Genomic DNA, 56,308 nt, shown 5'->3' on the forward strand with positions numbered 1-56,308 from the left:
TAACGACTTCCCCACTGTCTCCAGCACAGGCTCAGTGAAATTGAATTCCCCGTGAAGATGCGGGGTTCCCGCGGTCAGACGGAAAGACCCTATGAACCTTTACTATAGCTTCGCCTTGGCGTTAGCGACCGTATGTGTAGGATAGGTGGGAGGCTATGAAGCCGGGGCGCCAGCTCTGGTGGAGCCATCCTTGAAATACCACCCTTACTGTCGTTGACGTCTAACCGAGGGCCGTTATCCGGTCCCGGGACATGGCGTGGTGGGTAGTTTGACTGGGGCGGTCGCCTCCCAAAGTGTAACGGAGGCGCGCGATGGTTAGCTCAGACCGGTCGGAAATCGGTCGTCGAGTGCAATGGCATAAGCTAGCCTGACTGCGAGACTGACAAGTCGAGCAGAGACGAAAGTCGGCCATAGTGATCCGGTGGTCCCGCGTGGAAGGGCCATCGCTCAACGGATAAAAGGTACTCTAGGGATAACAGGCTGATTTTGCCCAAGAGTCCATATCGACGGCAAAGTTTGGCACCTCGATGTCGGCTCATCACATCCTGGGGCTGGAGCAGGTCCCAAGGGTACGGCTGTTCGCCGTTTAAAGTGGTACGTGAGCTGGGTTCAGAACGTCGTGAGACAGTTTGGTCCCTATCTGCCGTGGGTGTTCGAAGCTTGAGAGGATCTGTCCCTAGTACGAGAGGACCGGGATGGACATACCTCTGGTGGACCTGTCGTGGCGCCAGCCGCGCAGCAGGGTAGCTAAGTATGGAATAGATAACCGCTGAAAGCATCTAAGCGGGAAACTAACCTCAAAACAAGGCTTCGCTGAGGATCGTGGAAGACTACCACGTTGATAGGCCAGGTGTGGAAGCGCGGTGACGTGTGAAGCTTACTGGTACTAATAATCCGATCGGCTTGATCGTTTCTCAGCAAAACTCATTCGGTTTTTACTTGCCGAAATCAAAAGACGATATCTTCTCATTTCATTCGTGTGTGTCGGGTTGACCTGGTGGCTCTGTCGGAGGTTCCCCACCCGATCCCATTCCGAACTCGGTCGTTAAGCCCTCCAGAGCCGATGGTACTTCGTCTTAAGGCGCGGGAGAGTAGGTCGCCGCCGGGTCTACCCGACACACACGTTTGAAATATCTCGAACCCTTCTTCCTTTACACGCCGCCTTGCCGCGGGATGGAGCAGCCCGGTAGCTCGTCAGGCTCATAACCTGAAGGTCGCAGGTTCAAATCCTGCTCCCGCACCCAACGATACCTCACACCCGGACGTGAGGCCTTGATCTACAGAAACCCCATGGCTCCTGGCCGTGGGGTTTTCTGCTTTCTGGGCCTGACTCAGCGTCAGCAGCGCCGCCAGACTGCCGTGCACTTCCAGCTGGAACTTGCCCAGGCCTTCCGCGGGGATGAAGTCCACCTGCGTGATCAATTTTCGCAGTTCCGTGCGCACTTCCTCGCCGTCTTCACCCTCGATGGCGTGGTGCAGATTCTCCGCCAGTCGGCGGTAGGTCTCCGCGGCGCCGGGGTGAAGCTGGATCACGGACGGGGCAGCGTCGACCGCCAGTCGGGCCTCGATCTCGCCACGGCGGGTCTTCAGCGGCGCGCTGATCGTCTTCACTTCTTCCGTCTCGATCGCGCCGTCCAGGCACATGGCCTGCGCGCGCTTCATGACGTGCCCCTGAGAATTTCCTCCACGCGGAGCTAGAGTCCGGCCCTTGAAAGGACGGACGGAATGAAACGAGCGAGATTCACGGAAGAGCAGATTATCGGGATCCTGCGGGAGAACGAGGCCGGCGCCAAAGCGGGCGAGCTGGCGCGTAAGCACGGGGTGTCTGAGGGCACGATCTACGCCTGGAAAGCCAAGTTCGGCGGGATGAGCGTGTCGGACGCCCAGCGCCTGCGGGCCCTGGAAGACGAGAATGGCAAGCTGAAGCGGCTTCTGGCCGACGCTATGCTCGACAAGGCGGCGCTGAACGATCTGCTTTCAAAAAAGTGGTAGGGCCCGCGGCGATGCGCCAGGCCGTCGCCCATCAGCGCACGGCGAGCCTGCTCCATCATCAAGGCAGGCCGCAAATCGGTGCGCTATCGCTCCTGCCGACAGCCGGACACAGCGCTGCGGGAGCGGCTGCGCGCCCTGGCTGTCGAGCGGCGACGGTTCGGCTGAATCGCCGACTGTTCGTGCTGCTGCGACGTGAGGGCGAGCCTTCGGGCAAGAGACGGATCTACCGGCTCTATCGCGAGGAAGGCCTGACGGTGCGCAAGCGCCGCTCACGTCGTCGGGCTATCGGCACGCGGGCGCCGATCCTGGTCGAGGCCCGGCCGAACGCCCGCTGGTCGCTGGACTTTGTGCACGACCAGTTCGCCACGGGCCGCCGCTTCCGCATTCTCAACGTGGTCGATGACGTCACCCGCGAGTGCCTGGCGGCGATCCCCGACACCTCGATCTCGGGACGCCGCGTCGCGCGCGAGCTGACAGCGCTGATCGCTCGGCGGGGTCGTCCCGCCATGATCGTCAGCGACAACGGCACAGAGTTCACGTCCACGGCCATCCTGGCATGGGCGCAGGATCATGGCGTCGACTGGCACTACATCGCGCCCGGCAAGCCGACCCAGAACGGGTTTGTGGAATCCTTCAACGGCCGGATGCGCGACGAACTGCTCAACGAGAGCCTGTTCTTTAGTCTGGATCACGCCCGCCAGAAAGTCGCTGTCTGGGCGCTGGACTACAACACGCGCCGGCCGCACTCGTCGATCGGCTACCTCACCCCGGAGGCCTTTGCCGCCAGTCTGACCGCAACAGGCCGACCCGCTGCGCAGGATGAAAGCTGCGCGGCCCGGCCTGTTGCTCACCCCACGCTGCGAGGCGTAACTAACCCAAGGACTCTGGTCGCCGCTGGATGAAAACTCAGGGGCACGTCACCACCAATCTGCTGCTTTGGTTGGTCGACGACTTGCAGCAGCGCAATATCGAACTGGTAATCGCTGCTAACCGATCGGATCTCGCGGACGTGGTGAGCGGGGAAGATCTCTCTGATCAGGCCGTCTTCGACGACATCCTGGAAAACAACCCGACCGCCATGGAGATGATCGGGGACATCGAAGACCTGCGGGGCGACCTGACGGACTTCGTTGCGATCGAGGCTGACCTCGAGAGCCGGGACGAGTTGATGTGGCTGGTGACCGACGAGCCGATCACCGCTGCCTTGACTCCGCGCGGACATTGGAACTGTCGGCAATAATTCAATCCAACGGCTCTTGCGGCGGGGACACGAGCGCGGGCGGTGCGTCAGGCCAATATCCAAACGCTGCGCTGGGGCCGCCATGGGCTTCATGAGACAGGCCCAACCAGGAGATTGGCTCACTCGAAAATGACCGGGGCTCCCGCGTCGTCATAGGCTGCGAAGCGTCCGAAGCCGCCGTCGTTAACCGCCTCGACCATGATTTGCAGGGCGCGGTCGATTTCGGACTGCGACGGCGGCTGGCCGTCCCGTCCCGAGAGGCCGGCGGCGAACACCACGCTCCAGAATGGTGATCATCCGCATCCGGCGGCCCAGCAGGCGCAGGGTGTTGACCGCGTTGTAACTCTGCGAGCCGCCTGAGACCTGCATGACGGCCAGGGTGCGGCCCTGCGTCGGGCGCATCCCGCCCATGTTCAGCGGCAGGTGGTCAATCTGGAGTTTCATGATCCCGGAAATCTGGCCGTGGCGCTCTGGGCTGCTCCAGACCATGCCTTCGGACCACAGGGCGTGTTCGCGCAGTTCGTGGACGGCTGGATGGTCGTCGTAGTCGACCTGGTCAGTGAGAGGCAGATCGGAGGGATCGAAGATGTGCGTCTCGCAGCCCATGAAGCGCAGAAGGCGGGCCGCCTCCTCGACGCACAGCTGGGAATAGGATCGGTCCCTCAGCGAGCCGTAGAGCAGCAGGATGCGCGGCGGATGCTCGTTCGGGCCGAGGTCCAGCGCCGGCTGGCTGGACAGGTAGGCCGGGTCGAGCGCGGGCAGGTGGCGGAGGCGGGTCATTGAGGACGCAACTCCTTGAACATGAAAGCCGCTGAGGCCGGACACAGGGTGCCGAACTGCCGGGAGGCGGCGACAGCGGGCGGCGCGGCTGATCGGGACAGGATCGCGTAACCGTGCTTCCGGAAGAAGGCCGCCGCCGAGGTCGTGAGCAGGTAGAGGCCAGTCGCTCGCTGTCTTACCGCCTCGGCTTCCAACCAGGACAGGATCGCCGCGCCGAAGCCGTCGCCGCGACGGTCGTCGACGACGACGATGGAGCGGATCAGGGCGTCTTGTCCGATCTCCTCCAGCCCGCCGTAGCCGATCAGCCCCGCATCATCCTCGAAGCGGTAGAAGCGGCGACCGGGTTCGCGCAGGTCGTCCGTGGGCAAGCCTGCGGCCTCCAGCGCGGCGATCAGGGCGGGCGTCGGATCGGGCAATTCCACGGCTTTGAAGGCCATCAGCAGGCGTCCTTCCTCGGTGCGGTCGCAGGGAAGTAGCGGCGGCCCAGCCACAGAGCGACCGAGACCAGCAAGATCAGCACCGGCACCTCGACCAGCGGGCCGATGACCGCCGCGAAGGCGACCGGCGAGGCCAGCCCGAAGGCGGCGATAGCGACAGCGATCGCCAGTTCGAAATTATTGGAGGCGGCGGTGAAGGCCAGGGCCGTGGTGCGCGGATAGTCCGCCTCGATCAGCCGCCCCATCAGGAAGCTGACCACGAACATGACCAGAAAGTAGATCGTCAGCGGGACGGCGATGCGCAGGGCGTCCAGCGGCATGGCTGTCACCTCGCCGCCCTTCAGGCTGAACATGGCGATGATGGTGAAAAGCAAGGCGATCAGGGTGATCGGCGCGATGCGCGGCAGGAAGCGCGTCTCGTACCAGTCGGCACCCCGGCGCGCGATCAGGGTGCGCCGGGTCAGGAAACCGCCGAAAAAGGGCAGGCCCAGATAGACCAGGACGGCGCCGGCGATGGTCCCGACGCTGACGTCGACCACGCTGCCCTCCAGCCCGAACAGGGGCGGCAGCACGGTCAGGAACAGCCAGGCGTAGAGGCTGAAGAAGGCGATTTGGAAGATCGAGTTGAAGGCGACGAGACCCGCCACATACTGGTTGTCGCCGCGCGCCAGCTGGTTCCAGACCAGCACCATGGCGATGCAGCGGGCCAGGCCGATCAGGATGACGCCGGTCATGTATTCCGGCTGGTCGCGCAGGAAGATCACCGCCAGAGCGAACATCAGCACCGGCCCCAGCACCCAGTTCTGGAACAGGGACAGCAGCAGCACGCGCTTGTCGGCGAAGACGCGCGGCAGTTCTTCGTACCTCACCCGCGCCAGCGGCGGGTACATCATCAGGATCAGGCCGATGGCGATGGGGATGTTGGTCGTCCCGACCGACAGGCTGTCGATCCAGTCGGGCAGGCCCGGCACAAGCGTGCCCAGCAGCACGCCCAGCCCCATGGCAGCGAAAATCCATAGCGTCAGCCAGCGGTCGAGGAAGGACAGGCGGCGCTTCGGCTGTTCAGTAATCAAGGCGTCGACCATCAGCGGACCCTCCGGCCGTCGGCGTCGATGACGACTTCGCCGTCCTCCTTGGTGAAGGGCTTCAGGCTCCCCGACGGCAGGAGGTCGAGAACCGCCTCGGACGGCCGACACAGCTTCACCCCGAGCGGGGACACCACGACTGGACGGTTCAGCAGAACCGGATGGGCCTCGATGGCGTCCAGAAGCTGGTCGTCTGTCAGGTCGGGATCGCCAAGGCTCAGTTCGGCGAAGGGCGTGCCCTTCTCACGCAGAAGGCTGCGCAGCGGCGCGCCCATGCGTTCGACCAGTCCCATGATCATGGCGCGGCTGGGCGGCGTCTTCAGATACTCGATGACGTGCGGCTCGATCCCGACGTGGCGGATCAGGGCCAGGGCGTTGCGCGACGTCCCGCAGGCAGGGTTGTGATAGATGACGACGTCCATGATGACCTCAGGCGCGGCAGGGCGAGAGTTCGGCCAGCAGCGGCTCGCACAGTTCGGCGCGGCCTTGGCAGCAGTCCTTCAGCAGGAAGACGATCAACCCCTGAAGGCGGCTCAGGTCGGCGCGATAGATGATCGACCGGCTGCGACGCTCGGAACTGATCAGACCGGCGCGGGACAGGACGCCGAGATGCGCCGACATGGTATTGGCCGGCACAGCCAGCGTGTCCGCGATCTGGCCGGCAGGCAGACCCTCGGGTTCGTGACGAACCAGCAGGCGGAAGGTCTCGAGCCGCGTGGGCTGGGCCAGGGCGGCGAGAGCAAGGATGGCGATTTTTGATTCCATAGTTCCAAAATAATGGAATGGTTAGCGAAGTCAAAGGTTGATGAGCGCTCATCTAGTAAGCGGCAAAGGTCGGCTATGCGCGCAGTTCCCAACTTCCGCTGCTGGCGCTGCGCAGGTTCTGCGAGTAGGGGCGCCGACCGATTTGGGCTGCCTGGGAATAGGCTCAGGGCCCGCCACTATCGGCGGGCCCTGTCTCGTCACGAGGAGGAGGTCTCAGAGGACTGACCCTGCGTCTTCCAGAGCGACCAGAACACCCCTGCCGCCAGGATGAAGGCGGTGATGGCCAGCGACCACTCCGCGGGAAATTTCTCCCAGCCCAAGAGGTCGGCCAAAAAGATCTTGCCGCCTATGAACACCAGCAGCACGGCCAGCGCCTGTTTGAGATAGGCGAAGCGGTGGATGATGGCGGCGAGCGCGAAATAGAGCGCCCTGAGCCCCAGGATGGCGAAGATGTTCGAGGTGTAGACGATGTAGGGGTCAGTGGTGATGGCGAAGATCGCCGGCACCGAGTCCACAGCGAAGATCACGTCCGCAATCTCGATCATCACCAGCGCCAGGAACATCGGCGTGGCCCAGAGGACCATGCGCCCGGTCTTCGGGTGGGGCTCGCGTACGAAGAACCTCTGGCCTTGCAGTTGGTCGGTGATTCTCAGATGCCCGCGCATCCACTTAACCAGCGGATTGGCGCCTAAGTCGGCATGTCCGTCGCCGGCGAAAAACATCTTGATTCCGGTGAAGATCAGGAAGGCGGCGAAGATGTAGAGCACCCAGCCGTACTGGCTGACCAGGGCCGCGCCCGCGCCGATCATGATGGCCCTGAGCACGATTACGCCCAGGATGCCCCAGAAAAGCACTCGGTGCTGCAGCGCCCTCGGAATGGCGAAGTAGCCGAAGATCATGGCGATGACGAAGACGTTGTCCATCGCCAGCGACTTCTCGATCGCGAAGCCTGTCAGGTATTCCATGCCCGACTGGCTGCCCAGCTCCCACCAGACCCAGCCGCCGAAAACGAGCGCGACGGCGATGTACATGCTGGATAGCAAGAGGCTCTCACGCACGCCGATCTCGTGCTGGTCGCGGTGCAGGACGCCGAGGTCGAGCACCAGCAGCGCCACGACCACGCCCATGAACGCCAGCCACATCCAGGCCGGCTTGCCCAGCCAGTCGGCCAGGAAGAAAGTCATCAGGTCCATAGGACACCCCTTGTTCAAGGAGCGACCCCGGCGCGCGATTTGGGGATCGACCAGAAAGGGGTAGTCGCGCACCGAGATCACTCGATGCGGTCCGACATCACGTCTGCCATCAGACGTCAGAGGGGCCCGGTCCGCTGATCCATAATTTAGCTGGTCCGAACTTTCCCGGCAAGCCGGGAGGGATGGGAGCAGATGGCGTCTTCCCCAAGTTCCGTATGTTGGGTGACGTCGCATGCCGTCCAGTTTCGGCGCTGGTGAATGTCCGCATCTTGCGCTGAAGAGATGCTGAGAGCGTAGAGACTGGCAACGGACAGGGAGGCGACCTTAATGGAGGTTGGCCATGCGCCAGTCTGACCTGTTCATTCAGCCCAAGCGCCCGTGGAATGCCGGCCGTCTTATCGGCCCCAAGGCACCGCTGAAGCCGAAGCACATCTGGGCAATTCGACAGCAGTTGAAGGTCGCGAGGAGGGTGCGCGACCTTGCGATGTTCAACTGCGCCCTGGACGCCAAGCTGCGGGCCTGTGACCTGGTTCGGCTCCGGGTCAGCGTGTGGCGCCGGGCGGCGTGCTTCGCCAGCGCTCGATCGTCATCCAGCAGAAGACCGGAAGACCTGTTCCTTTCGAGATCACGGAGCCTGCGCGCGACGCCATCGCCGCTTGGCTGACGATCCGCGGTCAGCGCGACGATGACTGGCTGTTCCCGAGCCGCAGCCGGCCGGGTCAGCACATTGGCACCCGCCCGTACGCGCGGCTCGTTGATCGCTGGGTTCAGATGATCGACCTGGAACCGCAGGGCTACGGGACCCACAGCCTCAGGCGGACGAAGGTGTCGCTCGTTTACAAGAAGACCGGCAATCTCCGCGCCTGTCAGCTCCTGCTCGGCCACAGGAAGCTCGAGAGCGCCGTCAGATACCTCGGCATCGAAGTGGACGACGCCCTGGAGATGTCAGAACAGATCGATCTGTGACTCACGACCGGGCCCGAAAGCGGGCCCGGTCATTGTCACCTATGGGTGGGAAGCGGACCTACAGGAAACGGATCGTCGGCTTCTCGAAACAGACTACCTCAACACATTCTTGCTCAGTCGTGATCAGGCAGGAGTAGGTTGTTTCAGGTTCCGAAGGGCGCACGTATTTCCGATATTCGACGCATCCTCGCTCATGAACACGCCGACGTCCGCGTCGCCACCGCTCAAGAGTGGTTCGCCTTTGTAGGCTTTCAGATACTGCCAGAAGTCGCTTTCGGCATAGGAACGGAAGGCTCGAGGTGGATCGAACTGAACCTCAAAATGAGGATCGCCTTTCACGGCCAGCGTGACGACCAGCGACCCAACATCGTAGCGAAGGTCGTGGAGAAAAAGTTGGGAACCCGGAGAGGCGTGTCGTCCATACCGAACCATCACCTGCTTACGGAACGTCGGCAACGGGTCGGTTTGCGAAGTAGGTATCCCACCCGAAAGCGGCCTTTCGGGTCTCAGGCCGAATGTCGCGTTTACGGCGTGGTCCGCATGACCGCTAATGGCGCATTGCGGGCTTTGAGGTATCGCCAGCACCGCTACGCCATGAAGCTGATTATAGGTGTGAGGTCTCGACCAAATCCTGCTCCCGCACCCAAGATCCCACACCCCCGCAGCCCTCGCTACGGGTTTTCTGCTTTCTGGGCCTGGTTGCGCAGGCCCTCCACGCGCTCGATCAGTTTGCGAAGTTCGACCCGCGCCCCCTCGCCGTCGTCGCCCATTTGCCTGATGCAGGCCTTTCGCCAGCGCCGCTAGGCGACCGCAGCGCCGGGGTGACGCTGGAGCCTCTAATCGGACCTGGATCTCTCTCCGGCGGATCTTCAATGGCGCGCTGATCGTCTTCAGTTCATCGGTCTCGATCGCGCCTCCAGGCACATGGTCTGCGCGCGCTTCAGCTTGCGCGCGATGTCCGCCAGTTCTCGCTCCAGCGGCGCTCCGGCCAGCTTCCTGGGGGTGGCCTACGCTTGGACCTTGGAGGCCCTGTGGTCAGGCGCGGACGAGGTGGCCGAGATGGACGGGGCCGGCAACATCCTGCGCCGCTTCATCTCGGGCGTTCGGAGGGGAGGGCGTGGTTGGCCGCCTGCCCCGTTCGAGGCCAATGGCGCCATCTTTGGCGCCACGCCGACCATCAGGGCCGCGTAGCCGCGACCTCCAGCGTCGCCAGAACCAGGGTCATGCCCAGGAGCGGCGGCTCCAGCATCAGCCGCAGCAGATTGCGGGTGCGCTGCATCCCATGCAGCGTCAGGTCGAACATGATCGGGGCGTCCTCGGACCGCACGATGTCCAGCAGGGCGACCGCCGTGCGCGCGCCGTTCAGCGTCTTCAGCCCGTGGGTGCTCAGCAGATCGGCGTCGGCCAGAACATAGAGCTGCGTCTTGGCGTGCATGACCAGGACCGGGCGGTCCTGGTCGTCCACGATGATGGGCGTCCAGTCGGGGCCGGACCAGGCGCGCAAGTTTTCAATCTCGATCGGGGCGGCGAGGAGCGCGCCGTCAGGGCGCTTCAGGCGCACGGTCTCGCGGCCAGTGCGCGATTGCAGCTTGACGCCTCGGCGCAGGTGTCCGCCCACCGATGTGTTCAATCGATCAGCCGGCGCTTGCGGCGTTGGCGCGGTTGCGGGCTCTCGATTGGCGAGTTTCGTCCCTGAGCGAACGGTATCAAGCAAAAAATGTCTAAAATCTACGCCAAACAATAACACCAACGACCCGCGATTGGCGCTAGATGGCTGCCCCGCAAGACAATTTGTTCTCGGGGGTACGAAGCCTTGTTCTTCACTAATCTCAAATCCGCCCTGCTCTGCGGCGCCGCCTTTGTCGGCCTGGGCGTGGTCGTGGCGCCGTCGGCGTCGTGGGCCGACGATGCGGCCTCGGCCGTCGCCCTGGCCGAGACCGGGCAGATCGCCGGGTTGATCACGGACGCGGATCGCGGCGGCTATCTGCTGGGCGCCGAGGTGCGCATCGAGGGGCACGACCAGGTCGCGGTGAGCGACCGCGAGGGACGCTTCGCCCTGCAGCGGGCGCCGATCGGCCGTCACACCCTGATTGTCAGCTATGTCGGGCGTACGACCCAGCGGGTCCAGGTCGAGGTCGCCGCCGGCGCCGTAGCTTCGGCTTCGGTGGCTCTGCCGATCGACTTCGGCGCCGCCTCTGTGGCCGACGTCGTGGTCGTCGGCCGCCGCCCGCAGGCGGAATCGGAAGCCGCCGCCCTGCAGGTCCAGCGCTCGTCGACGGCCCTGGTGAACGTGGTCTCGGCCGACGCCATCGGCCACTTCCCCGATCAGAACATCGCCGCCGCCCTCAGCCGCCTGCCGGGCGTCGCCGTCGAGCGCGACCAGGGCCAGGAGCGGTCCATCAGCCTGCGCGGCGCGCCCTCGCGCTGGAGCACCATCTCCTTCGACGGCGTCAACGTCATCGCGCCGGGCGGCAAGAGCGCCCGCACCGACACCATTCCCGCCGCCATCGCCAAGTCGGTGATCGTGCGCAAGGCGGTGACCGCGGCCATGTCGGGCGAGACCCTGGCCGGCAACATCGACATCACCACGCGCGGCGCCTTCGACTACCCCGAACGGGCGGTCTCGCTGAACCTGGGCTACGGCTACAACGACCTGGGCGGCCGCAGCCAGTATGACGTGGGCGGCTTCATCGCCGACACCTTCGCCGACGGCCGGTTCGGGGTGGCCCTGTCGGCCTCGCGCTATGAGCGCAACATGATCACCGACAATTTCGAGACGGACTGGGAAGTCGCCTCGGAGGACCGCGAGCCGGGTTCGGAGACGCGCACCTGGGCCGACGCCCATCAGAACAAGCTCTATCGCCTGACGCGCAGCAACACCGCCTACGCGGGCCGGTTCGACTTCCGTCCGTCGAACGAGCATCGCTTCTTCCTGACCAGCCTCTATACCGAGTTCACCGACGACGAGATGCGCAACGCGCATGAGTTCGACCTAGACGACGGGGCGGTGCGCACCGACCGCGCGGCGGTCACGCGCGGCTACGCCGACGTCCGCACGGGCAATACGCCGCTGCAGGGGACCATCTACGGCGTCGAGCTGGACAGCACCCTGAACCTCAACCACACCCTGGAAAGCATCTTCACCAACACCCTGGGCGGCGAGCAGCGCTTCGGCGACTGGGACGTGTCCTGGCGCCTGAACTACACCCAGTCGCGCGCCGAGGCGGGGCCGTCGTTCAACTCGGCCTGGCGCAGCCCGCGCCCCGGCGGCGCGGTCGACTACAGCCTGCGCCCGACGGTGGTCTATGACTTCACCAATCGCGAACTGCACGGCGTCCAGTTGTACGAGACCATCGTCAATCCGGACGGCAGCTTCTCGCGCGGGGCGTCCAAACGCTCGCTGGACCCGCAGGACTACGAGTTCGTCTATCTGCGCTCCACCACCCGTCTGCAGGACAGCCGGTCCTACAGCGCCCGCCTGGATCTGAGCCGTGACCTGACCCTGTTCGGCCGTTCGACCGAACTTCAGTTCGGCGGCCAGTATGACGACCGCACCAAGGAAGACACGCGCCAGACGCTCGAGATCGTCCCGGCGGCCCTGACGGCGGCGCAGATCCCCTTCCCGTCGCCCGCCGACTTCGCCATCAACGACCCCTACAAGGGCGACCTGCCGCTGGGCTACGCCTTCCGCTACTTCTCCGAAAGCGGCGCCAAGGCCTTGTGGCGCGACCTGCACGATCGCGGTCTCAGCCGCATCCAGGCCAACACCTCGGAGACGAACAACTACGAGGTCTCCGAAAGCGTCCTGGCCGGCTACGCCATGGCCACCACCTATTTCGACTGGGGCAACATCCTGGTCGGCGTCCGCGCCGAACGGGTCGAGAACGAAGGCGAAGCTCTGGTCAAAACGGGCGCCGGCTTCGAGTCTGTCCGCGTGTCCGACGACAACATCGTGGTCCTGCCCAGCGCGCACGTGAACTGGGACATCAGCGACCAGCTCAAGCTGCGCCTGTCGGCCAACACGGGCGCCGCCCGCCCCGACTTCAGCCTGCTGCGCCCGAACTACAGCGTCAGCGACGAGGACGAGGTCGTCAGCGGCGGCAATCCGTCGGCCGGGCCGGAAAAGGCCGTAGGCGTGGACGCCTATCTGGAATGGTATCTGCCCTCGGGGGCCTTCTTCTCGGTCGGCGCCTACTACAAGCATCTCAACGACGTGCTGTTCAGCGTGGTCCATCCGCGCTTCGGCAGCGAGGTGCTGAACCAGCCGGGGCTCGATCGTTCCGAATACGCCTACGCCACCACCGACAACGGCGGCAGCGGCTATCTGCGCGGCGTCGAGGTCGCCTTCTCCCAGACGATGGAGCCCTTCGCCGACCGCCTGGGCCTGCCGGACTGGGCCGCCGGCTTCGGCGTGCGCGGCAACCTGACGCTGAACGCCACCGAAACCGAGACGCCGGACGGCCGCAAGGTGCCGCTGCCGGGGGCGTCGGACCTCATCTACAACGCCGCCCTGTCCTATGAGCGCTACGGCTTCTCGACTCGTCTGAGCTGGCAGTATCGCACCGAGTGGCTCGACAGCGTCGGCGACGGCGACATCCTGGGCGACGGTTATTGGGACGAGGTGGGCCGGTTGGACTTCAAGGCCAGCTACGCCTTCAACGACAACGCCGAAATCTACTTCGACGCCAACAACCTGCTGAACGAGCCGGGCATCCGTTACCAGGGCGAAGCCTATCGCGTGTCCGAGTACGAGCAGTTCGGCGCGCGCTACATGGTCGGCCTGCGCCTCAACTTCTGAGGTCGGCCCAAGCGGCCGTCGCTGTGCGCCTCCCGGCAGCGATGGCCGCGTCCTTTTTCCGAGTTCGGCGCGGTGCGCTCGCCGCCCGCTCCCCCCGTCGCCTCAGCTGTGAGTGAGACCCATGCACCTGAAGACCCTTCTGATCGCCGGCGCGGCCCTGGTCGCCGGCCTGCCGGCCATCGCCCACGCCCAGGCTTCCGCCCCCACGGCGCCGTCCGTATCCGCCCCGCGCCCCTGGGCGCCGACGGGCTTGCCGGATCGCATCGTCCTGACGCCGGGCGCCGACGCGGCGCGGGACATGGCCGTGGCCTGGCGCACGGATGGCCGCCAGGTCGCCGCCCTGGCTGAACTGGTCGAGGCGATCGACGGCCCCGCCTATGAGGAGCGCGCCCAGGTCGTGGCGGGCCGTTCGACGGACGGCGCGGCGCTGGGCGGGCAGGGTCGCCACCACGCCGCGCGGTTCGAGGGGCTGAAGCCGGCGACGACCTACCTCTACCGCGTCAGGGGCGCGGACGGCTGGTCGGAGTGGCTGTCGTTCCGCACCGCGGCCGCCGACCTGTCGGAGCCTTTCCGCATCCTCTATTTCGGGGACACCCAGAACAGCATTCTGTCCAAGGGTTCGCGCACCATCCGCAACGGCCTGCTGCGGACCTCGCCGGACGTGGTGGTGCACGCGGGCGACCTGACCGGCCGGTCGCATGACTGGGAGTGGGGGGAGTGGACGGCGGCGGGCGGCTACGGCTTCGCCATGATCCCGCAGCTTCCCGCCGCCGGAAACCATGAGTACAGCGACGACGACGAGGGCGCCCGACACCTCGGCCCCCTGTGGTCGGCCCAGTTCGCCCTGCCCGGAAACGGCGCGGACAAGGCGCCCGAGACCAGCTATTTCGTCGACTATCAGGGCGTGCGCTTCATCGTTCTGGACGGCACGGCCGCTGCGGAGCTCGACTCCCTCGACTCCCAGACCCGCTGGCTGGACGGCGCCCTGGCCTCCAGCACCGCGCGCTGGAACGTCGTGGTCCAGCACCAACCCATCTACACCTGCGCCCGCCCGGACGACACCAAGGCGCTGAAGGCCGCCTGGGAGCCGATCTATCGGGCGCGCAACGTGGACATGGTCCTACAGGGCCACGACCACTGCTACAGCCGCATCACCGACGGCGAGGGGCAGGCGGCGGGCGCCGCGCGCCGCGCCGCCGGAGCGCCGCAGGGGCCGGTCTATGTGGTCTCGGTCGCCGGACCTAAGATGTACGGCCTGAACGACCGGGCCCTGATCCAGCCCGACCGCGTCGCGGCCGACACCCAGCTGTATCAGACCATCGACGTCGAGGCCGGGCGCCTGCGCTATCGCGCCTACACCGTGTCGGGCGCCCTCTATGACGCCGTCGACATCGTCCGCGCGGCCGACGGCTCCAAGTCGCTCGAGGCGCCGTCGGAGGCTCTGCCGTCCCTGCGGCTGTGCGACGGCGCCGTCGGCCCCGACGGCGTCCCCTGTGTCGGCAGCCCCAAATAGCCGCTCCGCGCGCCCTCCCTTTGCATTTCCAAGTTGAGGAAACGGTCATGACCACGATTTCCCGCCGCCTTCTGGTTTCCGCCCTGGTCCTTTCGGCCGCCTTGTCGGCGGGGCTGTCTCCGGCCATGGCGCAAGCCCCGGCGCGCGCCGCCGTCGCTGTGGCCGCCGAAGCCCCCCCGACGCAGCGGGCGAAGAACGTCATCCTCTTCCTGGCCGATGCGGGCGGCGTCTCGACGCTGAACGCGGCCAGTCTGATGGCCTATGGCGAGCCGCTGCAACTGCACATCCAGCAGTGGCCGCATCTGGGCCTGAGCGAGACCTCGGCGGTCGATCAGTTCGTGTCGGACTCGGCCAACGGCATGTCCTCGATCATGACCGGGGTGAAGACGCGCAACGGCGTGATCAGCCAGTCGCCCTCGGCCGTGCGCGGCCGGAGCGACGGCGCGCCCACCAAGACCCTGCTGGAATACGCCGAGGAGCGCGGCCTGCGCACGGGGGTGATCTCGAGCCAGTCCATCGCCGACGCGACGCCGGCGGCGACCTACGCCCATGCCAACGACCGGGGGAAGTGGGGCGAGATCTTCCCGCAGGCCTTCTCGCCCCGCTTCGGCGACGGGGTCGACGTGATGTTCGGCGTCGGTCGGCAGAAGATCGGCGAGCAACTGGCGGCCGTCGGCTCAAGCTTTGACGCCCTGAGCCGGGCGCACGACCGCCCCATCTACGCCCGCCTGGAAGAAGCGCCGGCGTCCAACGGTCGACCCGTGGTCGTGGCCGATGCGATGGACGTGCATGCGGCCACGCTGCGCGCGCTCGACCTGCTGGAAGGGGCGCCCGAGGGCTATTTCCTCATGGTTGAATGGGACGCCCACACGGATGACGTGCGCAGGGGCCTGCAGAACGTCGTGGACTTCGACAAGCTGATCGAGGCGGTCCAGGCCCGCGTCGACCTGAACGACACCCTGCTGCTGTTCACCGCCGACCACTCGTTCGGGGTCCAGGTGGACGGCGGCCGGCGCGGCGAGGTCTTGCTGGAAGGGTATGACGCCTGGAAGTCGGCGCCGGGCGACGGGAAGCTCGTCCGTCTGGACCGGGTGCTGGTCAACCGCACACACACGGCCGAGGAGGTTCCCGCCCTGGCCGTCGGCGCCGGCGCCGAGCGCGTCCGCGGCTATTTCCCCAACACCCGCCTGTTCGAGGTGATGATGGCCGCCTGGGGCTGGGAGGCCGACGCCGCGTCGGGCGACTGAAGGGGGAGTTGTCGTCGGCTTCCGCTGCAGCCTTCAGACGCAGCAGCGGAAGCCGATATGCGAGGCGCTGGTGTCGGTGGCCTGTTGCAGGCGGGCCGGGGGGCGGTAGCGGCGGCAGTAGTCGGGCGTGCACAGATGCGAGCCGCCCTTCAGCACCTTGAAGACATGGGCGGACGGCCGGGCGTTGACCCCGCAGCAGCTCTTGGCCGGCGGGCCGGAGTGGTCGCGCTGATAGGTGTCGAGGGTCCACTCCCAGACGTTGCCGATCATGTCGGACAGGCCCCAGGCGTTGGCCGGATAACAGCCGACGGGCGAGGTGCGCAGGAAGCCGTCGGCCAGGCTGTTGTAGTGAGGAAAGGCGCCCTGCCAGAGGTTGGCCATCTGTCGGCCCTCGGGCTCAAGGTCGTCGCCCCAGGCATATTCGGTCGTGGACCCGGCGCGGGCGGCGTATTCCCACTGCGCCTCCGTGGGCAGGGTCTTTCCGGCCCAGCGCGCATAGGCCAGGGCGTCGGCGAAGCCGACGTGCACCACCGGATGCTCCTCCAGCCCCTCGATCGAGGAACCGGGGCCCAGCGGGTGACGCCAGTCCGCCCCCGCCACCACCCGCCACCACTGTCGCGGATCGGTCAGGGGCACGGGGCCGGGCGGAGGCGTGAAGACCAGGGAGGAGGGAGCCAGCAGTTCGGGGCGAACGCCGGGATAGTCGGCCGGATTGACCGGCGTCTCCGCCAGGGTCCGGTGCCCGGTGTCGGCCACGAAGGCGGCGAACCGGGCGTTGGTCACCGGCACGGCGTCGATGGCGAAGCCCTCGACATGGCGGCGGTGCGCGGGGCGTTCCTCGACGTAGTGATGGTCCGACCCCATGACGAAGTCGCCCGCAGCCAGGGTCTTCATCGTCACGGGGTCTTTGGACCGGGTCACAGGCGGATCACTCCTTGGTGCGGAAGTCGATCTGGCGCTCGGGGAAGTGGACGCTGGTGTTGCCGTAGGCGTTCTTGCCCGCGATGGCCGGGGTCCACAGGATGTTGTTGTCTCGCTGGCAGGTCTCCCACGCCGACTTCATCACCGCCAGCTGCTCCGGCTCGGCCTGGCTCAGGTCGCGGGTCTCGGTCGGGTCGCTGCGCATGTTGTACAGCTCCCAGTCGCCGCTGCCCCAGGGGCTGTTGCTGTAGGTCAGCTTGTAGTCGCCCTGACGCACCGCGACGCGGCCGAACAGCTCCAGGCAGTGGGTGGCGTCGGCGGGGTGAACCTGATCGCTCTGGCCGGTCAGGAAGGGCACGGCGGACAGGCCCTGCAGGGGCGGAACGGCGGCGCCCTCCTGGGCCGGATGCACCGTCTGGGCCATCTGCAGGAAGGTGGGCGCCCAATCCTTCACATTGACATAGGCGTCGCTCACGCTCTGGCGCACGCCGGGACCGGCGACGAAGGCCGGGGTGCGGACGCCGCCCTCATAGCTGAAGGCTTTGAACAGGCGGAACGGAGCCGAGCTGACCCGCGCCCAGTTGGGGCCGTAGCCGATGAAGGAATTGCGCCGCCCCATGTTGTCGAGGCTGTTGTCGAAGGTCGCCTGAATCCACTCGCGGTTCTTCTCGCTGATGTCCTCGGCATCGCTGCCCTCGGCCCCGTTGTCGGAGAAGAAGACGAAGACGGTGTTGTCGTACTGGCCCGTGCGCTTCAGTTCGGCGACCAGGCGGCCGACGTTGTCGTCCAGGTTGGCGATCATGGCGGCGTAGATCTCCATGCGCCGCGCTTCCTTGGCCTTCTCCTCGGCCGAGAGTTCGCTCCACTCGGGCCAGACGCCGGGCGACGGGGCGGGCTGCACATCCTCGGCGATCAGGCCCTTGGCCTTCATGCGCTCGATCCGGCGGTTGAGGATCTCCTCGTAGCCGACGTCATAGACGCCGCGATAGCGGTCCAGGTATTCGTCCGGCGCCTGCAGCGGCCAGTGCGGCGCGGTGTAGGCGATGTAGGCGAAGAAGGGCTTCTGGTCATCGACGCCCTGGATGTTCTGCAGAATCCGGTCGGTGTAGAAGTCGGTCGAGAAGAAATTCTCGGGCAGGTCGACCAGGGCGCCGTCGTCGCGATAGCTGGCCTTGGGCGCGGCGAAGATGGTGCCGCCCTGGGTGAAGTGGTCCGCGCCGCCGTTCAGCAGCACGAAGGAGTGGTCGAAGCCGCGGTCCTGCGGGCTCTGGCCGTCCTTCATCCCCAGGTGCCACTTGCCCACCATGAAGGTGTGATAGCCGGCCTTCTGCAGCAGGGCCGGGAAGGGGACGACCCGGTCGTTCAGCACCCCTTCATAGCCGGGCACGCCGACCTGTTCGGGGGCGATGACCTCGACCATGGTGCCAACGCCGGCAATGTGGTTGTCGACGCCGCTGAGCAGCATGGCGCGCGTCGGCGAGCAGGCCGGCGAGGCGTGGAAGTTGGTCAGCTGCACGCCGCTAGCCGCCAGGGCGTCCAGGTTGGGGGTCCGGATCTCGCTGCCGAAGGCGCTGAGGTCCGAATAGCCCATGTCGTCGACGACGATCAGGACGATGTTGGGCCGGGCGTCGCGCTCGGGCGGCGCGGGCGCCGTCGCGAGGGCAGCGGCCGGGGCGGGTTCGGCGTGCAGCGCCGCCGGCGCCAGGCAGAGCAGGGAGGCGCCGCCCAGAAGGGCGGGCAGCAGGCGTTTCGCGATCTTCATGGCGGGGTCCGTGTTCTTTCTCTGGGGGCTCAGAACATGAAAGTCAGATCGACGAGCGAGTAGAAAACGTCGCGGCCGCCCGCGCGTTTCATGCCGTCGGAGACGTCGAAATAGGCGCCCTCCACCGTCAGGAAGAGGTTGGGGGTGATGGTCCACTGGACCGTCACGTCGGGCTGCATGCCGATGTAGCCGATCGACGGATCAGCGGTGCCGGGCAAGGGAGCGAAGCCACGGCCGTAGACGGCGTCGTCGCGGTCCTGCTTCCAGTACCAGCGGTTATAGGCCGACAGGCGCACGTTCTTGGACAGGTTCAGCGCCAGGGTCGGGCCGGTCTCGACCAGGTTGCTGCCCGCCAGATAGCCGCTGGCGGCGTAGTATTGCTGGCCCGTATAGAGCGGCGTGAAGGTCTGGATCTTGTCGCCGTCGCGCCCGCCGCTGACAGCGTCGAAGCGGAAGCCGAAGCGCGGCTTGAGCGGCGAGGATTCGAGCACATAGCCGGCGTCGCCGTAGAAGGCCCAGGCCTCCACGTCCTGACCGGCGAAGGTCCCGCCCTGGCGCACCACGGTGGTGTCCAGCTGGATCGGCCCGGCCTTGCCCCACAGGCGGGCGCCGACGCCGTGGCGCTCGTCGTCGCCGACCAGGCCGGACATCGCCAGCTTGGTCGACTTGAAGCCGATGTAGAAGGGGTCGAGGTTCAGGGCCACGGCGTCGTCGGCCATGCGGGGCAGGGCGAAGCTGCCGTACACGCCCCAGAGCTTGCGGCCGGGGTTGCTGGAGTCGCCGAAGACGTCCTCGGTGTTGGCGACGTTCTCGACCGCTAGGACGTCGATGCGCGCCGACTTGGTGCGATACTGGGCCGTGACGCCGTCGAAGCTCAGCGGGATGTTGGCCGAGGGCTGGGTCGAGACGAGCAGGCCGTTGCCGAGCCAGATGCCCTGACGCCCGCCGCGCACGCTGAGCGTGCCGTCGCCCACGGGGGCGCTGACTTCCACGAAGCCTTGCTGCAGCGCCAGGTCGTTGCGCTGACGCGGCGGCTGGGGGCCGATATTGTGGCCGCCGACCTGGCCGCTGGCCAGTTCGCCATAGACCCGGACGTGCGAGCCCAGGTGCAGGTCCGCGCCGTAGATGTGGCGGAACTGCATGAGCTGCTGGTCGCTGAACTTCTGGCCGCCCAGGGATTCATGGCTGTAGCTGTTGAACTGGGCGCGCTCCATGCCGCTCAGCGACAGGTTGATGTCGCCGTTGGCGTTCAGCGGCATGTATTTCAGCGCGGCGAGGCCCGTCGCCGGGGCGCCGGCGGGGCGCGTCGGCGCCGAGGTCTCGTTGAAGCGCAGCAGATAATAGGGGCCGACGCGCGGCCCCATGCCGGCCTGCGGCGGCAGGACGGCGGCGGCCGTCGGGGCGGGCTGGGCAGTCTGCGACGGCTTGGCGGTCTCCGGCGGCGTGGCCGCCGCGGCGTCTTCCGCCAGGGCGTGCTGCGACGACAGCGAGGCGGCGGCGACGGCCAGGGCCAGGACGCAACTGTGGCGGGACGGCGAATGTTTCATGGGGCGCTCTCCTCTCCGAGCTTTTTTCTTTTCAGTTTTTTGACGGAGGGAGCTCTTGGCCAATATTTCTTCGGCATGAGGCGATAACGAAACCGATCGCGGACAGCTCCAAAGCGCTGCCGTGGCCGGAACGAAGCGACCTGAGTCCGCGTTCGCGCGAATGACGCAAGCGGCGCTCGTCAGCCCCGACGACGGACTCGGGCGCCGCTGCTGATCTTGAAGAAGACGGCATGGCTCATCCCGAACTCATGCCGTTTCGGCATCAGGTTTTCGACAAATGCTATTGGGAAATCCGTCTCCCCGCTCCGAACCTCCTGCAGGTGGCGCACGAGCCGTGGCGCCGAGTGAGAGACAGGATTGGCGAAAGGAGCGACTTCATGATGCGTCATGCCGTTGACCCCGTCCGTCCTGACGGGGGCCGCCCATGAGCCCGGTGGATCCCTTCGCCGAAGCCGCGGGCGTCGATGTCCGCCGCTTGCGCTATTTCGTGGCCATCGCCGAAGAGCTTCATTTCGGGCGGGCGTCGGAACGGCTCAACATCGCCCAGCCCGCGCTCAGCCGCCAGATGGTCGAACTGGAGGGGGCGATCGGCGCCGCCCTGTTCGACCGCACCCGCAACCAGATCCGCCTGACCGTGGCCGGCGAGGCCCTGCTGCCCCGCGCCCGTCAGATCCTGGGCAGCATCGTGGAGGCGACGCGGATGGCGCGTCGCGCGGCGGAGGGCTCGATCGGCGTGCTCAACGTCGGCTTCGTCGGCTCGGCCACCTATTCCCTGCTGCCGCGCGTGCTGAACGCCTTTCGCACCGACAATCCCGACGTCGACCTGCTGCTGCACGCCATGAACACGGCGGAGCTGCGCGAGGCCCTGATCGAGCGCACCATCGACGTCGCCTTCGCCCGGCCCGGCATCGACGATCCCGAGGTGGTCGACGAACTGCTGATGGAAGAGCCGTTGGTGGTCGCCCTGCCGGACGTCGATCCCCTGGCCGCCCGGGACGAGGTCGCGCTCAGCGACCTGGCGCGTCACGCCTTCGTCCTCTACCCGCGCTTCCCGCGCCCCAGCTTCGCCGACGTCATCCTGCGCCACTGCGCCGAGAGCGGCTTCTCGCCGGTCATCGCCCAGGAGACCATGGACGTGCAGACGGCGCTGGGCCTGATCGCGGCCGGGGCGGGGGTGTCGCTGGTGCCCGCCAGCGTCCAGGGCGCCCAGCGCCTGGGCGTGGCCTATCGGCCGCTGCAGCCGCCGGCCCCGACCACCCGTCTCAGCCTGTCCTATCGCCGCGACAACCGCTCGGCGACGCTGGCGCGCTTCCGCGCTCAGGTCAAAGCCTTCGCCGCCGCCAACAAGGCCCAGAGCCAGGGCCAGGCGGCCCTCGGCGGCGCCTCCGTATCCCCGCTTCAAGGACCCGCCTGATGGCCATTACGATCGACGCCTTCGAGACCTGTCTGGTCGACCTGCCCACGATCCGCCCGCACGTCCTGTCGGTGGCGACCATGCGGCAGCAGACCATGGTGCTGGTCACCGTGCGCTGCTCGGACGGGACCACGGGCGTCGGCGAGGCCACCACCATCGGCGGCCTGAGCTACGGCGAGGAAAGCCCCGAGGGCATGAAGCTGGCCCTCGACACCTATTTCGCGCCCCTGGTCCTGGGCGCTGACCCGACGCGTCCGGCCGAGCTCATGGATCGGCTGAACCGCGCCATCGCCGGCAACCGCTTCTCCAAATGCGCCGTTGAGACGGCCCTGCTGGACGCCATGGGCCAGCGCGTCGGCTTGCCGATGTCGGAGCTGCTGGGCGGCCGTCGCCGCGAGAGCCTGCCGGTCGCCTGGACCCTGGCCAGCGGCGACACGGCCAAGGACATCGACGAGGCCGAGCGGATGCTGGCCGAGCGTCGCCACAACATCTTCAAGCTCAAGATCGGCAAGCGCTCGGTGGCCGACGACGTGGCCCACGTCGCCGCCATCAAGCGGGCCCTGGGGGACCGCGCCAGCGTCCGCGTCGACGTCAACCGCGCCTGGGATGAGGCCAGCGCCACGCGCGGCGTCGCCATGCTGGAGGCCGCCGGCTGCGATCTGGTGGAACAGCCGGTCGACGCCCATCTGCGCGGCGCCATGGCGCGGCTGTCGCAGCGTTTCACCATCCCCATCATGGCCGATGAATCCCTGACCGGCCCGGCCAGCGCCTTCGACTTCGCGGCCGGTGCGGCGGCGGACGTCTTCGCCGTCAAGATCGCCCAGTCCGGCGGGCCCAAGGCCGCCTGCGCCGTGGCCGCCATCGCCGAGGCGGCGGGCGTGGCCCTGTACGGCGGCACCATGCTGGAGGGGCCGGTCGGCACGGCCGCCTCGGCCCATGCCTTCTCGACCTTCGCCCACCTGTCGTTCCAGACCGAGCTCTTCGGCCCACTGCTGCTGACCGAGGAGATCCTGGAGGAGCCGCTGGCCTATGCCGACTTCGGCCTGAAGGTGCCCGACGGCCCGGGCCTGGGCGTCCGCCTGGACGCCGACAAGGTCGCCTTCTTCCGTCGCGACGCCGTTCGCAAGACCCACTACGCCGGAGCCTGAACATGCTGTTTCACGTCCGCATGGATGTCCGCATCCCCGTCGACTTCGACCCCGACCGCGCCGACGAACTGAAGCGGATCGAGCGCGAGCGCGCCCAGGATCTGCAGCGTCAGGGCAAGTGGCGGCACCTGTGGCGCATCGCCGGCCAGTATTCGAACTTCAGCGTCTTCGACGTGTCTGACGTGCAGGAACTGCACGACATCGTCAGCACCCTGCCGCTGTTCCCCTTCATGGACATCGAGGTCACGCCGCTGTGCCGGCACCCGTCGTCGATTCATGACGACGACCGTTGAGGTCGTCGGAAACTCCCCAAAACGCAGAACAAGTCAGAGAGGAAATGAAATGACCGAACGCCTGATCGACACCGCCGAAGTCCAGGCCTTGCTCGACAAGCTGAGCGGCGCCGACACCGTCAGCGGCGACCCGCGCCTGAAGGCCATCGTCCGCCGCGTGGTCGGCGACCTGTTCGCCACGATCGAAGAGTTCGACATCTCGGACGACGAGTTCTGGCAGGCGCTGAACTACGCCGCCGCCGGCGCGCCGGAGTTCGGCCTGTGGGCCGCGGGTCTGGGCGTCGAGCGCTTCCTCGACATCCGCGCCGACGCGCGCGACGCCGCCGCCGGCGTGGTGGGCGGCACCCCGCGCACCATCGAAGGCCCGCTTTACGTCGCCGGCGCCCCGGTCGAGCAGGGCTACGCCCGGCTGGACGACGGCGCGGACAAGGGCGAGCCCCTGTTCATGCACGGTCAGGTCCGCGACGTGAACGGCAAGGCCCTGGCCGGCGCCAAGGTCGAGGTCTGGCACGCCAACACGCTGGGCAACTACTCCTACTTCGACAAGACGCAGAGCGACTTCAACCTGCGTCGGACCATCATCACCGACGCCGACGGCCGCTATGCGTTCCGCTCGATCGTGCCGTCGGGCTACGCCTGCCCTCCCGGCGGCTCGACCGAGGGCATCCTCAAGCACCTGGGACGCCACGGCCATCGCCCGGCCCACATCCACTTCTTCGCCTCGGCCGATGATCACCGTCACCTGACGACCCAGATCAACATCGACGGCGACCCCTACCTGCGCGACGACTTCGCCTACGCCACGCGTGAGGACCTGATCCCCGCCGTGAACCATCGCGAAGGCGGCGAGCCGGCCGAGAAGTACGGGCTGGAAGGCCGCTACGCCGACATCGAGTTCGACTTCGTGATGCAGCCGACCACGGTCGAGGCGGAAGAGGAAGCCTCGCACCGCGCCCGCGCCGCGGCCTGATCCCCGCGATCTGGCGAGCGTCCGCGACCGCGGGCGCTCGCCGTCCTGTTCCCCGATGAGCCCGGAGTTCCGAATGGCCAGCAAAATCTATCCGTCGCCCAAGGCGGCGCTGGAGGGGGTCCTGTTCGACGGCATGACCATCATGTCGGGCGGCTTCGGCCTGTCGGGCAATCCCGAGAGCCTGATCCCCGAGATCCGCGCCGCCGGGGTCAAGGACTTGACCGTCATCTCCAACAACGCCGGGGCTGACGGCTTCGGCCTGTGGATGCTGCTGGAAAGCCGCCAGGTGCGGAAGATGATCTCGTCCTACGTCGGCGAGAACAAGCTGTTCGAGAGCCAGTTCCTGTCCGGCGAGCTGGAGCTGGAGCTGAACCCGCAGGGCACCCTGGCCGAGCGCATCCGCGCGGGCGGGGCCGGCATCCCGGCCTTCTACACCCGCACGGGCGTCGGCACGGTGGTGGCCGAGGGCAAGCCGGTCGAGGAGTTCGATGGCGAGCTCTATGTGCGCGAGCGCTGGCTGCGCGCCGACCTGTCGATCATCAAGGCCTGGCGCGCCGACCCCGAGGGCAACCTGCAGTTCCGCAAGACGGCGCGGAACTTCAATCCGAACATGGCCACGGCGGGCAAGATCACCGTGGTCGAGGTCGAGGAGATCGTCGAGGCCGGGACCTTTGACCCGGACCAGGTGCACACGCCGGGCATCTTCATAGACCGCATCGTGCTCTCGACCATCAACGAGAAGCGCATCGAGAAGCTGACCACGCGTGAAAGGGAGACGGGCTGATGTCCCAGGACCACGGCTGGACCCGCGATGAAATGGCCGCCCGCGCGGCGCGCGAGCTGAAGGACGGCTTCTACGTCAACCTGGGCATCGGCATCCCGACCCTGGTGGCCAACCACATCCCCGAGGGCGTCCACGTCACGCTTCAGTCCGAGAACGGCATGCTGGGCATGGGGCCGTTTCCTTATCCGGACGAGGTCGATCCCGACCTGATCAACGCCGGCAAGCAGACGATCACGGAACTGCCGACGTCCAGCTTCTTCAGCTCGGCCGACAGCTTCGCCATGATCCGGGGCGGCCACATCGACCTGACCGTCCTGGGCGCCATGGAGGTGGCCGCCAACGGCGACATCGCCAACTGGACCATCCCCGGCAAGATGCTGAAGGGCATGGGCGGAGCCATGGACCTGGTCGCGGGGGTCAAGCGCGTGGTGGCGGTGCTGGAGCACTGCAACAAATACGGCGAGCCCAAGATCCTGGAGCGCTGCACCCTGCCGCTGACGGGGCAGGGGGTGGTCGACCTGATCATCAGCGACCTGGCCGTCTTCGCCGTCGACAAGAAGCAGGGCGGCCTGACCCTGCTGGAGCTGGCGCCGGGCGTAAGCCTCGACGAAGTGCGCCAGAAGACCGGCGCCGCCTTCGACGCGGGAGCTTTCGCATGACTCTCCTCAAGCAGGTCCGGCCCGCGGCCGGACCGATAGGAGCCTAAGATGACCCACGCTTTCATCTGCGACGCGATCCGCACCCCCATCGGCCGCTACGGCGGCGCCCTGGCCTCGGTGCGCGCCGACGATCTGGCGGCCCTGCCGCTGCAGGCGCTGCTGGCGCGCAATGCCGGGCTGGACCCGGCCGCGCTCGACGACGTCATCCTCGGCTCGGCCAATCAGGCGGGCGAGGACAACCGCAACGTCGCGCGCATGGCCGCCCTTCTGGCCGGCCTGCCGGACAGCGTCGGCGGCAACACCGTCAACCGTCTGTGCGCCTCGGGCCTGCAGGCCGTCGGCGACGCGGCGCGGGCCATCCGCGCGGGCGACGCCGACCTGATGCTGGCCGGCGGGGTCGAGAGCATGAGCCGCGCGCCCTTCGTCATGCCCAAGGCCGAGACCGCCTTCTCGCGTTCGGCGCACATTTACGACACCACCATCGGCTGGCGCTTCGTCAATCCGGCGATGAAGGCGGCCCACGGCGTCGATTCCATGCCCGAGACCGGCGAGAACGTCGCCGACGACTACGGCGTCAGCCGCGCCGACCAGGACGCCTTCGCCGTCCGCAGCCAGCAGCGCGCCGCCGCCGCCCAGGCCTCGGGCTATTTCGCCGAGGAGATCATCCCGGTCGAGATCGCCGGCAGGAAGGGCGCGGTCACCGTGGTCGAGGCGGACGAGCATCCGCGCCCGGACACGACGCTGGAGACCCTGGCCAAGCTCAAGCCCATCGTTCGCCCCGACGGCACGGTGACGGCGGGCAATGCCTCGGGCGTCAACGACGGCGCCGCCGCCATGATCGTCGCCTCCGAGGCGGCCGTGAAAGCTCACGGCCTGACCCCGCGCGCCCGGATCATCGGCATGGCCTCGGCGGGCGTGGCCCCGCGCGTCATGGGTGTCGGTCCCATCCCGGCCACGCAGAAGCTGATGGCTCGCCACGGCCTGAGCATCGTTCAGTTCGACGCCATCGAACTGAACGAGGCCTTCGCCTCGCAAGGCCTGGCGGTGCTGCGCGGCCTGGGCGTGGCCGACGACGATTCGCGCGTGAACCCCAACGGCGGCGCCATCGCCCTGGGCCACCCGCTGGGCATGTCCGGCGCGCGCATCCTGATGACCCTGGTGCATCAGCTGGAGAAGACCGGCGGGCGGTACGGCCTGGCCACCCTGTGCGTCGGAGTCGGGCAGGGGCTGGCGGTCGCGGTGGAGCGGGTCTGATGGCTGAGGTTCAATATTTCACCGCCGACGACGGCTGCCGCATCGCCTACCGCTTCGACGGGCCGGAAGAGGCGCCGGTCCTGCTGCTGTCCAACTCGCTGGGCACGACGATGGAGATGTGGGCGCCGCAGATGGCGACCTTCACCCAGCGCTTCCGCGTGCTGCGCTACGACAGCCGGGGCCACGGCCAGTCCGACACGCCCGCCGGCGCCTATTCCATGGATCGGCTGGGTCGCGACGCGGTGCTGCTGCTGGACGCCGTCGGCGTGGCTCGGGCGGACTTCTGCGGCCTGTCCAAGGGCGGCATGGTCGGCCAGTGGCTGGGCGTGCGCGCGCCCGAGCGGATCGGCAACCTGATCCTGGCCAACACCTCCGCCTACATGGGGCCGCCCTCCGGATGGCAGAACCGCATCGAAGGCGTGCTGAGGGACGGCATGACGCCCCTGGCCGAGGCCTCCATCGCCCGCTGGTTCACCCCGGCCTTCCCGTCACGTGAGCCCGAGGCCGTGGCGCCGATCCGCGAGATGCTGCTGGGGTGCGATCCGTCGGGCTACGCCGGTTGCTGCGCCGCCATTCGCGACATGGATCTGCGTCCCACGGCGTCGCTGATCGCCCTGCCGACGCTGGTGATCGCGGGGCGCCAGGACCCGTCCACTTCGGTGGAGGACGGCCGTTGGCTGGCCGATGCGGTTCGCCAGGGCCAACTGGCGGTCGTGGATGCGGCCCACCTGTCCAACGTCGAGGCCTCTTCCGAATTCTGCGCGGCGGTGCTCGGCTTTCTTTGAAGGCCGCGCAATCTTGCTGCGGCCCGCGCCTTGAGGCCCGGCGACCTTTGCCGTCCGGGTCGCGTGAGGTCGAGCCCAAGCGCGGCGGGAAACTCCGCCGACGACCTAATGGCCAAGATCCTGTCGCTCAAAATTGGCGCGGATGTAGCCGAAGCGTGAGCGGACGATCATGAAGCCGCCCTAACCCCGTCGTGGTCGCAGGCGGGGTCGGGCAGGCATGAGATTCGGTATTTCGCCACGGGCGATCACCCCCTTGGTCATGGCGGGTCTGGCGCTGGCGACGGCGGCCCTGGTCGCGGTGCGTCCGGCTCAGGCTCAGGCTCAGGCTCAGGCCTCGGCGGCGGTCGACGGACGGGCCTCCGCCGGATTGCCCCTGAGCCAGAACGGCGGGACGTGGGATTCCGGCCATGTGCAGGGCGTCGCCGTCGATCTCGAGGGCGGCTATGTCTATTACTCCTTCACCAACCTGCTGGCCAAATACGACCTCGAGGGGCGGCTGGTCGGGACCCTGGTCGGCTGGACCGGCCACCTGGGCGACCTGGCCTTCAACCCGGCCGACGGCAAGCTTTACGGCTCGCTGGAGTACAAGGCGGACCAGGCCTTCTACATCGCCGTGATCGACGTCGCCGGGCTTGACCGGATCGGCGTGGAGGCCGGCGAAAGCGCCCTGTTCCAGACGGTCCACCTGGCCGAGGTCGCCAGGGACTACGCCGCCGACATGGACGGCGACGGCCGCTTCGACGGCGACGTGGCCGCGACGCGCGACCATCGCTACGGCGCCTCGGGCATCGACGGGGTGGCCTTTGGCCCGCGCTTCGGGCGCAGCGACGGACCCTCGCTGCTGACCGTGGCCTACGGGGTCTATGGCGATGTCACGCGCACCGACAACGACCATCAGGTCCTGCTGCAATACGACATCGCCGACTGGGGTCGTCACGCCCGTCCGCTGTCCGAGGCGGAGCCGCACCGCGAGGGCCCCGCCGCCGTTGACGGCAAGTATTTCGTCCGCACCGGCAACACGACCTACGGGGTGCAGAACCTCGCCTACGACGCCACAGCCAAGCGCTGGTTCATGGGCGTCTATCAGGGCCGCAAGCCGACCTTTCCCAATTATCTGCTGTTCGCCGTCGAGGCGTCTGCCCGGCCCGCCAGGGGCGATCTGATCGGCGTGCCCGATGCGGACGGTCGGGGCTGGGAGCAGGGCCTGATCCTGCCTCTCGCTCAGGATGGGCTCAAGGATTCCGCCACGGGCCTGCGCGGCTGGCGCTGGAAGGCCGACGTGGGCCTGGCGCCGGTCGGACGCGGCCTCTTCTATGTGGCGGCCAATTCCGGCGGCAAGGGCCGCCAGACCGCGGACATCGCCCTGATGCGCTGGACCGGGGATCCGCAGACGCCCTTCGTCCCCGTCAGCGCCGACGAGCGGGCGCTGAGCCTCGGGCCTTCCACGACGCCGTGAGGTCTGGCCCGCCCCGACGAGGCGGCCCCGCTGGCTGAACCCGACGGGGGCGCCGGCGCGCCGTCCGGACCCCCGTCCTTCTCTCCCTCCCTCCCCAAGTAGATTGAGCAAGTCCCTATGAAGTCTCGTCTCCAGCACCTCGCCGGCGTGAGCCCGCGCGCCCTTCTGCTGTGTCCGCTGATGGCGGCCGCCTTCGCGGCGGCGACGCCCCAGGCGGCGCTGGCCCAGGCCGCGACGGCCCAGGCCCCCGTCGCCGCCGGCGCCCTGCGCGGCCGGGTGTTCGACACCGCCACCGGCGAATACGTCCGCAACGCCGAGGTCCGCGTCGAGGGCACGAGCCTGGTCGCCTATTCGGGCGACGGCGGCGTCTTCCGCCTGAGCGGAGTCCCAGCCGGCGAGGCCGTCCTGGTGGTCCGCTACGCCGGTCTGCGGGAGGCGCGCGCCGTCGCCAGCGTCAGCGCCGGCCAGACCACGGCCCTGGATGTCGAACTGAAGGCGCCGTCCTATGCCGCCGCCGCCGATGTGGCCTCGGTCGAGGACATCGTGGTCACGGCCGCGCGCGGCGGTCAGGCCAAGGCGCTGATGGAGCGCCGCGCCTCGATGAACGCCAAGAACGTCGTCCCAGCCGACAACTTCGGCGCCCTGACCATGGGCGACGTCGGCGAGTTCATGAAATCCATGCCGGGCCTGTCGATCGACTACACCGAGGTCGACGCCACCGCCGTGCGCATCGGCGGCCTGCCGCCCAAATACTCCACCTTCACCATGGACGGGGCCAGGATGGCCACGGCCACCTCGAACAACAACTCGGGCCGTCAGAACTCGTTCGAGCAGATGTCGATCACCGGCATCGAGACGATCGAACTGAACCACACCCTGCTGGCCAGCATGGACGCGGACTCGCCGGGCGGCAGCATCAACCTGCGCAGCAAGTACGCCTTCCAGTTGCCCGGGCGGCAGCTGCGCTTCCAGGTAGGCGGGGTGGCGACCTCGGACTCGGCCCTGTCGCGCCACTACATGCCCGACGACAAGAAGCACGCCAGCCTCTACCCCTCGGCCCAGTTCTCCTACGCCGACGTGTTCCTGGACGGCCGCCTGGGCGTCGCGGTCAGCGCCAGCCACAACGCCAACTACGTGCAGCAGGATCGCATCCAGACCGACTGGTCCTATCTGGCTGACGGCCGGGTGATCCCCTACCAGGTCATGTGGCGCCCGGGGCCGAAGCTGACCAGCCGATCCGCCGCCAACCTGGCGGTGGACTACAAGTTCACCGAGGACCTGATCTTCTCGCTGCGCAGCAACTACTCGTTCTATGACGTCGAGTATTTCAACCAGTACACCTATCTGACGTTCGGCACGACGACGCGCTCCTACGCCACGGCGGACTCGACGCCGACTCACATCGTGGTCGATCCGAACGGCGTGAACACCCGGCTGCGCACGGGCTATTCGCACCGCTATGCGGGCACGCCCTCCTATCTGATCGCGCCCAAGCTCGAGTATAAGGGCGAGACTTGGGAGGCGGCGCTGCGCGGCAGCTATTCGACCTCGGAGTTCAACTTCCGCGACAACAGCAAGGGCTTCTTCCAGCGCACCGACAGCCAGGTGACGCGGATCGGCTTCGTCATGGATCGCGATGCGCCGGACTCCAACGCCTGGAACCTGCGCCAGACCGCAGGACGTTCGTGGAGCGACCCGACGAGCTACAACCGCGACGACGACATTGGCAACAACGTCCGCACCGCCGAGTCCGACGCGATCAACGACATGTATTCGCTCAACCTGGACCTGAAGAAGCGGGTCAGCCTGGGCGACGTCCATTTCACCTTGATGGGCGGCCTTGGCGCGCGCAGCAACGACTGGCGCACGGACGAGGGCTCCTTCCAGCAGTTCCAGTACGTCGGTCCGACCGGCGACCTGACCCAGACCGCGCCCGAGGCGGTGGTGCCGTGGACCCAGAAGTACCGTTTCGAGATGATCGGCTTCGATGCGGGCAACATGAACGCCCAGGGCTGGCGCGCCGACAGCAACTACGGGCTCTACGACATCTATCGCGAGCATCCCGACTATTTCGTCGCCGACACGGTCGGCAACCTGAAGCGCCGTCTCGACAACGACAAGCGGGTCAAGGAGGACATCACCTCCGCCTATGCCGAGGCCCAGGCCGACGCCGGCCGCGCGCGCTTCGACCTGGGGCTGCGCTATGAGAAGACCGAGACGGCGGCCCGTATCGCCGTCATCCGTCCGGCCAAGGAGGTCGCGGACGCCGGCCTGGCGGTCAACACCGTCGAGGGGCTGCTGTACCAGTACAACAACGGGACCTATCAGGATCGCAAGGGCGAGTACGACGACTGGTTCTGGAGCGGCGGGGTCAAATACGACTTCACCGACAAGCTGGTCGGCCAGCTGTCCTTCAGTCAGGCGGTCCTGCGCCCCGACTACGGCAACCTGGGCGGGGTGGTGTCGGTCAACGACGACACCATGATCGTCACCGTGCCGAACCCCGAGCTGAAGCCGGAGCATTCGACCAAATACTACGCCAGCCTGCAGTACTATCTGGAGCCGGCGGGCATCATCGGCCTGTCGGCCTACCAGCTCGACATGCAGGACATGCAGGTCACCGGCATGACGGTGAATCCGGAGGACGTCGGCTTCGATCCGGCCGAGTACGCCGGCTACACCTTCCGCAGCGCCCAGAACCTGGACGGAACCAGCACCAACCGCGGCGTGGTGCTGGAATACAGCCAGCAGCTGACCTTCCTGCCGGGCGCCTGGCGCGGCCTGGGCCTGCACGGCTCGATGACCTATCTGGACCCGGACGGCGAGCGCCAGAGCACGCCCAAGCAGGCAGCCAACTGGGGCGTCCGCTACAACTTCGGCCGCTTCGACTTTCAGCTGAACGGCAACTGGCAGTCGAAATACCGCGTCAGCGGGCTGAACAACACGCCGACCACGGCCAACAACGGCATCCTCTACCACTCGCCGCGCGAGCTGTGGAACGTCAGCGTGAACTACAAGATCAATGACCGTTTCGACCTGATGCTGGCCGGTCGGAACATCTTCAACTCGCCGGATGTCATCTACTCCAACGAGCGCGATCGGGTGCAGCAGTACACCGTCTATGGCTCGATGTGGAACATCGGCGTCAAGGGCGTCTTCTGATCCCCCTGAACGTCTGAAGGCCCGGCGGCCGCGCCGTCTCGCGACGGCGCGGCCGCGGCTGGGCCGACCGGGCGGCCCCGCCGCCGGATTGCATTTCCAAAGGACATGTCATGCCTCTGATGCTTGATCGACGGCGGCTGGTGCTGGGCGGCGGCCTGGGCCTGGCCGCGCTGGGCCTGCCGGGCGGGGCGGCCCTGGCGCGCGAGATGCTCGGCGCCTCGGGCTTCACCCACGGCGTCGCCAGCGGCGAGCCGGGGCCGGACTCCCTGTTGCTGTGGAGCCGCTACGTCCCCGCGGGCGGCGCCGACGAGGTCCGCCTGGACGTCGAGATCGCCTCGGACCGCGATTTCCGTCAGATCGCGGCGCGCGGCGTGGGGCGCACCGGCGCCTATCGCGACTGGACCGTCAAGATCACCCTGGACGGGCTGAACCCCGGCGCGACCTACTGGTATCGCTTCATCGGCCCGGATGGGTCGCGGTCGCAGACGGGGCGGGCGCGGACCCTGCCGGTGGGCCGAACCGGCCGGTTCCGCATCGGCCTGTTCTCCTGCTCCAATCTGCCGATGGGCTGGTTCAACGCCTATGCCCACGCGGCGGCGCGCGACGACGTCGACCTGTGGCTGCACGTCGGCGACTATGTCTATGAATACGGCCTGGGCTCCTACGCCGTGGATGACCGCATCGCCGAGCGCGCGGTCCTGCCGGCTCACGACCACGAGATGGTCGCCCTGGCCGACTACCGTCTGCGCTTCGCCTGCTACCGCGCCGATCCCGACCTGCAGGCCCTGCACGCGGCGGCCCCCATGGTCTGCGTCTGGGACGACCATGAATCGACCAACGACAGCTGGGAGGGCGGGGCTCAGAACCACCAGTCGGCGACCGAGGGCGACTGGAGCACGCGGCGCGCCGCCGCCGTCCAGGCCTATCTGGAGTGGATGCCGATCTCGGAAGAGCCGTGGAAGGCCTACGCCATCGGCGATCTGGCCACCCTCTACCGCACGGAATCGCGCCTGATCGGCCGCACGCGCCAGGCCGACATCGGCGCCGCCTATCGCGAGGGGACGGAAGCCGCCCTGACCGCCTTTCGCGACGGCGCCTGGCAGGACGCCTCGGCCTCCATGCTGGGCTCGACGCAGGAGGCCTGGCTGGCGCGCGAACTGCGGGCCAACGCCCGGACCACGGCCTGGCAGGTGGTCGGCATGGGAACCATCATGGGCCGCACCGTCATGCCCCAGGACGCGGTCAGCTGGCTGCGGTCAGACCTCAGCGAAGGCGCCGTCCGCTCTTTCGCCAACGCCGCGCGGGCGGGCCGGGTCGGCCTGCCCATGTGGATGGACCGCTGGGACGGCTATCCGGCGGCGCGCTCGCGCTTCCTCAAGGCGGCGCAGGCGGCGGACGCCGACCTGGTCATGCTGGCGGGCGACAGCCACAACGCCTGGGCCTATTCCCTGGCCGAGGACGGACGCTCCGCCGGGGTGGAGTTCGCCGGCCAGGCCGTGACCTCCAACGGCATCGAGCGCCAGCTGGGCGTGGCGCCCTCAGTCGCCGCCCGTTCCTTCGTCGCCGCCAACCCGGAGATGGCTTGGGCCCAGACCAGCGGGCGCGGCTATATGATGATCGACATCACCCCCGAGCGCGTCGGCGGCGAATGGATCTTCATGGAGACGGTCAAGGCGCGCGGCACGGCCGTCGCCGGCGTGCACCGGATGGCGGTCGAGAAGGGCCGGCGGCGCTTCCTGGCCTGACGGTTCGCGGATTCCCGCTGCGCGGCTGCAAGAGAGGACTGGCTGATCGCGGCTTTGGCCTTCACACTGCGGCGAAAGGCGGGGCGGGTGCAGCCGCTCGCCGGTTTGGGAAGGTATGCGGCATGGTCGACACGCTTGAACTCTCGCACTGGATCGGCGGGGAGAAGGTCGGGGCCGAGCGGCCGGGCGAGCGGCGGAATCCTTCCGACACCCGCGAGGTGGTGGCCCGCACCCCTCTGGGCGGCGCCGCCGAGGTCGACCAGGCCGTCGCCGCCGCCCGCGCGGCCTTCCCCGGCTGGGCCGACGCCTCGCCCGAGGCGCGCTCGGACGTGCTGGACCGGGCCGGAACCTTGCTGATGGAGCGGCGCGAGGTCGTCGGCCGCCTGCTGTCGCGCGAGGAGGGCAAGACCCTGGCCGAAGGCATTGGCGAGACGGCCCGCGCCGCCCGCATCCTCAAGTATTTCGCGGGCGAGGCCCTGCGTCTGCACGGCCAGAACCTGGCCTCGACCCGGCCGGGCGTGGAGGTGCAGACCTATCGCCAGCCGGTCGGCGTCTTCGGCCTGATCACCCCGTGGAATTTCCCCATCGCCATTCCGGCCTGGAAGATCGCCCCCGCCGTCGCCTTCGGCAATACGGTGGTGATCAAGCCCGCCGGCCCGACCCCGGCCACGGCCGAGGCCCTGGTCGCCATCCTGCATGAGGCGGGCCTGCCGGGCGGGGTGGTCAACATGGTCATCGGCGACGGCGACGTGGGCCGCGCCATCGTCGCCCACCCCGGTGTGGACGGCGTCAGCTTCACCGGCTCGCAGGCCGTGGGCGCGAGCGTGGCCGAAGGCGCGATGAAGCGTCAGGCCCGGGTGCAGCTGGAGATGGGCGGCAAGAACCCCCTGATAGTGCTGGACGACGCCGACCTGGAGCGGGCCGTGGCCATCGCTCTCGACGGCAGCTTCTTCGCCACCGGCCAGCGCTGCACCGCCTCCAGCCGCCTGATCGTGCAGGACGGAATCCACGACCGCTTCGTCGCCGCCCTGGCCGAGAGGGTGAAGGCCCTGCGCGTCGGCGACGCGCTCGATCCGGCTACCCAGATGGGCCCGGCCGTGACCGAGGCCCAGCGTCAGGTCTCCTATGACTACATCGCCATCGCCCGGGACGGCGGCGGCCGCGTCGTCGCCGGGGGCGAGCGGTTGAGCCTCGACAAGCCCGGCTGGTACGTCCAGCCGACCCTGATCGCCGACACCCTGCCGGACGCGCGGATCAACCATGAGGAGGTGTTCGGCCCGGTCGCCTCGACCATCTGCGTCGCCTCCTATGAAGAGGCCCTGGCCATCGCCAACGGCGTCGAGTTCGGCCTGTCGGCGGGCATCGTCACCCAGTCGCTCAAGCACGCCCGGGACTTCCAGCGCCGGGCCCGGGCGGGCATGACCATGGTCAACCTGCCCACCGCCGGGGTCGACTATCACGTGCCCTTCGGCGGCACGAAGGCCTCCTCCTACGGCCCGCGCGAACAGGGCTTCGCCGCCGCCGCCTTCTACACCCAGACCAAGACCAGCTACTCGGCGGGCTGAACGACGCCGCTGGACAGGATCGGCGGGTCTGCGGCAGGCGCGGCATGAATGATGACAGGACGCCGGCGGGGCGCGGAGTTCAACCCATGACCATTCGACTTTCGCGCACCGGCCTGGCGGCGGACGGCCAGGGGCCGTTGGCGGCGTTCGTGACTTTCGTCGACACGGTGCTGCGCGGCGTCGGCCAGGTCATGCTGCAGAACAACAGCTATGCGGGCCTGCTGTTTCTGGCGGGCGTCTTCTACAATTCGCCCCTGTTCGGCTCGGCGGTTCTTCTGGGCGCGGCGACCAGCACGGCGACGGCGCGGTTGCTGGCGGCCGAGCCGGCCCAGCTGCGAGCGGGTCTGTTCGGCTTCAACGGCGCCCTGGTCGCCGTCGCCCTGATGTATTTCCTGCAGCCCGGCGTGCTGACCTGGGCGGTGGTGATCTTCGCCGCCGCCGCGTCGAGCGTGCTGATGGCGGCCATGCTCACCCTGATGAAGGTCTGGAAGGCGCCGGTGCTGACCGCGCCCTTCGTCTTCACCACCCTGTGCGTCTTCCTGGCGACCGCGCGGTTCGGCCGGCTTCAGTCCACCGACCAACTGCCGACGGCGGGCCTGCCCCACGCCGTGACGGTCGAGGGCGTGGTCACCGGCTCGACCGTGGTCGAGGGCCTGTTAAGCGGCGTGGCCCAGGTCTTCTTCCAGGCCAGCCCGATCACCGGCGGCCTGTTCCTGGCCGGTCTGCTGGTCAGTTCGCGTCAGGCGGGAGCGGCGGCGCTGGCGGGGTCGTTGATCGGCCTGATGGTGGCCTGGGGCATGGGCGCCGCAGAGCCCGCCATTCGCGCCGGCGCCTTCGGCTTCAACGCCGCCCTGACCGCCATCGCCCTGGCGAGCGTCTTCTTCCGGCCCGGCGTCGCGACCCTGGCCTACGCCGTCCTGGGGGCGGTGGCGGCGACGGTGGCCTACGCCGCCCTGTCGGCCGCCCTGGCGCCGCTCGGCATGCCCGCCCTCACTCTGCCGTTCGTCGTGGTGGTCTGGGTCTTCGTCCTGGCCGCGCCCGCCTTCTCGCGCCTGCAAAGGGTCGCCGAGGACTGAGCGGCGCCTCGCCCGGCCCAGGCAGGGGCGAAGGCTGACGTCCGAAAACGCCCCGTTCCGAGGCTGGAACCGGGGCAGCCTGACGACCCGCGGCGCCGATGCCAGCGGTCCTGAACGGCATCAGGCGCGGTCACAAATGCGCCAACTCGCCGCTTTGACCGAAGTCCGTCATTTCCCTTAGAAAAAACTCTGGCAGAACGGTGAGGCGCAAAGGCGCTCCTTGCGGACGCCGCCCATCCATCTCGGAGACGATCGACCCGCCCGTGCCAGCCAGCCTTCTCCTGATCGTCATTCTCGTCCTGCCCTTCATCGGGGCGCTGATCGCCGCGGGCCTGCCCCGGCATGCGCGCACCTCGGCGGCGGTGCTGTCCTGGATCGTGGCCCTGATCAGCGTGACCTGCCTGGCCGTCCTATGGCCGCGATTCCAGGACGGGGAGGTGCTGAAGCAGCAGATCGACTGGCTGCCCTCGCTGGGGGTCAATCTGATCATCCGGCTGGACGGGTTGTCCTGGCTGTTCAGCGCCCTGATCCTGGGGATCGGCGCTCTCGTGGTCCTCTATGCGCGCTACTACATGTCGCCCAAGGACCCGGTGCCGCGCTTCTTCTCCTTCCTGCTCGCCTTCATGGGCGCCATGCAGGGGGTCGTCCTGTCGGGCAACCTGATCCAGATGGTGGTCTTCTGGGAGCTGACCAGCCTCTTCTCCTTCCTGCTGATCGGCTACTGGCATCAGAACGCGGCGGCGCGCGACGGCGCGCGCATGGCCCTGTCGATCACCGCCACGGGCGGGGTGGCCCTGCTGGTCGGCATGATCCTGATCGGCCGCATCGCCGGCAGCTATGAGCTGGACGCCGTGGTCGCCGCGCGCGACGTGATCCTGGCCGACCCCCTCTATCCGGTCGCCCTGGCCCTGATCCTGGCGGCGGCCCTGACCAAGAGCGCCCAGTTCCCGTTCCATATCTGGCTGCCGCGCGCCATGGCCGCCCCGACGCCGGTCAGCGCCTATCTGCACTCGGCCACCATGGTGAAGGCGGGCGTCTTCCTGCTGATGCGCTTCTGGCCGATCTTCGGCGAGACCGAGATGTGGTATTTCATCGTCGGCGGGGCGGGGCTGACGACCCTGCTGCTGGGGGCCTGGTGCGCCATCTTCCAGCACGACCTGAAGGGCCTGCTGGCCTATTCGACCATCAGCCACCTGGGGCTGATCTGCCTGCTGCTGGGCCTGGGATCGGACCTGGGGGCGATCGCCGCCATCTTCCACACGGTCAACCACGCCACCTTCAAGGCCTCGCTGTTCATGGCCGCCGGCATCATCGACCACGAAGCCGGGTCGCGCGACATGCGCAAGCTCAGCGGCCTGATCCGCTACATGCCGATCACCGCCACCCTGGCCATGGTGGCCGCCGCCGCCATGGCGGGGGTGCCGTTGCTGAACGGCTTCCTGTCCAAGGAGATGTTCCTGGCCGAGGCCCTGGCCAGCGCCCAGAACAAGAGCCTGAACCAGGCCCTGCCGGTGCTGGCGACCCTGGCCAGCGCCTTCAGCGTCCTCTATTCGCTGCGCTTCATCCACAACACCTTCTTCGGCCCGCCGCCGACCAAGCTGGACCGCATTCCGCACGAGCCGCCCGCCTGGATGCGGCGCCCGGTCGAGGTGCTGGTGGCCCTGTGCCTGGTGGTCGGGGTGTTCCCGGCCGTGACGGTCGGCCCCTTCCTGCGCAGCGCCGCCGTCTCCATGCTGGGCTTCGACCTGCCTTATTACAGCCTGTCGGTGTGGCACGGCTTCAACCTGCCGCTGCTGCTGGGCGTGATCGCCATGGCGGGGGGGATCGCCCTCTACGTCGTCTTCGGCCGGGCCCTGAACGCCAATCCGCGCGGCGGCCCCTGGGGCATGAAGCGGCTGAACGGCGGCTATCTGTTCGAGCGGTCGATGGCGCTGCTGCTGCGGGTCTCAGAGACGGTGCAGAGCCGCCTCGGCACTCGGCGGCTGCAGCCGCAGCTGCGCGTGATCGTGCTGACGGCCCTGCTGGCCGGGGGTGCGGCGGCGACGACCGGCTTCGTCATCGTCTGGCCCGAGTTCCGCCCGCCCCAGCCGCACAACCTGGCCTTCGCCGCCCTGTGGCTGGTCGGCGGCGTCTGCGCCGTGGCCGCCGCCTGGCAGGCCAAATACCATCGCCTGGCGGCCGTGGCGCTGATGAGCGGGGCGGGCCTGGCCAGCTGCCTGACCTTCGTCTGGCTGTCGGCGCCGGACCTGGCCCTGACCCAGCTGGTGGTCGAGGTGGTGACGACCGTGCTGCTGCTGCTCGGCTTGCGCTGGCTGCCCAAGCGGCTGGAGGAGATCAACGTCCCCGAGCGCGAGCAGCGCCGCGCCCGTTGGCGCCGCCGTCTGGACCGGTTGATCGCCGTCGCCGCCGGCGCCGGGGTCGCCGTGCTGTCCTGGACCGTCATGGTGCGTCCGCCGGTCGAGGGCCTGTCGCGCTTCTTTGTCGAGCGCGCCTACAGCGATGCGGGCGGCCGCAACGTCGTCAACGTCATCCTGGTCGACTTCCGCGCCTTCGACACCTTCGGCGAGATCACCGTCCTGGGCGTGGTGGGGCTGACGGTGCTGGCCCTGCTGCGCCGCTTCCGGCCCGCCAGCGACAGCCTGACCCAGCCGATGCAGAAGCGGGTGCAGGACGAATCCGACCGCCTGCGCGAGGGCCGCACCGAAGGCGACACCCTCAAGGACACCATGATGATCCCCGGCGTGGTCATGCGCTGGATGTTCCCCTTCATCATCCTGCTGGCCGTGCACCTCTTCCTGCGCGGCCATGACCTGCCGGGCGGGGGCTTCGCCGCCGGGGTGGCCCTGTCGATCGCCTTCATCCTGCAGTACATGGTCTCGGGCGCGCGCTGGGTCGAGGAGCGGCTGGCGATCCGGCCCATCCTGTGGATCGGCGTCGGCCTGATGCTGGCGGCGCTCAGCGGCGCCGGGTCCTGGCTGTTCGGCCATCCCTTCCTGACGACCTATTTCCAGTACACCGACCTGCCGCTGCTGGGTCGCGTGCCCCTGGCCACCGCCGTCCTGTTCGACCTGGGGGTGGTCATCCTCGTGGTCGGGGCGACGGTGCTGATCCTGGTCGCCCTGGCCCACCAGTCGCTGCGCAAGGCCCGGGTCGACGAAGCCGCTGCCGGGGCCGCCGCCGTCGAGAGCTCCGAAGCGGGAGAGCCGTCATGATGCCGCTCGTCCTGGCCGCCGCCATCGGCGTGCTGACCGCCTCGGGGGTGTGGCTGCTGCTGCGGCCGCGCACCTTCCAGGTCATCATCGGCCTGTCGCTGATCTCCTATGCGGTCAATCTGTTCATCTTCTCCATGGGGCGGCTGCGCACCGCGGCCGCGCCCGTGACCGCCAAGGGGGCCGAGGACCCGGCCCTCTACGCCGATCCCACGCCTCAGGCCCTGGTGCTGACGGCCATCGTCATCAGCTTCGCCCTGACGGCCCTCTTCCTGGTGGTGCTGCTCGCCTCGCGCGGGGAGACCGGCAGCGACCACGTCGACGGACAGGAGCCGGCGGAATGACCCACTGGCAAGATCACCTGATCATCGGCCCCATCGTCCTGCCCATGGTCATCGCCGCGGCCATGCTGATGTTCGACGAGCGGCGCCGCCTGCTCAAGGGCGGCCTCAGCCTCTTCGCCATGGCCGCCATCCTGGTCATGGCCCTGGCCCTGCTGCACGAGAGCGCGACCGGCGCCGTCGGCGGCGGCGACACGGCGCGCGTCTATCGCCTGGGCGACTGGCCGGCGCCGTTCGGCATCGTCCTGGTGGCCGATCGCCTGTCGACCCTGATGGTGGCCCTGACCAGCGTGCTGGGGGCCTGTTCCCTGATCTTCGCCCTGGCCCGCTGGGACCGGGCCGGGCCGCGTTTCCACGCCCTGTTCCTGCTGCTGGTCATGGGGGTGAACGGGGCCTTCCTGACGGGCGATCTGTTCAACCTCTTCGTCTTCTTCGAGATCATGCTGGCGGCCTCCTACGGCCTGGCCCTGCACGGCTCGGGCGAGGCGCGCATCCGCGCAGGGCTCGCCTATATCGCGGTCAACCTGACGGCCTCCATGCTGTTCCTGATCGGGGTCAGCCTGATCTACGGCGTCACCGGCACCCTCAACATGGCCGACCTGGCCATGCGGATTCCGGGCATCGCGCCGGAGGACCGTGGCCTGTTCCACGTCGCGGCGGCGGTGCTGGGCGTGGCCTTCCTGACCAAGTGCGCCATGTGGCCGCTCGGTTTCTGGCTGACCACCACCTACACCGCCGCCAGCGCCCCGGCGGCGGCCGTCTTCGCCATCCTGTCCAAGGTCGGCGCCTATGTCGTCATCCGTCTCAGCCTGCTGCTGTTCGGGGCGGGGGCGGCCGGGTCGGCGGGCTTCGGCGAGGTCTGGCTGCTGGTCGGGGGGCTGGCCACCATCGGCTTCGGCGTGGCGGGGCTGATCGCGGCGCGCGACCTGGCCTGCGCGGCGGCCTACGCCGTCATGGTCTCGTCGGGCACTGTGCTGGCGGTGGTCGGGACCGGCGATGTCGACGCCCTGGGCGGGGCGGTCTTCTACCTGGTCGGCTCGACCCTGGCCTGCGGCGCCCTGTTCATGCTGGGCGAAGTGCTGCACCGGGGGCAGGACCCCGGCGCCCGCTCGGGTCGGGCCGTGTTCGAGGACGAGTTCAGCGACCCCTTCGACGACGAGGAGCGCAACGAGCCCGGTCTGGTCATCCCCGCCGCCGTCGCGGCCCTGGGCGGTCTGTTCCTGATCTGCACCCTGATGCTGACGGGCCTGCCGCCCCTGTCGGCCTTCATCGGCAAGCTGGCCATGATCGAGGCCCTGGCGCGCACCGGGGGCGTGGCGGCCATCCTGGTCATCATCGCCCTGTCCCTGGCCAGCCTGGGCGCCCTGATCGGTCTGACGCGCCTGGGCATGGCGGCCCTGTGGTCGCGCGACGAGGAGGAGGCGCCGGTGGTCATCGGGGCGACGGAGATGATCGCCATCACCGGCCTGCTGGGGGCCTGCGTCCTGCTGGCGGTGTTCGGCGAGGCGGCCTTCGCCTATGCGGCGCACACGGCGGACTGGCTGGGGCGGCCCGACGCCTATGTCCGCGCGGTCCTGGGCGGAGGCGCCGCATGATCAAGGCCGTCCTGCCTCACCCCTTCCTGTCGGTCGCCCTGTTCGGGGCGTCCCTGCTGCTCAGCGCCTCGGCGGCGCCGCCGGCCCTGGCTCTGGCGGCTCTGGCGGCCCTGGCCACGCCCCACATCATGCGGGCCCTAGACGTCGAGCCGGTGCGGGTGAAGAAGCCCCTGGTCATCCTGGAGCTGGCCCTGCTGGTCGCGCGCGACGTCGTGCGCTCCAACTGGGAGGTGGCCCGCATCGTCCTGAAGCGCGAACGGGCAGGGGATGCCAAGCGGGTCGCGGGCTTCGTCCACATTCCGTTGCAGATGCGCAACCGTCACGCCCTGGGCATCCTGGCCGTCATCATCACCAGCACGCCCGGCACCATCTGGGTCGAGTACGAGGAGGCCAGCGGCGTCCTGCTGCTGCACATCCTCAACCTGCGGCCCGAGGACGACTGGGCCGGGGTGATCAAGGGTCGCTACGAACGTCGCCTGATGGAGATCTTCGAATGATGGCCGCCGTCTTCTACTGGGGGATGGTGCTGACCCAACTGCTGCTGGCGGGGGCCATGGGCGTGGCCGCCTGGCGCATCGCCACCGGGCCCCGCGCCCAGGACCGCATTCTGGGCATGGACACCCTGTATCAGTCGGGGATGCTGCTGATCGTCGCCTTCGGGGTGCGCACGGGCAGCAGCCTCTATTTCTACGCGGCCCTGATCATCGGCATGGTGGGCTTCGCCTCGACCGTGGCCATGGCCAAATTCCTCATGCGCGGCGAGGTGATCGAATGACGGCGGCTGAGCTTCCGGCCTGGGTCCTGGGCCTGACCGCCCTGCTGTCGGTGACGGGGGCGGCGGTAACCCTGATCGGCGCCCTCGGGCTGATCCGGCTGCGCACCTTCTATGAGCGGGTGCACGCCCCGACCCTGGGCGCGACCCTGGGCATGGCCCTGGTGCTGGCGGGGTCGCTGGTTTTCTTCATCGCCCTGGAGAAGCGGTTCATGCCGCGCGAGCTGCTGATCGCCCTCTTCTTTACGGCCACCACGCCGGTGACGCTGATCATCCTGGCGCGCGCGGCCCTGTTCCGTGACCGCACCTCGGCCGGCGGCGCCCGCGTCCCGGCTGAAGGCGAATGCGACTGACGGCGGGGCGTTGAGGCCAGCTACTGGTCTTCGTCGAAGCGGCGCGCGACTAGGTCGCTGAGCGCGGCCACGGCCTCGGCCGCGTCGGGACCCTCGGCCCGCACCTCGACGCCGCAGCCGATGCCGGCCCCCAGCATCAGCAGGCCCATGATCGAGCGGGCGTCGACGGTGACCCCGTCGCGGGTGACGGCGATCTCGGACTGGAACTCAGAGGCCAGCTTGACGAATTTGGCCGAGGCCCGGGCGTGCAGGCCGCGCTGGTTGCAGATGTTCAGCACCGCCTGGGCGGAAGGGGCGACGTCGCTCATTTCTCGCCCGCGAGGACCCAGGAGGCCACCGAAATGTATTTGCGGCCCGCGTCCTGGGCATGGGCCACGCAGGCCTCCAGGCTTTCGCGGCCGCGCACGCTGGCCAGCTTGATCAGCATGGGCAGGTTCAGTCCGGCGATGACCTCGGCGCCGGTCTGCTCCATCACGGAAATGGCCAGGTTGGAGGGGGTGCCGCCGAACATGTCGGTCAGCAGGATGACGCCCTCGCCCTCGTTGACCGCGGCGGCGGCGTCGACGATGTCGCGGCGGCGCCGCTCCATGTCGTCGTCGGGGCCGATGCAGATGGCGGCCACGCCGCGCTGCGGCCCGACCACATGCTCCATCGCCGACAGGAATTCGGAGGCCAGACCTCCGTGGGTGACGATCACCAGCCCGATCATTTAGGCTTCACCAAAGACATACGCCCCCGCCCGCCCTCCGCAAGCGACAAGCCCGTCTTCATAGGGCAATCGGCCCCCGGATCAAAGGGCGCCGTCACACGGCGCGCTCAGGTCGGCCATGGCGGCCCCCACGACCAGGGGCGCCGAGGCGGGGCGGGGGTCCAGGGTCAGGCGGGGCAGGACGACGCCCTCGACCACGTCCAGGGCCGCCGCGGGCAGGCGTTCGACCGGCTCATGGGTCAGGCGCAGCGACAGGACGATCCGCGCCAGGGGCAGGAAGGGCCGGTCGATGATGCCCAGGCCCCGCACCTCCATCCGCCCGGCGATGGTCGCGGGCGCGGCGGCGTAGAGGGCGCCGCCGCAGGCGAAGGCGTGCACCCAGTCGTCGCCGACCAGCCGCCAGCCGTTCCGCATCAGCCGCAGGGCCAGGTCGCTCTTGCCCACGCCCGATGGTCCCTGGATCAGCGCTCCGCGCCAGGCGCCGCCCAGGCGCACGGCCGCGACGGTGGCGTGCAGGGGCTGGCGCGGCGCGCTCACGGGCGCTTGCTCGCGGCGGGCAGCCGCACCTCGAAGCGGGCGCCGACCACGGCGCCGTCGGGGGCCTTGCGGTTCTCGGCGTGGACGCGTCCGCCGTGGGCGTCCACGATCTGGCGCACGATCGACAGGCCCAGGCCCGAGTTGGCGCCGAAGGCCGTGCCCTTGGGCCGGGAGGTGTAGAAGCGCTCGAACACCGTCTCCAGGTTCTCGGCCGGGATGCCGGGGCCGTCGTCCTCGACGCGGATGCGCAGCGGCAGGTCCGGCTGGCTGTCGTCGCGGTCCAGCCGCACCCGCACCTCGCCGTCCGGCGGGCTGAAGGAGCGGGCGTTGTCGATCAGGTTGCGGAACACCTGGCCCAGGGGGATGTCGCGGCCCACGACCCGGGCGTTGTCGGCGGTCGAGGCGAAGCGCACCTGGGCCTCGCCCGCCTTCTGGCCCGACTCATAGACGCCGATGATGTCGCCCAGCAGTTCGTTCAGGTCGATGGCGCGCGGCCGATCGCGCGACAGTTCGGCGTCCAGGCGCGAAGCGTTGGAGATGTCGGTGATCAGCCGGTCGAGGCGTCGCACGTCCTGCTGCAGCAGGCCGGTCAGGCGCGCGCGCTGCTCTTCGGTCTTGACCAGGGGCAGGGTCTCCAGGGCCGAGCGGATCGAGGTCAGGGGGTTCTTGATCTCGTGCGAGACGTCGGCGGCGAAGCGTTCGATGGCGTCCATGCGCGTCGACAGGGTGTCGGTCATCGATTCCAGCGCGCGGGCCAGGTCGCCGATCTCGTCCTTGCGGTCCTCCAGGTCGGGCAGGGAGATGGCGCGGGCGCGCTGCAGGCGCACCTGGTCCGCCGCCGCCGACAGCCGCATCACCGGCCGCGCCACGAACAGGTGCAGCACCAGGGAAGCCAGAAGGTTCACCGCCAGGGCCACCAGGGCGAAGGGCGTCAGCGCCCGCCGCTGGGCGGCCAGGGTCTTGTTGACGTCGCCGGCCTCCAGCGTCAGCACGCCCAGCACCTGCTGGACATGGCGCACCGGCAGGGAGACCGAGACGACCCGCTCGCCCTCCTCGTTGCGGCGCAGGCCCGCCTGGGGCACGCCCTGAAGGGCGCGCTCGACCTCGGCCGAAAGCTCGGCGTTGGCGCGGGCCAGGCGCGCCTTTTCGCGAGGCGAGGCCTCAGTCGGCGCCAGGGCGGTCCCGGCCGGATGCGCCGGGGGCAGGGGCGCGCCGGGGATGGCGTCGCTGACCCGGAAGGAGTCGGACACCTCGATGCCGTCGATGTCGAACAGACGCGCCCGCTGGCCCGCCGGAATGAAGTTGTCGCGCAGCCACAGGGCGGCGGCGCGATCATCCAGCATGGGGTAGGGGTCGCCCTGGGTGATGCCCAGCTCGCCCAGGACGTTGGCCAGAAGCTCGGCCTGGACGCTCAGGGACTCCTGGCGCGCCTCGATCAGGCCGCGCTTCCATTCGTTCAGCAGCAGGGCGCCGCCGAACAGGATCAGCAGACTGAGCAGGTTGAGGGCGAGAATGAAGCCGCCCAGGCGCGAGCCGCCGAAGCGGAATCGGCGCCGCGCCGGGACGTCTTCGGGTTCAGCTCTCGCGATAGCGGTATCCGACGCCATACAGGGTCTCGATAGCGTCGAACTCGGGGTCGACCATGCGGAACTTCTTTCGCATCCGTTTCACATGGCTGTCGATTGTGCGATCGTCGACATAGACCTGATCGTCATAGGCGGCGTCCATCAGGTTGTCGCGGCTCTTCACGAAGCCGGGGCGCTGAGCCAGGGCCTGAAGCAGCAGGAATTCGGTCACCGTCAGCTTGACCGGCTTGCCGTCCCAGGTCGATTCGTGGCGCGCCGGGTCCATCGACAGCTTGCCGCGCTTGATCGCCTTGCCGGCTTCGCTGCTCGGGTCGACGGCCTCGATCCCCTCCACGCCCGAGCGGCGCAGCAGGGCCTTCACCCGCTCGATCAGCAGGCGCTGGCTGAAGGGCTTGTGGATGTAGTCGTCGGCGCCGAGGTTGAAGCCGAGGATCTCGTCGATCTCCTCGTCCTTGGAGGTCAGCATGATGACCGGCAGGTTGGACGTCTGGCGCAGGCGGCGCAGCACTTCCATCCCGTCCATGCGGGGCATCTTCACATCCAGGATCGCCAGGTCGGGCGGCGAGGTTTCCAGCGCCTCCAGGCCCGAGGCGCCGTCGTGATAGGCGGTCACCTTGTGGCCGTGGCTCTCCAGCGCCAGGGACACGGAGGCCACGATGTTCTCGTCGTCGTCGACCAGGGTGATGTTAGCCAAGGGCTTCTCCTTAGTGCGGGCGGACGATCGTCCGATCGCCGTATCCGATAACGCGCGGCAAGCGTAACCGTTCTATGCATTCGCGGTGAGTTTGCGGCCACCGCAAAATGGTTCGCCTGAGTCTGCCTTTCAACCCGCGCCAGGGAAAGCGAAACCTCGCCTTAAAGCCTGATCGGCAGGATGCGGGGGTCTTCTGCCGCGAAGGACGCCATGGCCGGTCCGGTTCACTACGAAATCTACATCCGCCGGACACCGCCCGCCGACTGGACGCTGTCGCAGGCTCTGGAGGACCGCAAGCGCGCCGTCGAGACGGCGGAGGATCTGCTGCGCGATCGCCACGCCGTGGCCGTGCGGGTGACCAAGGAGACGCTGAACCCCGAGACCATGGAGTTCGCCAGCGTCGTCATCCTGAACCGGGGCGCGCCCGAGGTGAAGCGCAAGCGGCCGCCGACGAACGAGCCGCGCGGCCCCGGCTGTCGCGGGGTCCAGGACCTCTACGCTCCCCATGCGCGCGAAACCATCGGTCGCATTCTCGAGGACTGGCTGAACCGCCAGGGCGCCACGGCCTTCGAACTGCTGCATCGGCCCGACCTGGCCGAGCGGCTGGAGGCGTCCGGCGTCGAGCTGCAGCACGCCGTCCAGAAGGTGGCCGTGCCCGAGGCGCAAGGCGACGGCGGCCAGTCCGTGCACGAACTGATGCGTCATTATCAGCGCCTGGCCGAACAGGCGATCGAGCGCCTGCTGCAGGCGGGACGGCGCAAGCTCTTTCCCAGCCTGGCCGACCGCTCCGTCGCCGACCTGGCCCACGGGCTCAGCGGCACGTCCGAACGCGCCTTCATCATGGGCGGGATCGTCGCCGGGGCCTTGCGGGGCGTGACGGGCGCGCGGGCGCGGCTCGAACGGCTGATGGACATCTGCGACCGCGCTCCCGCCGACGGGCCGCCGCGGGCCCTGGTGTTCGTTCCCGTCGAACAGATCCTGTGCGAGTTGCTGGGAACGCGCGTCGGCCTGGCCCAGATTCTCGGCCCCGGCCTGGACCAGGGCTCCAGCCTGGCGGCGGTGGTGCGCATGGTCGCCCCGCGCGAGATCGGGGCCGTCGTCGCCCATGATGCGCGCATCGCCCTGCTGGTGCCGCCGGTGGAAGGGCCGCCCGCCCGTCTGGGCGAGCGGCTGGCGGCGGGCGAGTTTCCCCTGCTCGCCGCCGCCCTGGCCCGCATCGTCCTGCGCGAACTGATGAGCCAGCGCCGGCTGCGTCCGGGCGACGCGGTCGGCGAGATCGACATCCTGCGCGCCCTGGCCACCGCCCTGACGGCCACGGCGGGTCGGCTGCTGACCCTGGAGGAGGTCCAGAACGCCTTCATCGAACGCTCGCGCAGCCTAGTCGCCGCCGATTTCGTCGCCGCCTATGTCGCGGGCTGTCCGACTGTCCTCGCCGAGGCCGAACGGCTGACGCGGCTGTGCGAGAACGTCACCGGGGGCGCCAACAAGCGGGCGGCGGCGCGCTGGCTAGACGCCTGCGTCGCCTCCCTGCGGTTCGAGACCGAGCTGCGGGCCAAGGGACCGGGGGCCCTGCCGCCGGGGCAGCGCCTGCTCGCCCTGGCCGGCCTGCAGCGAGCGGTGCGCAACGCCGGCCTGCCTGAACGTGAGACCCAGGCAGTCGTCGACGCACTGGGCGTGGTCGGGGGCGCGGTCGAGGCTGACGCCCGGTTGACGGCCCAGCTCGCCCGTGCCGCCGCCCCGGCGCCGCAGAAGCTGGCCGCCCTGCTGCGGCTGGCGGCGACCGAGACCGGCCCCAGCGGCCCCGTGGCCGAGCGCGCCCGGGCCGAGGCCCTGCGCCTGCTGCGCGCGCCCGAAACCCGCGCCGCCCTGAGCGTCGAGCCGCAGGCGGTGCAGACCCTGCGGCCCCTGATGCAGGCGGTCGGCCTGGCGGCCTGACCGCGCGCTGCGGTCAGTCGAAGATGTCGAAGATGTCCAGCCGCTTCTTCTTCTTCTTGCGGTAGTGATAGTCGTCGTCGCGGCGGCGGTCGTGCTCATGGCGGTCGTCGCGATAGCGCGGCGGCTCGCGATAGGTCGACGGGTTTCCCCAGGGCTGCTGGGCGGCGGGGGCAGGCGCGACGGCACGGCCCTCGTCGGCGGCGGCGGCCATCAGCTTCTCCAGCTCGCCGCGATCCAGCCAGACGCCGCGACACGTCGGGCACATGTCGAACTGGACGCCGTGGCGGTCCAGCGTCTGCATGGGCGCATTGTCGTTGGGGCACATCAGCAGGGGCATCTTCATCCTCTTTCGTCGTTGAAAGCGGTCCGACATCACGCCGCCGAAGCGCCGCCAGAGGGGCCCGTCCCGCTAGACGAAAAGAGGTAGGGAAGGGCGCTCCGCGCGACAACGCGCCGCGTCGCCGCAGGGGGCGTTCACCGCCGAAACGTCAGCAGTGCTGGCCCGCCGCCCAGCCCGACGACCACGCCCACTGGAAGTTGTAGCCGCCCAGCCAGCCGGTGACGTCCGCCACCTCGCCGACGAAGAACAGGCCGGGGACGCTCTTGGCCTCCATCGTCTGCTGGTCCAGCACGGCGGTGTCGACCCCGCCCAGCGTCACCTCGGCGGTGCGGTAGCCTTCGGAGCCGACCGGCTTGACCGTCCAGGCGTTGACCGCCTCGGCCAGGGCGCGAAGCTTCTTGTCCCCGACCTCGGCCAGCTTGCCCGACAGGCCCTCGCGCGCGCACAGGGCCTCGGCCAGGCGGCGCGGCACGACGTGGCCCAGGGCCGTATGCACCGCCTGCTTGCCGTTCTCGCTCTTGGCCGCCAGCAGTTCGGCCGCCGCGTCGCGGTCGGGGGCCAGATCGATGGTGATCGCCTCGCCCTCGCGCCAGTAGGAGCTGATCTGCAGGATCGACGGTCCCGACAGGCCGCGATGGGTGAACAGCAGGCCTTCGCGGAAGACGGTCTCCTTGGCCGGGCGGCCGGGACCGGCCTCCTTCGGCGCCTTGTGGCGCACCACGGCGTCCACCGACACCCCGGCCAGCGGCTTGAGCTGCTCCAGCAGGCCCGGCTCGAAGGTCAGGGGGACCAGGGCGGGCCGGGTGTCGGTGACGCGCAGGCCGAAGCGCCGCGCGACCTCATAGCCCCAGCCGGTGGCCCCCATCTTGGGAATCGACTTGCCGCCGCTGGCCACGACCAGAGACGCCGCCGTCACGCGCGATCCGTCGTCCAGATCGACCTGAAACCGCTCGCCCGCACGCTCCACCGTTTTGACGCCGACGCCCAGCGACAGGGTGACGCCCGCCGCCTTCATCTCGTCGGTCAGCATGCGGATGATCTGCTTGGCGCTGTCGTCGCAGAACAGCTGGCCCAGGGTCTTTTCATGCCAGGCGATGCCGTGGCGGTCGACCATTTTGATGAAGTCGTGCTGGGTGAAGCGCCGCAGGGCCGACAGGGCGAAGCGCGGGTTCTCGCCCAGGAAGTTGGCGCCGCTTGTCCCCAGATTGGTGAAGTTGCAGCGGCCGCCGCCCGAGATGCGGATCTTCTCGCCGGGCGCGCGGGCGTGGTCGATCACGCGCACGCGCCGGCCGCGCTTGCCCGCCTCGATGGCGCACATCATGCCGGCCGCGCCGGCGCCGACGATCAGGACGTCGATGTCTGAAGACTTCATCGCCCCGCCCTAGCAGGGTCCGGCCCGGCCAGGGAAGGGCGCGAAGCGGCGCCTTACAGGCCCAGCATGGCCCGATAGGTCGGATGCACCTGATCGGCGTATTCCGGGTGCTTCTTCAGATAGCCCGAGAAGAAGGGGCAGGTCGGCAGGACCACCAGCCCCTTGGCCTTCAGGTCGGCCAGGATGTGCCTGGCCATGCGGCTGGCGATCCCACGACCCTCCAGCGCGACCGGCACCAGGGTCTCGGTGATCAGCCGTCCGCCCGCGACGGGGTTGTAGATGATCACGGCCGTCTCGCCGTCGACGGTCAGCTCGTAGCGCTTGGCCTCTTCGTTGTCGCGGATGTCGGGGTCCAGGCTCATGTCAGGTCCTTGGTGGGAGGCAGGGGTCAGTGCGCGTCGTCCCAGTTTCCGGCCGCCTTGGCCTCGACGTCCAGAGGCACGGTCAGGGCGACGGCGGGGAGGGCGGCGCCCTCCATGACGCGGCGGATGACGGCGACGGCGCGCTCGGCCTCGGCTTCGGGGGCCTCGAACACCAGTTCGTCGTGGACCTGCAGCAGCATGCGGGCCTGAAGGCCCGCCTCGGCCAGGGCGCCGGGCATGCGGATCATGGCGCGGCGGATGATGTCGGCGGCGGCGCCCTGGATCGGGGCGTTGATGGCCGCGCGCTCGCCGAACTGGCGCTCGGCGCCCGATTTGGAGTGGATGGCCGGGATGTGGATGCGCCGCCCGAAGACCGTGGTGACGAAGCCCTGTTCCTTCACCAGCGCCTTCGTCGCATCCATGTAATTGCGGATGCCGGGGAAGCGCTCGAAATAGGTCTTGATGTAGGCCCCGGCCTCGCCCTGGTCGATGCCCAGCTGGGCGGCCAGGCCGAAGGCGCTGATGCCGTAGATGATGCCGAAGTTGATGGCCTTGGCCCGGCGGCGCGTCTCGGCGGGCATGCCCTCGACCGGCACGCCGAACATCTCCGACGCCGTGGCGGCGTGGATGTCGAGACCGTTCTTGAAAGCGCGCTTCAACTCGGGAATGTCGCCGATGTGGGCCAGCAGGCGCAGCTCGATCTGGCTGTAGTCGGCGCTGATCAGCACATGGCCGGGCGAGGCGATGAAGGCCTGGCGGATCTGCCGGCCGGTCTCGGTGCGGATCGGGATGTTCTGCAGGTTCGGATCGGACGAGGCCAGGCGCCCCGTCGTCGCCGCCGCCAGCTGATAGGAGGTGTGGACCCGGTTCGTCTGCGGGTCCATCGCCGCCACCAGGGCGTCGGTATAGGTGCCCTTCAGCTTGGACAGCTGGCGCCAGTCCAGGATGGTGCGAGGCAGGGCCTGCGTCTGAGCCAGCTCCTCCAGCACGCTGGCGTCGGTGCCCCACTGGCCGCTGGCGGTCTTCTTGCCGCCGGGCAGGTTCATCTCGCCGAACAGGATCTCGCCGATCTGGCGCGGGCTGCCGACGTTGAAGGGACGGCCCGCCAGCTTGTGCGCCTCCTCCTCCAGCTCGGCCATGCGCTGGCCGAAGGTCGAGGACAGGGAGCGCAGACGGTCCGGATCGACCCGCACCCCGGCCCGCTCCATGTCGGCCAGGACGGCGGGCATGCCGCGTTCCAGCGTCTCATAGACGGTGGACAGGCCCTCGGCCGCCAGGCGCGGCTTCAGCAGGCGATAGAGGCGCAGGGTCACGTCCGCGTCCTCGGCGGCGTAGCAGACGGCCGACTTCATCTCCACGTGCTTGAAGCTCTTCTGGCTCTTGCCGGTCCCGGCCACGCTCTTGAAGGTCATCGGCTCGTGGCCGAGGTGCAGCCGCGCCAGCTCGTCCATGCCGTGGCCGTGCAGACCGCCTTCCAGCACGTAGGAGATCAGCATCACGTCGTCGATGGGGGCGACGCGCACGCCGCGCCGGGCCATGACGGCGAGGTCGTATTTGATGTTCTGGCCGACCTTCAGCACCGACGGGTCTTCCAGCAGCGCCTTCAGCCGGGCCAGGGCCGTCGGCTTGTCGATCTGCTGCAGCGGCGGGCGCGCGTCTCCGCCGTCGCCGAAGTCGAGGCCGCCGTCGCCGGTCGGCTCATGCTCATGCGTCAGGGGGACGTAGCAGGCGTCGTTGGGGCCCACGGCCAGCGACACCCCGCACAGCCCGGCGTGGGTCGAGGACAGGGCGTCCGTCTCGGTGTCGAAGCCGACCACGCCCACCGCCTTCGCCCGCGCGATCCAGCGGTCGAGGTCTTCCAGCGTCTGCACGCACTCATAGCGATCATGATCGATCGCCTGGGGCTCGGCCGGGACGGCGACTTCGGTCTGGCCATAGCGGGGCGTAACCACCGGGACGCTTGGCTGGCGCGCGAAGGTCGAGCCTTCCTTCTGCGGCGCCTTGCCGTCGCCGACCCGGCGGGCCAGCGAGCGGAACTCCATCATCTCTAGGAAGGCGGACAGGGTCTCGGGGTCCGGGTCGCGGATGACGAAGTCGTCGATCGGTTCGGGAATCGGCGCGTCGCAGGTCAGCTTGACCAGTTCGCGCGACAGGCGGATCTGGTCGGCGAAGTTGATCAGGGTCTCACGGCGCTTGGGCTGCTTGATCTCGCCGGCGCGGGCCAGGAGCGTATCGAGGTCGCCGTACTCGTGGATCAACTGGGCCGCCGTCTTGGGGCCGATGCCGGGAGCGCCAGGCACGTTGTCGACGCTGTCGCCGATCAGGGCCTGGACCTCCACCACCTTGTCGGGCGCGACGCCGAACTTTTCGAACACGGCTTCTTCTTCGAGCCGGCGATCCTTCATCGGGTCGTACATGACCACGCCGCCGCCGATCAGCTGCATCAGATCCTTGTCGGAGCTGACGATCACCGCCTCGCCGCCCGCGTCGCGCGCCTTGCAGGCGTAGGTGGCGATCAGGTCGTCGGCCTCATAGCCGGCCATCTCGACGCAGTGGACGCCGAAGGCCTTGGTGGCCTCGCGCACCAGCGGGAACTGGGGCACCAGATCCTCGGGCGCCGGGGGGCGGTGGGCCTTGTATTGATCGTAGAGGTCGTTGCGGAAGGTCTTCTCCGAATGGTCGAAGACGGCGACCAGGTGCGTCGGCCCGTCCTCGCCCTTCATGTCGCGGATCAGCTTCCACAGCATGTTGCAGTAGCCCTGCACCGCGCCCACGGGCAGGCCGTCCGACTTGCGGGTCAGCGGCGGCAGGGCGTGGTAGGCGCGGAAGATGTAGGCCGAGGCGTCGATCATCCACAGCCGCAGCGGCGGCCCGTCTTGGGTGAGGGGGCGGGCGGCGGATTCGGCGGGCGCGTCGGTCATGGCGCGAACATAGGGGGCGGAAGGCGCGGCGTCATCCGGGCTTCCACTTTCCTCCCCACTGTGTGGGGAGGGGGACCACGAAGTGGTGGAGGGGCCAAACCAGCGGAGCCAGGCGGCCCCTCCGTCACGGACGCTGCGCGCCCGCGCCATCTCCCCATGAAATGGGGAGGAGAGGCGGTGCCGTCTTACGGCTGCCAGCCGCCCGGCGTTTCGGGGACGACGTCCTCGCCTTCGTCGGAGACCTCGCCGCGGGTCTTCTTCACCTCGGCCCAGGCGGCGCGCAGCAGTTCGGTCACGCCCTCGCCCGAGACGCCGGACACCAGCATGGGGCGTCGGCCCGCGACCGCCTCCAGCGCCGCCGCCTTCTCCTCGCGGGCCTCGGGCGTCAGGGCGTCGATCTTGTTCAGGGCCAGAATCTCGGTCTTGTCGGCCAGGCCTTCGCCATAGGCCTCCAGCTCGCCGCGGATGATGCGATAGGCCTCGACCACATCGTCCTGCGTGCCGTCGATCAGGTGGATCAGGCTGGCCGAGCGCTCCACGTGGCCCAGGAAGCGCGTGCCGAGCCCTGCGCCCTCGCTGGCGCCCTCGATCAGGCCGGGGATGTCGGCGATGACGAAGCGTTCCGACGGGCTCAGGTCCACCATGCCCAGGTTCGGGGTCAGGGTGGTGAAGGGATAGTCCGCCACCTTGGGCCGCGCCGCCGAGACGGCCGACAGGAAGGTCGACTTGCCCGCGTTGGGCAGGCCCGCCAGGCCGATGTCGGCGATCAGCTTCAGCCGCAGCCAGATCCAGCGCTCCTGGCCGTCCTGGCCGGGGTTGGCGTGGCGCGGCGCCTGGTTGACCGGCCCCTTGAAGCGGGTGTTGCCCCAGCCGCCGTTGCCGCCGGACAGCAGCTTCACCTTCATGCCCGCCTCGTCCAGGTCGACGAGCACCGTCTCCTTGTCCTCGTCCAGCACCTGGGTGCCGACGGGCACGCGCAAGACCACGTCCTCGCCCTTGGCGCCGTGCATGTTGCGGCCCTGGCCGTGGTGGCCGGTCTGGGCCTTGAAGTGCTGCTGGTAGCGGAAGTCGATCAGGGTGTTCAGCCCCTCGGCCGCCTCGACCCAGACGTCGCCGCCCTTGCCGCCGTCGCCGCCGTCCGGGCCGCCGTTGGGAATGAATTTTTCGCGGCGGAACGAGACGGAGCCCGCGCCGCCGTTGCCGGAGCGAATGTAGATCTTGGCCTGGTCGAGGAACTTCATGGGCGCCTTATGGCCGAAGAGAGCGGCGAATTACAGGCCGCCCCCTCCATCAGCGAATTTCGAAGTCGAAACTGAACGTTCGATCGCCGTTGGTGCTCGATTCCGCTCGGGCCGCGCGCATGGAACGCAGAGCCTCCATGCCGAAGCCGTAGCCGACGGGGGCTTCCGCCACGATGACGCAATTCGCCGGCGTTCCGGCCGTGAAGGCGCAACGAAGCGTCGCGCTGCCGCCCACCTTGGCCTGAAGCGCCTTGCCGGGCATCTCGAGGCCCGGGGATCTGGCCCAGCGTATCGGCGCCTCGTCCGCAGGCAGAGACGGGGGCGCCGTCGGCTGCGTCCCGACCTCTTGCGCAGCCAGCGCCGACAGGAGCGCGATCAGAAGCATGGGAATTCCCGATGATTTAACCCGGCGGACAGTCTGGGATTCGCCCGCTTGGAGCAAGCGGCCGTCAGCCGCGCGCCCAGACGCCGAAGGGATCGCGCCACTCCAGGCCCAGGGCCTGGGCCACGGCCGGGTGGGTGATCTCGCCGTTCAGCACGTTCAGCCCCCGAGCCAGGTGGGGGTCCTTCTTCAGCGCCTCCAGCCCCTGGTCGGCCAGGGCCAGGCCGAAGGGCAGGGTGGCGTTGTTCAGAGCCTCGGAGCTGGTGCGCGGCACGGCGCCGGGCATGTTGCCGACGCAGTAGTGGATGACGCCGTCGACCACATAGGTCGGCTCGTCGTGGGTGGTCGGGCGCGAGGTCTCGAAACAGCCGCCCTGGTCGATGGCGACGTCGATCAGGACGCTGCCGGTCTTCATCGTCTTGAGCTGTTCATGACGGACCAGGGTCGGGGCCTCGGCCCCGGGAACCAGAGCGGCGCCGATGACCACGTCGGCCTTGACCAGTTCCTCCTCGATGGCGTGCATCGAGGAATAGCGGGTGATGACCCGTCCGCCGGTCACTTCGTCGATCTGGCGCATGCGCGGGATCGACCGCTCCAGCACCACCACCTCGGCGCCCAGGCCCATGGCCATGCGCGCGGCGTTCAGCCCCACGACCCCGCCGCCCAGCACCAGGACCCTTGCAGGGGCCACGCCCGGCACGCCGCAGAACAGCAGCCCCATGCCGCCCTTGTGCTTCAGCAAGGTCTCGGCCGCCGAGAAGACGGCGATGCGCCCCGCCACCTCGGACATGGGCGCCAGCAGGGGCAGGCCGCCGTTCTTGTCGGTCACCGTCTCATAGGCGACGGCGGCGCATTTCGACGCCAGCAGGGCCTGCGTCTGCTCGGGATCGGGCGCCAGGTGCAGGTAGGTGAAGAGGATGTGCTCGGGTTTCAGCAGGGCGAACTCGGTCGGCTGCAACTCCTTGACCTTCACAATCATCTCGCTGCCGGCGAAGACAGTCCGGGGGTCGGGGGCGATGCGGGCGCCCGCCTTGACGTAGTCGGCGTCGGAAAAGCCCGCGCCGAGCCCGGCGCCCGTCTCGATGCAGACGGCATGGCCGTGAGCCACGTATTCGCGCACGGCGGCCGGGGTCAGGCCGACGCGATGTTCATTGGGCTTGATTTCTCGGGGGGAGCCGACGCGCATGTTTCTTCCAGAGTCCTGGCCCATCAGCAGGGCGCGCGGACGCTAAACAAGCGGATGTTCGCGCGCCAGTGAAAAATAAAACCCCGCCGATCGAAAGTCGTTCGGCGGGGTCCAGAGGGTCGCTTCGAGAGGCGCCGATCAGTTCTTGCCTTCCTTGGCCGCGTCCTCGACGGCCTGGCCGGCTGCCTTGGTGTCCTTGCCGACGCCCTGAATGGT

Annotated in this window: 50 protein-coding genes, 1 tRNA gene, 2 rRNA genes and 2 pseudogenes (2 of these 55 cut by a window edge); 31 read left to right on the plus strand and 24 right to left on the minus strand. The window is 68.6% G+C overall.

The features are described 5' to 3' along the window. The 6 genes and pseudogenes from D8I30_RS06050 to D8I30_RS06075 all read left to right on the plus strand — a co-directional run. Positions 1–911, plus strand: a 23S ribosomal RNA gene (locus D8I30_RS06050); it begins 1,872 nt to the left of the window's first position. An 82-nt stretch (positions 912–993) separates the two neighbouring features. Continuing rightward, a 5S ribosomal RNA gene (gene rrf, locus D8I30_RS06055) occupies positions 994–1,108 on the plus strand. Between the two features lie 59 nt (positions 1,109–1,167). Beyond that, positions 1,168–1,244, plus strand: a tRNA-Met gene (locus D8I30_RS06060). A 28-nt stretch (positions 1,245–1,272) separates the two neighbouring features. Next, a complete protein-coding gene (locus D8I30_RS06065; protein ID WP_162938816.1) occupies positions 1,273–1,698 on the plus strand; it encodes a hypothetical protein in 426 nt (141 codons plus the stop codon). Between the two features lie 27 nt (positions 1,699–1,725). Next, a pseudogene (locus D8I30_RS06070) lies at positions 1,726–2,894 on the plus strand (IS3 family transposase). Then, a complete protein-coding gene (locus D8I30_RS06075; RefSeq protein ID WP_121481944.1) occupies positions 2,891–3,232 on the plus strand; it encodes a hypothetical protein in 342 nt (113 codons plus the stop codon). The pseudogene D8I30_RS06070 and the gene D8I30_RS06075 overlap by 4 nt, the downstream one beginning before the upstream one ends. A 183-nt stretch (positions 3,233–3,415) precedes the next feature. Here the strand turns inward: D8I30_RS06075 and D8I30_RS06080 are convergent, their stop codons facing one another. The 6 genes from D8I30_RS06080 to D8I30_RS06105 all read right to left on the minus strand — a co-directional run bounded on the left by D8I30_RS06080 (position 3,416) and on the right by D8I30_RS06105 (position 7,492). Next, positions 3,416–4,012 (minus strand): NAD(P)H-dependent oxidoreductase, encoded by a 597-nt coding sequence (locus D8I30_RS06080; RefSeq protein WP_276118897.1) that lies wholly within the window; start codon positions 4,010–4,012, stop codon positions 3,416–3,418. After that, complete coding sequence (gene arsN2, locus D8I30_RS06085) at positions 4,009–4,449, minus strand: arsenic resistance N-acetyltransferase ArsN2 (RefSeq protein WP_121481945.1); 441 nt, start codon at positions 4,447–4,449, stop codon at positions 4,009–4,011. The genes D8I30_RS06080 and arsN2 overlap by 4 nt, the downstream gene beginning before the upstream one ends. Continuing rightward, positions 4,449–5,534 carry an ACR3 family arsenite efflux transporter gene (gene arsB / locus D8I30_RS06090; protein WP_121481946.1) on the minus strand — a complete coding sequence of 362 codons (1,086 nt, stop codon included), beginning with the start codon at positions 5,532–5,534 and terminating at the stop codon, positions 4,449–4,451. Before arsB ends, arsN2 begins: the two co-directional genes overlap by 1 nt. Further along, entirely contained in the window at positions 5,534–5,956 is a 423-nt protein-coding gene (gene arsC / locus D8I30_RS06095; RefSeq protein ID WP_121481947.1) for an arsenate reductase (glutaredoxin), read from the minus strand. The genes arsB and arsC overlap by 1 nt, the downstream gene beginning before the upstream one ends. Positions 5,957–5,963: 7 nt before the next feature. After that, positions 5,964–6,299, minus strand: a complete 336-nt coding sequence (locus tag D8I30_RS06100) for an ArsR/SmtB family transcription factor (RefSeq protein ID WP_121481948.1) — start codon at positions 6,297–6,299, stop codon at positions 5,964–5,966. Positions 6,300–6,496: 197 nt separating this feature from the next. Next, positions 6,497–7,492, minus strand: coding sequence for a TerC family protein (locus D8I30_RS06105; RefSeq protein ID WP_121481949.1), 996 nt, complete (start codon positions 7,490–7,492; stop codon positions 6,497–6,499). A gap of 340 nt (positions 7,493–7,832) precedes the next feature. Here D8I30_RS06105 and D8I30_RS06110 point away from each other — a divergent pair. Then, positions 7,833–8,458: pseudogene (locus D8I30_RS06110) on the plus strand (tyrosine-type recombinase/integrase). A 123-nt stretch (positions 8,459–8,581) separates the two neighbouring features. Here D8I30_RS06110 and D8I30_RS14370 read toward each other — a convergent pair. Next, positions 8,582–9,043 (minus strand): hypothetical protein, encoded by a 462-nt coding sequence (locus D8I30_RS14370; protein ID WP_162938817.1) that lies wholly within the window; start codon positions 9,041–9,043, stop codon positions 8,582–8,584. Between the two features lie 369 nt (positions 9,044–9,412). Here D8I30_RS14370 and D8I30_RS06115 point away from each other — a divergent pair, with 369 nt between their 5' ends. After that, positions 9,413–9,649, plus strand: a complete 237-nt coding sequence (locus D8I30_RS06115) for a hypothetical protein (RefSeq protein WP_162938818.1) — start codon at positions 9,413–9,415, stop codon at positions 9,647–9,649. Here D8I30_RS06115 and D8I30_RS06120 read toward each other — a convergent pair. Beyond that, on the minus strand, positions 9,636–10,088 hold the full coding sequence (locus D8I30_RS06120) for a hypothetical protein (protein ID WP_162938819.1): 453 nt from the start codon (positions 10,086–10,088) through the stop codon (positions 9,636–9,638). The two genes, D8I30_RS06115 and D8I30_RS06120, sit on opposite strands and share 14 nt — an antisense overlap. Before the next feature lie 183 nt (positions 10,089–10,271). On the opposite strand from D8I30_RS06120, the gene D8I30_RS06125 reads away from it, so the two are divergent. The 3 genes from D8I30_RS06125 to D8I30_RS06135 all read left to right on the plus strand — a co-directional run bounded on the left by D8I30_RS06125 (position 10,272) and on the right by D8I30_RS06135 (position 16,016). Continuing rightward, positions 10,272–13,256 (plus strand): TonB-dependent receptor, encoded by a 2,985-nt coding sequence (locus D8I30_RS06125; protein WP_121481952.1) that lies wholly within the window; start codon positions 10,272–10,274, stop codon positions 13,254–13,256. 121 nt (positions 13,257–13,377) lie between these two features. Next, entirely contained in the window at positions 13,378–14,769 is a 1,392-nt protein-coding gene (locus D8I30_RS06130; RefSeq protein ID WP_121481953.1) for a purple acid phosphatase family protein, read from the plus strand. 47 nt (positions 14,770–14,816) lie between these two features. After that, a complete protein-coding gene (locus D8I30_RS06135) occupies positions 14,817–16,016 on the plus strand; it encodes an alkaline phosphatase (RefSeq protein WP_121481954.1) in 1,200 nt (399 codons plus the stop codon). Positions 16,017–16,049: 33 nt separating this feature from the next. Here the strand turns inward: D8I30_RS06135 and D8I30_RS06140 are convergent, their stop codons facing one another. The 3 genes from D8I30_RS06140 to D8I30_RS06150 are packed head-to-tail and all read right to left on the minus strand — an operon-like array spanning position 16,050 to position 20,246. After that, positions 16,050–16,937 carry a formylglycine-generating enzyme family protein gene (locus D8I30_RS06140; protein ID WP_205570752.1) on the minus strand — a complete coding sequence of 296 codons (888 nt, stop codon included), beginning with the start codon at positions 16,935–16,937 and terminating at the stop codon, positions 16,050–16,052. A gap of 7 nt (positions 16,938–16,944) precedes the next feature. Further along, on the minus strand, positions 16,945–18,699 hold the full coding sequence (locus D8I30_RS06145) for an arylsulfatase (protein ID WP_121481956.1): 1,755 nt from the start codon (positions 18,697–18,699) through the stop codon (positions 16,945–16,947). A gap of 29 nt (positions 18,700–18,728) precedes the next feature. Further along, positions 18,729–20,246 (minus strand): alginate export family protein, encoded by a 1,518-nt coding sequence (locus D8I30_RS06150; protein WP_121481957.1) that lies wholly within the window; start codon positions 20,244–20,246, stop codon positions 18,729–18,731. A gap of 424 nt (positions 20,247–20,670) precedes the next feature. Here D8I30_RS06150 and D8I30_RS06155 point away from each other — a divergent pair, with 424 nt between their 5' ends. From D8I30_RS06155 to mnhG, 19 genes are all read left to right on the plus strand, one after another. Continuing rightward, positions 20,671–21,660 carry a LysR family transcriptional regulator gene (locus D8I30_RS06155; RefSeq protein ID WP_121481958.1) on the plus strand — a complete coding sequence of 330 codons (990 nt, stop codon included), beginning with the start codon at positions 20,671–20,673 and terminating at the stop codon, positions 21,658–21,660. Continuing rightward, positions 21,660–22,808 carry a muconate/chloromuconate family cycloisomerase gene (locus D8I30_RS06160; protein WP_121481959.1) on the plus strand — a complete coding sequence of 383 codons (1,149 nt, stop codon included), beginning with the start codon at positions 21,660–21,662 and terminating at the stop codon, positions 22,806–22,808. The genes D8I30_RS06155 and D8I30_RS06160 overlap by 1 nt, the downstream gene beginning before the upstream one ends. Positions 22,809–22,810: 2 nt before the next feature. Beyond that, complete coding sequence (catC, locus tag D8I30_RS06165; RefSeq protein ID WP_121481960.1) at positions 22,811–23,101, plus strand: muconolactone Delta-isomerase; 291 nt, start codon at positions 22,811–22,813, stop codon at positions 23,099–23,101. Positions 23,102–23,150: 49 nt separating this feature from the next. Next, positions 23,151–24,071 carry a catechol 1,2-dioxygenase gene (gene catA / locus D8I30_RS06170; RefSeq protein WP_121481961.1) on the plus strand — a complete coding sequence of 307 codons (921 nt, stop codon included), beginning with the start codon at positions 23,151–23,153 and terminating at the stop codon, positions 24,069–24,071. A gap of 73 nt (positions 24,072–24,144) precedes the next feature. Then, positions 24,145–24,855 carry a CoA transferase subunit A gene (locus D8I30_RS06175; RefSeq protein WP_121481962.1) on the plus strand — a complete coding sequence of 237 codons (711 nt, stop codon included), beginning with the start codon at positions 24,145–24,147 and terminating at the stop codon, positions 24,853–24,855. Next, the gene (locus D8I30_RS06180; protein ID WP_121481963.1) at positions 24,855–25,514 is read left to right on the plus strand and encodes a 3-oxoacid CoA-transferase subunit B; all 660 of its coding nucleotides are present in this window, start codon (positions 24,855–24,857) and stop codon (positions 25,512–25,514) included. Before D8I30_RS06175 ends, D8I30_RS06180 begins: the two co-directional genes overlap by 1 nt. A 48-nt stretch (positions 25,515–25,562) precedes the next feature. Beyond that, entirely contained in the window at positions 25,563–26,768 is a 1,206-nt protein-coding gene (pcaF, locus tag D8I30_RS06185; protein ID WP_121481964.1) for a 3-oxoadipyl-CoA thiolase, read from the plus strand. Next, complete coding sequence (pcaD, locus tag D8I30_RS06190) at positions 26,768–27,553, plus strand: 3-oxoadipate enol-lactonase (RefSeq protein ID WP_121481965.1); 786 nt, start codon at positions 26,768–26,770, stop codon at positions 27,551–27,553. The genes pcaF and pcaD overlap by 1 nt, the downstream gene beginning before the upstream one ends. Positions 27,554–27,770: 217 nt before the next feature. Continuing rightward, positions 27,771–29,009 (plus strand): hypothetical protein, encoded by a 1,239-nt coding sequence (locus D8I30_RS06195; RefSeq protein WP_205570753.1) that lies wholly within the window; start codon positions 27,771–27,773, stop codon positions 29,007–29,009. Positions 29,010–29,126: 117 nt separating this feature from the next. Next, entirely contained in the window at positions 29,127–32,171 is a 3,045-nt protein-coding gene (locus D8I30_RS06200) for a TonB-dependent receptor (protein ID WP_121481966.1), read from the plus strand. Between the two features lie 110 nt (positions 32,172–32,281). Then, positions 32,282–33,916, plus strand: a complete 1,635-nt coding sequence (locus tag D8I30_RS06205) for an alkaline phosphatase D family protein (RefSeq protein ID WP_121481967.1) — start codon at positions 32,282–32,284, stop codon at positions 33,914–33,916. A gap of 122 nt (positions 33,917–34,038) precedes the next feature. Further along, the gene (locus tag D8I30_RS06210; protein WP_121481968.1) at positions 34,039–35,481 is read left to right on the plus strand and encodes an aldehyde dehydrogenase family protein; all 1,443 of its coding nucleotides are present in this window, start codon (positions 34,039–34,041) and stop codon (positions 35,479–35,481) included. A gap of 86 nt (positions 35,482–35,567) precedes the next feature. Continuing rightward, positions 35,568–36,557, plus strand: a complete 990-nt coding sequence (locus D8I30_RS06215) for an urea transporter (protein ID WP_121481969.1) — start codon at positions 35,568–35,570, stop codon at positions 36,555–36,557. Between the two features lie 263 nt (positions 36,558–36,820). Continuing rightward, complete coding sequence (locus D8I30_RS06220) at positions 36,821–39,769, plus strand: monovalent cation/H+ antiporter subunit A (protein WP_121481970.1); 2,949 nt, start codon at positions 36,821–36,823, stop codon at positions 39,767–39,769. After that, on the plus strand, positions 39,766–40,110 hold the full coding sequence (locus D8I30_RS06225; RefSeq protein WP_276118904.1) for a Na+/H+ antiporter subunit C: 345 nt from the start codon (positions 39,766–39,768) through the stop codon (positions 40,108–40,110). Before D8I30_RS06220 ends, D8I30_RS06225 begins: the two co-directional genes overlap by 4 nt. Next, the gene (locus tag D8I30_RS06230) at positions 40,107–41,702 is read left to right on the plus strand and encodes a monovalent cation/H+ antiporter subunit D (protein ID WP_121481971.1); all 1,596 of its coding nucleotides are present in this window, start codon (positions 40,107–40,109) and stop codon (positions 41,700–41,702) included. The genes D8I30_RS06225 and D8I30_RS06230 overlap by 4 nt, the downstream gene beginning before the upstream one ends. Beyond that, positions 41,699–42,199, plus strand: a complete 501-nt coding sequence (locus D8I30_RS06235; RefSeq protein ID WP_121481972.1) for a Na+/H+ antiporter subunit E — start codon at positions 41,699–41,701, stop codon at positions 42,197–42,199. The genes D8I30_RS06230 and D8I30_RS06235 overlap by 4 nt, the downstream gene beginning before the upstream one ends. Next, positions 42,196–42,477 (plus strand): K+/H+ antiporter subunit F, encoded by a 282-nt coding sequence (locus D8I30_RS06240; protein ID WP_121481973.1) that lies wholly within the window; start codon positions 42,196–42,198, stop codon positions 42,475–42,477. Before D8I30_RS06235 ends, D8I30_RS06240 begins: the two co-directional genes overlap by 4 nt. Beyond that, a complete protein-coding gene (mnhG, locus tag D8I30_RS06245) occupies positions 42,474–42,827 on the plus strand; it encodes a monovalent cation/H(+) antiporter subunit G (protein WP_121481974.1) in 354 nt (117 codons plus the stop codon). The genes D8I30_RS06240 and mnhG overlap by 4 nt, the downstream gene beginning before the upstream one ends. 20 nt (positions 42,828–42,847) lie before the next feature. On the opposite strand, the gene D8I30_RS06250 is transcribed toward mnhG, so the two are convergent. The 5 genes from D8I30_RS06250 to D8I30_RS06270 all read right to left on the minus strand — a co-directional run bounded on the left by D8I30_RS06250 (position 42,848) and on the right by D8I30_RS06270 (position 46,353). Then, positions 42,848–43,135, minus strand: a complete 288-nt coding sequence (locus D8I30_RS06250) for an HPr family phosphocarrier protein (RefSeq protein ID WP_121481975.1) — start codon at positions 43,133–43,135, stop codon at positions 42,848–42,850. Further along, positions 43,132–43,536 (minus strand): PTS sugar transporter subunit IIA, encoded by a 405-nt coding sequence (locus D8I30_RS06255; RefSeq protein ID WP_003169842.1) that lies wholly within the window; start codon positions 43,534–43,536, stop codon positions 43,132–43,134. Before D8I30_RS06255 ends, D8I30_RS06250 begins: the two co-directional genes overlap by 4 nt. A gap of 81 nt (positions 43,537–43,617) precedes the next feature. Continuing rightward, complete coding sequence (locus D8I30_RS06260) at positions 43,618–44,073, minus strand: HPr kinase/phosphorylase (protein ID WP_121481976.1); 456 nt, start codon at positions 44,071–44,073, stop codon at positions 43,618–43,620. Beyond that, entirely contained in the window at positions 44,070–45,680 is a 1,611-nt protein-coding gene (locus tag D8I30_RS06265) for an ATP-binding protein (RefSeq protein WP_121481977.1), read from the minus strand. The genes D8I30_RS06260 and D8I30_RS06265 overlap by 4 nt, the downstream gene beginning before the upstream one ends. Beyond that, entirely contained in the window at positions 45,649–46,353 is a 705-nt protein-coding gene (locus D8I30_RS06270; protein ID WP_121481978.1) for a response regulator transcription factor, read from the minus strand. The genes D8I30_RS06265 and D8I30_RS06270 overlap by 32 nt, the downstream gene beginning before the upstream one ends. A gap of 210 nt (positions 46,354–46,563) precedes the next feature. Here D8I30_RS06270 and D8I30_RS06275 point away from each other — a divergent pair, with 210 nt between their 5' ends. Beyond that, the gene (locus D8I30_RS06275; RefSeq protein ID WP_121481979.1) at positions 46,564–48,288 is read left to right on the plus strand and encodes a hypothetical protein; all 1,725 of its coding nucleotides are present in this window, start codon (positions 46,564–46,566) and stop codon (positions 48,286–48,288) included. A gap of 13 nt (positions 48,289–48,301) precedes the next feature. Here D8I30_RS06275 and D8I30_RS06280 read toward each other — a convergent pair whose 3' ends face one another. The 8 genes from D8I30_RS06280 to D8I30_RS06315 all read right to left on the minus strand — a co-directional run. Next, positions 48,302–48,625 carry a zf-TFIIB domain-containing protein gene (locus tag D8I30_RS06280; RefSeq protein WP_121483417.1) on the minus strand — a complete coding sequence of 108 codons (324 nt, stop codon included), beginning with the start codon at positions 48,623–48,625 and terminating at the stop codon, positions 48,302–48,304. Between the two features lie 151 nt (positions 48,626–48,776). Continuing rightward, a complete protein-coding gene (locus tag D8I30_RS06285; RefSeq protein WP_121481980.1) occupies positions 48,777–50,000 on the minus strand; it encodes an NAD(P)/FAD-dependent oxidoreductase in 1,224 nt (407 codons plus the stop codon). 53 nt (positions 50,001–50,053) lie between these two features. Beyond that, positions 50,054–50,362 (minus strand): GNAT family N-acetyltransferase, encoded by a 309-nt coding sequence (locus D8I30_RS06290; RefSeq protein ID WP_121481981.1) that lies wholly within the window; start codon positions 50,360–50,362, stop codon positions 50,054–50,056. A 26-nt stretch (positions 50,363–50,388) separates the two neighbouring features. Further along, the gene (polA, locus tag D8I30_RS06295; protein ID WP_121481982.1) at positions 50,389–53,283 is read right to left on the minus strand and encodes a DNA polymerase I; all 2,895 of its coding nucleotides are present in this window, start codon (positions 53,281–53,283) and stop codon (positions 50,389–50,391) included. A gap of 185 nt (positions 53,284–53,468) precedes the next feature. Beyond that, complete coding sequence (gene obgE / locus D8I30_RS06300) at positions 53,469–54,524, minus strand: GTPase ObgE (protein ID WP_121481983.1); 1,056 nt, start codon at positions 54,522–54,524, stop codon at positions 53,469–53,471. Positions 54,525–54,573: 49 nt separating this feature from the next. Continuing rightward, complete coding sequence (locus tag D8I30_RS14375; RefSeq protein ID WP_162938820.1) at positions 54,574–54,909, minus strand: hypothetical protein; 336 nt, start codon at positions 54,907–54,909, stop codon at positions 54,574–54,576. A 64-nt stretch (positions 54,910–54,973) separates the two neighbouring features. Beyond that, positions 54,974–56,092, minus strand: coding sequence for an alanine dehydrogenase (gene ald / locus D8I30_RS06310; RefSeq protein ID WP_121481985.1), 1,119 nt, complete (start codon positions 56,090–56,092; stop codon positions 54,974–54,976). A 138-nt stretch (positions 56,093–56,230) separates the two neighbouring features. Continuing rightward, a protein-coding gene (locus tag D8I30_RS06315) for an entericidin A/B family lipoprotein (RefSeq protein ID WP_121481986.1) crosses the window boundary here: on the minus strand, positions 56,231–56,308 show its 3' portion. It continues 60 nt past the right edge of the window; only the last 78 of its 138 coding nucleotides appear in the window; the start codon falls outside the window, past its right edge — the gene reads right to left on this strand; the stop codon is at positions 56,231–56,233.

Source organism: Brevundimonas naejangsanensis, assembly GCF_003627995.1.
Taxonomy (GTDB): Bacteria; Pseudomonadota; Alphaproteobacteria; order Caulobacterales; family Caulobacteraceae; genus Brevundimonas; species Brevundimonas naejangsanensis_B.

What these genes read in the sequence shown, in the direction of transcription:
- D8I30_RS06205 (WP_121481967.1), top strand. Translation starts at nt 32,282, where the DNA reads ATGCCTCTGATGCTTGATCGACGGCGGCTGGTGCTGGGCGGCGGCCTG.
- arsC (WP_121481947.1), bottom strand. Translation starts at nt 5,956, where the DNA reads ATGGACGTCGTCATCTATCACAACCCTGCCTGCGGGACGTCGCGCAAC.
- D8I30_RS06115 (WP_162938818.1), top strand. Translation starts at nt 9,413, where the DNA reads ATGTCCGCCAGTTCTCGCTCCAGCGGCGCTCCGGCCAGCTTCCTGGGG.
- D8I30_RS06075 (WP_121481944.1), top strand. Translation starts at nt 2,891, where the DNA reads ATGAAAACTCAGGGGCACGTCACCACCAATCTGCTGCTTTGGTTGGTC.
- D8I30_RS06275 (WP_121481979.1), top strand. Translation starts at nt 46,564, where the DNA reads ATGGCCGGTCCGGTTCACTACGAAATCTACATCCGCCGGACACCGCCC.
- D8I30_RS06240 (WP_121481973.1), top strand. Translation starts at nt 42,196, where the DNA reads ATGATGGCCGCCGTCTTCTACTGGGGGATGGTGCTGACCCAACTGCTG.
- D8I30_RS06250 (WP_121481975.1), bottom strand. Translation starts at nt 43,135, where the DNA reads ATGAGCGACGTCGCCCCTTCCGCCCAGGCGGTGCTGAACATCTGCAAC.
- arsN2 (WP_121481945.1), bottom strand. Translation starts at nt 4,449, where the DNA reads ATGGCCTTCAAAGCCGTGGAATTGCCCGATCCGACGCCCGCCCTGATC.
- arsB (WP_121481946.1), bottom strand. Translation starts at nt 5,534, where the DNA reads ATGGTCGACGCCTTGATTACTGAACAGCCGAAGCGCCGCCTGTCCTTC.
- D8I30_RS06130 (WP_121481953.1), top strand. Translation starts at nt 13,378, where the DNA reads ATGCACCTGAAGACCCTTCTGATCGCCGGCGCGGCCCTGGTCGCCGGC.
- ald (WP_121481985.1), bottom strand. Translation starts at nt 56,092, where the DNA reads ATGCGCGTCGGCTCCCCCCGAGAAATCAAGCCCAATGAACATCGCGTC.
- D8I30_RS06155 (WP_121481958.1), top strand. Translation starts at nt 20,671, where the DNA reads ATGAGCCCGGTGGATCCCTTCGCCGAAGCCGCGGGCGTCGATGTCCGC.
- polA (WP_121481982.1), bottom strand. Translation starts at nt 53,283, where the DNA reads ATGACCGACGCGCCCGCCGAATCCGCCGCCCGCCCCCTCACCCAAGAC.
- D8I30_RS06135 (WP_121481954.1), top strand. Translation starts at nt 14,817, where the DNA reads ATGACCACGATTTCCCGCCGCCTTCTGGTTTCCGCCCTGGTCCTTTCG.
- D8I30_RS06230 (WP_121481971.1), top strand. Translation starts at nt 40,107, where the DNA reads ATGACCCACTGGCAAGATCACCTGATCATCGGCCCCATCGTCCTGCCC.
- D8I30_RS06100 (WP_121481948.1), bottom strand. Translation starts at nt 6,299, where the DNA reads ATGGAATCAAAAATCGCCATCCTTGCTCTCGCCGCCCTGGCCCAGCCC.
- D8I30_RS06225 (WP_276118904.1), top strand. Translation starts at nt 39,766, where the DNA reads ATGATGCCGCTCGTCCTGGCCGCCGCCATCGGCGTGCTGACCGCCTCG.
- D8I30_RS06290 (WP_121481981.1), bottom strand. Translation starts at nt 50,362, where the DNA reads ATGAGCCTGGACCCCGACATCCGCGACAACGAAGAGGCCAAGCGCTAC.
- D8I30_RS06150 (WP_121481957.1), bottom strand. Translation starts at nt 20,246, where the DNA reads ATGAAACATTCGCCGTCCCGCCACAGTTGCGTCCTGGCCCTGGCCGTC.
- D8I30_RS06175 (WP_121481962.1), top strand. Translation starts at nt 24,145, where the DNA reads ATGGCCAGCAAAATCTATCCGTCGCCCAAGGCGGCGCTGGAGGGGGTC.
- D8I30_RS06080 (WP_276118897.1), bottom strand. Translation starts at nt 4,012, where the DNA reads ATGACCCGCCTCCGCCACCTGCCCGCGCTCGACCCGGCCTACCTGTCC.
- mnhG (WP_121481974.1), top strand. Translation starts at nt 42,474, where the DNA reads ATGACGGCGGCTGAGCTTCCGGCCTGGGTCCTGGGCCTGACCGCCCTG.
- D8I30_RS06215 (WP_121481969.1), top strand. Translation starts at nt 35,568, where the DNA reads ATGACCATTCGACTTTCGCGCACCGGCCTGGCGGCGGACGGCCAGGGG.
- catA (WP_121481961.1), top strand. Translation starts at nt 23,151, where the DNA reads ATGACCGAACGCCTGATCGACACCGCCGAAGTCCAGGCCTTGCTCGAC.
- D8I30_RS06235 (WP_121481972.1), top strand. Translation starts at nt 41,699, where the DNA reads ATGATCAAGGCCGTCCTGCCTCACCCCTTCCTGTCGGTCGCCCTGTTC.
- D8I30_RS06160 (WP_121481959.1), top strand. Translation starts at nt 21,660, where the DNA reads ATGGCCATTACGATCGACGCCTTCGAGACCTGTCTGGTCGACCTGCCC.
- catC (WP_121481960.1), top strand. Translation starts at nt 22,811, where the DNA reads ATGCTGTTTCACGTCCGCATGGATGTCCGCATCCCCGTCGACTTCGAC.
- pcaD (WP_121481965.1), top strand. Translation starts at nt 26,768, where the DNA reads ATGGCTGAGGTTCAATATTTCACCGCCGACGACGGCTGCCGCATCGCC.
- D8I30_RS06210 (WP_121481968.1), top strand. Translation starts at nt 34,039, where the DNA reads ATGGTCGACACGCTTGAACTCTCGCACTGGATCGGCGGGGAGAAGGTC.
- D8I30_RS06255 (WP_003169842.1), bottom strand. Translation starts at nt 43,536, where the DNA reads ATGATCGGGCTGGTGATCGTCACCCACGGAGGTCTGGCCTCCGAATTC.
- obgE (WP_121481983.1), bottom strand. Translation starts at nt 54,524, where the DNA reads ATGAAGTTCCTCGACCAGGCCAAGATCTACATTCGCTCCGGCAACGGC.
- D8I30_RS06200 (WP_121481966.1), top strand. Translation starts at nt 29,127, where the DNA reads ATGAAGTCTCGTCTCCAGCACCTCGCCGGCGTGAGCCCGCGCGCCCTT.
- D8I30_RS06145 (WP_121481956.1), bottom strand. Translation starts at nt 18,699, where the DNA reads ATGAAGATCGCGAAACGCCTGCTGCCCGCCCTTCTGGGCGGCGCCTCC.
- D8I30_RS06280 (WP_121483417.1), bottom strand. Translation starts at nt 48,625, where the DNA reads ATGCCCCTGCTGATGTGCCCCAACGACAATGCGCCCATGCAGACGCTG.
- D8I30_RS06285 (WP_121481980.1), bottom strand. Translation starts at nt 50,000, where the DNA reads ATGAAGTCTTCAGACATCGACGTCCTGATCGTCGGCGCCGGCGCGGCC.
- D8I30_RS14375 (WP_162938820.1), bottom strand. Translation starts at nt 54,909, where the DNA reads ATGCTTCTGATCGCGCTCCTGTCGGCGCTGGCTGCGCAAGAGGTCGGG.
- D8I30_RS06265 (WP_121481977.1), bottom strand. Translation starts at nt 45,680, where the DNA reads ATGGCGTCGGATACCGCTATCGCGAGAGCTGAACCCGAAGACGTCCCG.
- D8I30_RS06105 (WP_121481949.1), bottom strand. Translation starts at nt 7,492, where the DNA reads ATGGACCTGATGACTTTCTTCCTGGCCGACTGGCTGGGCAAGCCGGCC.
- pcaF (WP_121481964.1), top strand. Translation starts at nt 25,563, where the DNA reads ATGACCCACGCTTTCATCTGCGACGCGATCCGCACCCCCATCGGCCGC.
- D8I30_RS06180 (WP_121481963.1), top strand. Translation starts at nt 24,855, where the DNA reads ATGTCCCAGGACCACGGCTGGACCCGCGATGAAATGGCCGCCCGCGCG.
- D8I30_RS06195 (WP_205570753.1), top strand. Translation starts at nt 27,771, where the DNA reads ATGAGATTCGGTATTTCGCCACGGGCGATCACCCCCTTGGTCATGGCG.